At 61.6% G+C, this 56,244-nt stretch carries 57 protein-coding genes (2 of these 57 only partly in view); 7 read left to right on the top strand and 50 right to left on the bottom strand.

What is annotated here, in order from left to right; genetic code table 11:
• The 6 genes from AC3WTO_RS18545 to hglS form a co-directional block, all read right to left on the bottom strand.
• A protein-coding gene (locus tag AC3WTO_RS18545; protein WP_492462232.1) for an amino acid ABC transporter permease crosses the window boundary here: on the bottom strand, positions 1-206 show its start. Its footprint begins 1,435 nt before the window's first position; 206 of the gene's 1,641 nt are visible here — the first part of the coding sequence; it begins with the start codon at positions 204-206; the stop codon falls past the left edge of the window.
• Positions 207-275: 69 nt separating this feature from the next.
• Entirely contained in the window at positions 276-1,022 is a 747-nt protein-coding gene (locus AC3WTO_RS18540) for a transporter substrate-binding domain-containing protein (protein WP_492462231.1), read from the bottom strand.
• A 36-nt stretch (positions 1,023-1,058) separates the two neighbouring features.
• A complete protein-coding gene (locus AC3WTO_RS18535; RefSeq protein WP_492462230.1) occupies positions 1,059-2,129 on the bottom strand; it encodes a LacI family DNA-binding transcriptional regulator in 1,071 nt (356 codons plus the stop codon).
• 172 nt (positions 2,130-2,301) lie between these two features.
• A complete protein-coding gene (gene amaB, locus AC3WTO_RS18530) occupies positions 2,302-3,816 on the bottom strand; it encodes an L-piperidine-6-carboxylate dehydrogenase (RefSeq protein WP_492462229.1) in 1,515 nt (504 codons plus the stop codon).
• 39 nt (positions 3,817-3,855) lie between these two features.
• Positions 3,856-5,274: an FAD-binding oxidoreductase gene (locus AC3WTO_RS18525; protein ID WP_492462756.1), complete on the bottom strand. Its 1,419-nt coding sequence runs from the start codon at positions 5,272-5,274 to the stop codon at positions 3,856-3,858.
• A gap of 2 nt (positions 5,275-5,276) precedes the next feature.
• Complete coding sequence (gene hglS / locus AC3WTO_RS18520) at positions 5,277-6,674, bottom strand: 2-oxoadipate dioxygenase/decarboxylase HglS (protein ID WP_492462227.1); 1,398 nt, start codon at positions 6,672-6,674, stop codon at positions 5,277-5,279.
• Between the two features lie 127 nt (positions 6,675-6,801).
• On the opposite strand from hglS, the gene AC3WTO_RS18515 reads away from it, so the two are divergent.
• Positions 6,802-7,695, top strand: a complete 894-nt coding sequence (locus tag AC3WTO_RS18515; protein ID WP_492462226.1) for a LysR family transcriptional regulator — start codon at positions 6,802-6,804, stop codon at positions 7,693-7,695.
• Positions 7,696-7,720: 25 nt separating this feature from the next.
• Here AC3WTO_RS18515 and AC3WTO_RS18510 read toward each other — a convergent pair whose 3' ends face one another.
• The 7 genes from AC3WTO_RS18510 to AC3WTO_RS18480 all read right to left on the bottom strand — a co-directional run bounded on the left by AC3WTO_RS18510 (position 7,721) and on the right by AC3WTO_RS18480 (position 16,371).
• Complete coding sequence (locus tag AC3WTO_RS18510) at positions 7,721-9,349, bottom strand: amidohydrolase (protein WP_492462225.1); 1,629 nt, start codon at positions 9,347-9,349, stop codon at positions 7,721-7,723.
• Between the two features lie 90 nt (positions 9,350-9,439).
• Positions 9,440-10,576: a C39 family peptidase gene (locus tag AC3WTO_RS18505; protein WP_492462224.1), complete on the bottom strand. Its 1,137-nt coding sequence runs from the start codon at positions 10,574-10,576 to the stop codon at positions 9,440-9,442.
• A gap of 40 nt (positions 10,577-10,616) precedes the next feature.
• Positions 10,617-11,639, bottom strand: coding sequence for an ABC transporter ATP-binding protein (locus AC3WTO_RS18500; protein ID WP_492462223.1), 1,023 nt, complete (start codon positions 11,637-11,639; stop codon positions 10,617-10,619).
• Complete coding sequence (locus tag AC3WTO_RS18495) at positions 11,636-12,652, bottom strand: ABC transporter ATP-binding protein (protein ID WP_492462222.1); 1,017 nt, start codon at positions 12,650-12,652, stop codon at positions 11,636-11,638. The genes AC3WTO_RS18500 and AC3WTO_RS18495 overlap by 4 nt, the downstream gene beginning before the upstream one ends.
• A 1-nt stretch (position 12,653) precedes the next feature.
• Positions 12,654-13,625 (bottom strand): ABC transporter permease, encoded by a 972-nt coding sequence (locus AC3WTO_RS18490; protein ID WP_492558427.1) that lies wholly within the window; start codon positions 13,623-13,625, stop codon positions 12,654-12,656.
• Between the two features lie 7 nt (positions 13,626-13,632).
• Positions 13,633-14,658, bottom strand: a complete 1,026-nt coding sequence (locus AC3WTO_RS18485; RefSeq protein ID WP_492462755.1) for an ABC transporter permease — start codon at positions 14,656-14,658, stop codon at positions 13,633-13,635.
• A gap of 24 nt (positions 14,659-14,682) precedes the next feature.
• Positions 14,683-16,371 (bottom strand): ABC transporter substrate-binding protein, encoded by a 1,689-nt coding sequence (locus tag AC3WTO_RS18480; RefSeq protein ID WP_492462220.1) that lies wholly within the window; start codon positions 16,369-16,371, stop codon positions 14,683-14,685.
• 172 nt (positions 16,372-16,543) lie between these two features.
• On the opposite strand from AC3WTO_RS18480, the gene AC3WTO_RS18475 reads away from it, so the two are divergent.
• Positions 16,544-17,434 (top strand): LysR family transcriptional regulator, encoded by an 891-nt coding sequence (locus tag AC3WTO_RS18475; RefSeq protein ID WP_492462219.1) that lies wholly within the window; start codon positions 16,544-16,546, stop codon positions 17,432-17,434.
• Positions 17,435-17,508: 74 nt separating this feature from the next.
• Here the strand turns inward: AC3WTO_RS18475 and AC3WTO_RS18470 are convergent, their stop codons facing one another.
• The 6 genes from AC3WTO_RS18470 to flhA all read right to left on the bottom strand — a co-directional run bounded on the left by AC3WTO_RS18470 (position 17,509) and on the right by flhA (position 22,362).
• Positions 17,509-18,054, bottom strand: coding sequence for a hypothetical protein (locus AC3WTO_RS18470; RefSeq protein ID WP_492462217.1), 546 nt, complete (start codon positions 18,052-18,054; stop codon positions 17,509-17,511).
• Between the two features lie 5 nt (positions 18,055-18,059).
• Entirely contained in the window at positions 18,060-18,467 is a 408-nt protein-coding gene (locus tag AC3WTO_RS18465) for a hypothetical protein (protein WP_492462216.1), read from the bottom strand.
• An 8-nt stretch (positions 18,468-18,475) separates the two neighbouring features.
• Complete coding sequence (locus AC3WTO_RS18460; protein ID WP_492462215.1) at positions 18,476-19,021, bottom strand: rod-binding protein; 546 nt, start codon at positions 19,019-19,021, stop codon at positions 18,476-18,478.
• A gap of 102 nt (positions 19,022-19,123) precedes the next feature.
• Positions 19,124-19,510: a hypothetical protein gene (locus AC3WTO_RS18455; protein ID WP_492462213.1), complete on the bottom strand. Its 387-nt coding sequence runs from the start codon at positions 19,508-19,510 to the stop codon at positions 19,124-19,126.
• 3 nt (positions 19,511-19,513) lie between these two features.
• Positions 19,514-20,272: a flagellar biosynthetic protein FliR gene (gene fliR, locus AC3WTO_RS18450; RefSeq protein ID WP_492462212.1), complete on the bottom strand. Its 759-nt coding sequence runs from the start codon at positions 20,270-20,272 to the stop codon at positions 19,514-19,516.
• A gap of 2 nt (positions 20,273-20,274) precedes the next feature.
• The gene (gene flhA, locus AC3WTO_RS18445; RefSeq protein WP_492462211.1) at positions 20,275-22,362 is read right to left on the bottom strand and encodes a flagellar biosynthesis protein FlhA; all 2,088 of its coding nucleotides are present in this window, start codon (positions 22,360-22,362) and stop codon (positions 20,275-20,277) included.
• A 335-nt stretch (positions 22,363-22,697) separates the two neighbouring features.
• Here flhA and AC3WTO_RS18440 point away from each other — a divergent pair, with 335 nt between their 5' ends.
• Positions 22,698-24,410 carry a chloride channel protein gene (locus tag AC3WTO_RS18440; protein ID WP_492462754.1) on the top strand — a complete coding sequence of 571 codons (1,713 nt, stop codon included), beginning with the start codon at positions 22,698-22,700 and terminating at the stop codon, positions 24,408-24,410.
• A 65-nt stretch (positions 24,411-24,475) separates the two neighbouring features.
• Here AC3WTO_RS18440 and AC3WTO_RS18435 read toward each other — a convergent pair whose 3' ends face one another.
• The 31 genes from AC3WTO_RS18435 to AC3WTO_RS18285 form a co-directional block, all read right to left on the bottom strand.
• Positions 24,476-26,140 carry an MFS transporter gene (locus AC3WTO_RS18435; protein ID WP_492462210.1) on the bottom strand — a complete coding sequence of 555 codons (1,665 nt, stop codon included), beginning with the start codon at positions 26,138-26,140 and terminating at the stop codon, positions 24,476-24,478.
• A gap of 297 nt (positions 26,141-26,437) precedes the next feature.
• Complete coding sequence (gene fliQ / locus AC3WTO_RS18430; protein ID WP_492462209.1) at positions 26,438-26,704, bottom strand: flagellar biosynthesis protein FliQ; 267 nt, start codon at positions 26,702-26,704, stop codon at positions 26,438-26,440.
• A 10-nt stretch (positions 26,705-26,714) separates the two neighbouring features.
• Entirely contained in the window at positions 26,715-27,131 is a 417-nt protein-coding gene (flgD, locus tag AC3WTO_RS18425) for a flagellar hook assembly protein FlgD (RefSeq protein ID WP_492462208.1), read from the bottom strand.
• Positions 27,132-27,133: 2 nt separating this feature from the next.
• Positions 27,134-27,586, bottom strand: coding sequence for a flagellar biosynthesis repressor FlbT (gene flbT / locus AC3WTO_RS18420; RefSeq protein ID WP_492462207.1), 453 nt, complete (start codon positions 27,584-27,586; stop codon positions 27,134-27,136).
• Complete coding sequence (gene flaF, locus AC3WTO_RS18415; protein WP_492462206.1) at positions 27,583-27,930, bottom strand: flagellar biosynthesis regulator FlaF; 348 nt, start codon at positions 27,928-27,930, stop codon at positions 27,583-27,585. The genes flbT and flaF overlap by 4 nt, the downstream gene beginning before the upstream one ends.
• Positions 27,931-27,947: 17 nt before the next feature.
• A complete protein-coding gene (locus AC3WTO_RS18410; RefSeq protein WP_492462205.1) occupies positions 27,948-28,997 on the bottom strand; it encodes a flagellar hook-associated family protein in 1,050 nt (349 codons plus the stop codon).
• Positions 28,998-29,000: 3 nt separating this feature from the next.
• The gene (gene flgK, locus AC3WTO_RS18405) at positions 29,001-30,458 is read right to left on the bottom strand and encodes a flagellar hook-associated protein FlgK (RefSeq protein ID WP_492462204.1); all 1,458 of its coding nucleotides are present in this window, start codon (positions 30,456-30,458) and stop codon (positions 29,001-29,003) included.
• A 67-nt stretch (positions 30,459-30,525) separates the two neighbouring features.
• Positions 30,526-31,782, bottom strand: coding sequence for a flagellar hook protein FlgE (locus AC3WTO_RS18400; protein ID WP_492462203.1), 1,257 nt, complete (start codon positions 31,780-31,782; stop codon positions 30,526-30,528).
• A gap of 82 nt (positions 31,783-31,864) precedes the next feature.
• The gene (locus AC3WTO_RS18395; protein WP_492462202.1) at positions 31,865-32,533 is read right to left on the bottom strand and encodes a winged helix-turn-helix domain-containing protein; all 669 of its coding nucleotides are present in this window, start codon (positions 32,531-32,533) and stop codon (positions 31,865-31,867) included.
• Between the two features lie 221 nt (positions 32,534-32,754).
• Positions 32,755-33,348 carry a transglycosylase SLT domain-containing protein gene (locus tag AC3WTO_RS18390; RefSeq protein ID WP_492462201.1) on the bottom strand — a complete coding sequence of 198 codons (594 nt, stop codon included), beginning with the start codon at positions 33,346-33,348 and terminating at the stop codon, positions 32,755-32,757.
• Positions 33,278-34,597, bottom strand: a complete 1,320-nt coding sequence (fliK, locus tag AC3WTO_RS18385; protein WP_492462200.1) for a flagellar hook-length control protein FliK — start codon at positions 34,595-34,597, stop codon at positions 33,278-33,280. The genes AC3WTO_RS18390 and fliK overlap by 71 nt, the downstream gene beginning before the upstream one ends.
• Positions 34,594-36,000 (bottom strand): chemotaxis protein MotC, encoded by a 1,407-nt coding sequence (locus AC3WTO_RS18380; RefSeq protein WP_492462199.1) that lies wholly within the window; start codon positions 35,998-36,000, stop codon positions 34,594-34,596. The genes fliK and AC3WTO_RS18380 overlap by 4 nt, the downstream gene beginning before the upstream one ends.
• Positions 35,997-37,295 (bottom strand): MotB family protein, encoded by a 1,299-nt coding sequence (locus AC3WTO_RS18375; RefSeq protein ID WP_492462198.1) that lies wholly within the window; start codon positions 37,293-37,295, stop codon positions 35,997-35,999. Before AC3WTO_RS18375 ends, AC3WTO_RS18380 begins: the two co-directional genes overlap by 4 nt.
• Positions 37,292-37,918, bottom strand: coding sequence for a hypothetical protein (locus AC3WTO_RS18370; protein ID WP_492462197.1), 627 nt, complete (start codon positions 37,916-37,918; stop codon positions 37,292-37,294). Before AC3WTO_RS18370 ends, AC3WTO_RS18375 begins: the two co-directional genes overlap by 4 nt.
• On the bottom strand, positions 37,918-39,549 hold the full coding sequence (fliF, locus tag AC3WTO_RS18365) for a flagellar basal-body MS-ring/collar protein FliF (protein WP_492462196.1): 1,632 nt from the start codon (positions 39,547-39,549) through the stop codon (positions 37,918-37,920). The genes AC3WTO_RS18370 and fliF overlap by 1 nt, the downstream gene beginning before the upstream one ends.
• Before the next feature lie 120 nt (positions 39,550-39,669).
• Positions 39,670-40,554 (bottom strand): flagellin N-terminal helical domain-containing protein, encoded by an 885-nt coding sequence (locus AC3WTO_RS18360; protein ID WP_492462195.1) that lies wholly within the window; start codon positions 40,552-40,554, stop codon positions 39,670-39,672.
• Between the two features lie 223 nt (positions 40,555-40,777).
• Positions 40,778-41,560 carry a flagellin N-terminal helical domain-containing protein gene (locus tag AC3WTO_RS18355; protein WP_492462194.1) on the bottom strand — a complete coding sequence of 261 codons (783 nt, stop codon included), beginning with the start codon at positions 41,558-41,560 and terminating at the stop codon, positions 40,778-40,780.
• Positions 41,561-41,853: 293 nt separating this feature from the next.
• Positions 41,854-42,585: a flagellar type III secretion system pore protein FliP gene (gene fliP / locus AC3WTO_RS18350; protein ID WP_492462193.1), complete on the bottom strand. Its 732-nt coding sequence runs from the start codon at positions 42,583-42,585 to the stop codon at positions 41,854-41,856.
• Positions 42,582-43,070 carry a flagellar basal body-associated FliL family protein gene (locus AC3WTO_RS18345; RefSeq protein WP_492462192.1) on the bottom strand — a complete coding sequence of 163 codons (489 nt, stop codon included), beginning with the start codon at positions 43,068-43,070 and terminating at the stop codon, positions 42,582-42,584. Before AC3WTO_RS18345 ends, fliP begins: the two co-directional genes overlap by 4 nt.
• Before the next feature lie 13 nt (positions 43,071-43,083).
• A complete protein-coding gene (gene flgH / locus AC3WTO_RS18340; protein ID WP_492462191.1) occupies positions 43,084-43,788 on the bottom strand; it encodes a flagellar basal body L-ring protein FlgH in 705 nt (234 codons plus the stop codon).
• Positions 43,785-44,432, bottom strand: coding sequence for a MotE family protein (locus AC3WTO_RS18335; RefSeq protein ID WP_492462190.1), 648 nt, complete (start codon positions 44,430-44,432; stop codon positions 43,785-43,787). Before AC3WTO_RS18335 ends, flgH begins: the two co-directional genes overlap by 4 nt.
• A gap of 8 nt (positions 44,433-44,440) precedes the next feature.
• A complete protein-coding gene (locus tag AC3WTO_RS18330; protein WP_492462189.1) occupies positions 44,441-45,691 on the bottom strand; it encodes a flagellar basal body P-ring protein FlgI in 1,251 nt (416 codons plus the stop codon).
• Entirely contained in the window at positions 45,688-46,161 is a 474-nt protein-coding gene (flgA, locus tag AC3WTO_RS18325; RefSeq protein WP_492462188.1) for a flagellar basal body P-ring formation chaperone FlgA, read from the bottom strand. The genes AC3WTO_RS18330 and flgA overlap by 4 nt, the downstream gene beginning before the upstream one ends.
• Before the next feature lie 5 nt (positions 46,162-46,166).
• Positions 46,167-46,955: a flagellar basal-body rod protein FlgG gene (gene flgG / locus AC3WTO_RS18320; RefSeq protein ID WP_492462187.1), complete on the bottom strand. Its 789-nt coding sequence runs from the start codon at positions 46,953-46,955 to the stop codon at positions 46,167-46,169.
• A 10-nt stretch (positions 46,956-46,965) separates the two neighbouring features.
• A complete protein-coding gene (gene fliE / locus AC3WTO_RS18315) occupies positions 46,966-47,292 on the bottom strand; it encodes a flagellar hook-basal body complex protein FliE (protein WP_492462185.1) in 327 nt (108 codons plus the stop codon).
• On the bottom strand, positions 47,289-47,708 hold the full coding sequence (gene flgC, locus AC3WTO_RS18310; RefSeq protein WP_379125044.1) for a flagellar basal body rod protein FlgC: 420 nt from the start codon (positions 47,706-47,708) through the stop codon (positions 47,289-47,291). Before flgC ends, fliE begins: the two co-directional genes overlap by 4 nt.
• A 4-nt stretch (positions 47,709-47,712) precedes the next feature.
• Positions 47,713-48,090: a flagellar basal body rod protein FlgB gene (flgB, locus tag AC3WTO_RS18305; protein WP_492462184.1), complete on the bottom strand. Its 378-nt coding sequence runs from the start codon at positions 48,088-48,090 to the stop codon at positions 47,713-47,715.
• Between the two features lie 78 nt (positions 48,091-48,168).
• On the bottom strand, positions 48,169-48,672 hold the full coding sequence (locus AC3WTO_RS18300) for a hypothetical protein (protein ID WP_492462183.1): 504 nt from the start codon (positions 48,670-48,672) through the stop codon (positions 48,169-48,171).
• A 331-nt stretch (positions 48,673-49,003) separates the two neighbouring features.
• On the bottom strand, positions 49,004-50,404 hold the full coding sequence (gene fliI, locus AC3WTO_RS18295; RefSeq protein ID WP_492462182.1) for a flagellar protein export ATPase FliI: 1,401 nt from the start codon (positions 50,402-50,404) through the stop codon (positions 49,004-49,006).
• 6 nt (positions 50,405-50,410) lie between these two features.
• Entirely contained in the window at positions 50,411-51,133 is a 723-nt protein-coding gene (gene flgF, locus AC3WTO_RS18290; protein WP_492462181.1) for a flagellar basal-body rod protein FlgF, read from the bottom strand.
• A 5-nt stretch (positions 51,134-51,138) separates the two neighbouring features.
• On the bottom strand, positions 51,139-52,956 hold the full coding sequence (locus tag AC3WTO_RS18285; protein WP_492462180.1) for a DUF1217 domain-containing protein: 1,818 nt from the start codon (positions 52,954-52,956) through the stop codon (positions 51,139-51,141).
• A 162-nt stretch (positions 52,957-53,118) separates the two neighbouring features.
• On the opposite strand from AC3WTO_RS18285, the gene motA reads away from it, so the two are divergent.
• The 4 genes in view from motA to AC3WTO_RS18265 are tightly spaced (at most 41 nt apart) and all read left to right on the top strand, a layout consistent with a single transcriptional unit that may run on beyond the window.
• Positions 53,119-53,994, top strand: coding sequence for a flagellar motor stator protein MotA (gene motA, locus AC3WTO_RS18280; RefSeq protein WP_492462179.1), 876 nt, complete (start codon positions 53,119-53,121; stop codon positions 53,992-53,994).
• Positions 53,995-54,028: 34 nt separating this feature from the next.
• Positions 54,029-54,961, top strand: a complete 933-nt coding sequence (locus AC3WTO_RS18275; RefSeq protein ID WP_492462178.1) for a FliM/FliN family flagellar motor switch protein — start codon at positions 54,029-54,031, stop codon at positions 54,959-54,961.
• Between the two features lie 26 nt (positions 54,962-54,987).
• Positions 54,988-55,374: a flagellar motor switch protein FliN gene (gene fliN / locus AC3WTO_RS18270; protein ID WP_492462177.1), complete on the top strand. Its 387-nt coding sequence runs from the start codon at positions 54,988-54,990 to the stop codon at positions 55,372-55,374.
• A 41-nt stretch (positions 55,375-55,415) separates the two neighbouring features.
• Positions 55,416-56,244, top strand: partial view of a flagellar motor switch protein FliG gene (locus AC3WTO_RS18265; protein WP_492462176.1) — the 5' portion only. The gene runs 191 nt beyond the window's last position; only the first 829 of its 1,020 coding nucleotides appear in the window; its start codon is at positions 55,416-55,418; the stop codon falls past the right edge of the window.

The following is a 56,244-nucleotide window of genomic DNA, read 5'->3' as shown; positions in this document are numbered from 1 at the left end:
GAAAACAGGAGGCTTCCGACACCTGCCGCGAAAGCGGCCACCAGGAGCAGGAAGCCAGGAACAAAGACCGAGGAGCCATGCTCGACGCCGACGATGGCGCGCAACGAGCGCTGGTAGTCCGCGGAGCTTGCGAACAGGTAGACGATGAACGGCAGGGCGGCTGCGATGATCAGGTTGCTGGGTCGCAGGCGCATGAGGTAACGCATCTCTATCCGCCCTCCTTCGTTGAAGAGGCTCCGGCGCGGCGTCCCGCCGGAGCCCGTGAAGCGAAGCTGCTACTTGGCGCCCCAGTACTTGGCGATCAGCGCATCCAGTGTGCCGTCCGCCTTGATCGCCGCGATGCCCTCGTTGAAGGCGGCGATGTTCTCGTCACCCTTGCGGAAGACGAGGCCGAGCGGATCGGACTGCAGGTTGCGGATGGGCACCACCAGCTCGCCGGCAAACTCCTTCTCGTAGGCGGCGGCGTTGGCGCCGTTGATGACCACGCCGTCGACGTCCTTGTTCTTGAGCGCGATGAGAGAAGCCGCGAAACTGTCGTAGGCTGTGACATTCTCCTTGCCGGCGATGCCTTCGGCCACCTGGGCGTCGGTGGTGTTGGCCTGGGCCGAGAGTTTCTTGCCCTTGGTCTTGAAGTCTTCCGCGGTCAGCCCTTCGTCTGCGACGCGCATCAGGATCGCCTGGCTGTTGATGATGTAGGGCTCGGAGAAATCCATCGCCTTCTTGCGCTCGTCGGTGATGGAAACACCGGATGCGACGAGATCGAAATTGCCCTGGTCGAGCGCAGCGAAGATGCCATCCCAGCCGGTGGTGACGAATTCGGCCTTGCAGTTGATCCTGGCACAGATGGCATTGATGACATCGACATCGAAACCGACGATCTGACCGGTCGCGGTGTCGACGCTTTCCATCGGCGGCGAGGTGGTATCGGACCCTACCTTCAGCAATTTGCCGCCGAGATCGGCAGCGTGCGACGCGCCCGACAGCAGCAGCGCCATCACAAGTCCCGTCAGAATTCCCTTCATGCTCTTTCCTCCCGTTTTTTGAGCTTGATGATCGGATCAGGTGCGGCCAATGCGGCCACCCAGATTGTCAGGCTGCCGGCCGATCAGTTCAGGCCGGAACACTTCGGCGAGTTTCGCCGCGCCTTCATCCACCATGCGCAGCAGCAGGAATTCGCCGAGCCGGCGGCCGAGCACTTCGATTGGCTGGTAGAGAGTGGTGATCGGCGGGCTGAAGTAGGCGCTGACGTTGATGTCGTCATAGGCGATGACGTCGACATGCTCGCCGACACGAAGGCCGAGGCTGCTCAGCGCCGAAAGCACGCCCAAGGTGGTGGATTCGTTGACGCATACCAGTGCCGTTGGCGGCGACGGTTGCTTGAAGAGCTTCATGGTGGTGTCGCGGCCGAAACGCGCGGTGAGGTCGCCGCCATTCATCAGGTCGAGCGATGGCTGATGCCCCGCTTCCCGGAAGGCGCGGCTGAAGCCGTCGATCCTGTCCAGCGCATAGGACAGGCGTGGTTCGGCATTGATGAGCGCGATGCGCCGATGGCCGCCGGCAATCAGCCGTGCGGTTGCTGCATAGGCGGCCCATTCGTTGTCGACATCGACATGGGCATAAGCGAGCTGCTGCCGGCACCGGCCAAGCGATACGAAGGGGAAACCAGCTTCGACCAGCATGGCGATGCGTGGATCCTGCGCAAGGACACCGGAAAAGATCATTCCGTCGGCGAGCCGTTGGTCGGCAATGCGGCGTGCGACGGTGCAGGCGTCGTCGAAGTTGCGATAGCCGTAGACGGAAAGCTGGTAATCGCTGCCGTCGAGCGCCTGTGAGATGCCGCTGAGGATCTGCGTGTATTCGACGCCATCCCATTCGTAGCCGGCCGCCGAGGTGATCGGCATCAGCACCGCGGCCTGATAGGTCTTGCCCGTACGCAGCGCCATGCCGCGCGCGTTGGCCTGGTAACCGAGTTCGCGGGCGGCGGCGAGGATCTCCTCACGGGTGGCGTCAGTGACGACCGGCGAGCCGCGCAAGGCCTTCGAGATGGTGCCGATCGAATAGCCGGTATGCGTGGCTAGCGTCTTGATCGTCGGCAAAGTGCTGCCGGGTGCAGACTTGGCTTTGGCCATGATCGCCGCTTCTCCTCTCCCCTTTTAGAAAGCTATCAAGCGATAAAAACGATTTCAAGGAAAATAAAAACGTTTTTATTGTCGCATTGCGGTGGCATGCTGATGGCGGCCGCAGGCAAAAAAACGGCGGACCGAGGCCCGCCGTTCATCAAGGTCTGGAAGTGTGCAGTGCTCAGTCGATGTCGAAGGAGACGCCCTGTGCGAGAGGCAGTGCCTTGGAGTAGTTCACGGTGTTGGTGGCACGACGCATATAGGCCTTCCACGCATCCGAACCGCTCTCACGGCCGCCACCGGTCTCCTTCTCGCCACCGAACGCTCCGCCGATCTCGGCGCCCGACGTGCCGATGTTGACGTTGGCAATGCCGCAGTCAGAACCGTCGGCGCTCAGGAACCGTTCCGATTCCTGCAGGTCGCGCGTGAAGATCGACGACGACAGCCCGGCTCCAACCGCATTGTGCAGGTCGAGAACGCTGTCGAAGTCGGAGTACTTCATCACATAGAGGATCGGCGCGAAGGTCTCTTCCAGAACCGGACCAGCCTGCTTGGGCATCTCCACCAGCGCCGGACGCACGTAGTAGGCATCGCCATGGCCGTTATCGACACGAGCACCGCCGGTGACCGTGCCGCCATGCTTGCCGGCCTCACTCAGTGCCTTCTGCATGTTGTCGAAGGCTGCCTTGTCGATCAGCGGGCCGACCAGCGAGGCGGTCTCCAGCGGATTGCCGACCGAGACGCTCTCGTACGCCTTCTTCAGGCGCGGCACGAGCTGGTCATAGACGCTCTCATGCACGAACAGGCGGCGCAGCGTGGTGCAACGCTGGCCGGCCGTGCCCATGGCGCCGAAGGCAATGGCACGCAGTGCCATGTCGAGATCGGCACTCGGGCAGACGATGCCGGCATTGTTGCCGCCGAGCTCCAGCACGGCACGGGCGAAACGCCTGGCCAGGCGCGGACCGACCTCGCGACCCATGCGGGTCGAACCGGTGGCCGAGACCAGCGGCACCTTGGCATGATCGACCAGCACTTCACCGATCTCGCGCTCACCGATCAGCACCGGTGCCAGATTGGCGGGGGCATCCGCACCGAAGCGCTTGACGGCGCGGGCGAAGATCGCCTCGCAGGCCAGTGCCGTCAGAGGCGTCTTTTCCGAAGGCTTCCACACCACGGCATCGCCGCAGACCAGGGCCAGTGCGGCATTCCACGACCATACCGCGACAGGGAAGTTGAAGGCCGAGATGACACCGACGACGCCGAGCGGATGCCAGGTTTCCATCATGCGATGGCCGGGACGCTCGGTGGCGATGGTCAGGCCATAAAGCTGACGCGACAGACCGACGGCGAAATCGCAGATGTCGATCATTTCCTGGACCTCGCCGAGACCTTCGGACGGGATCTTGCCGACCTCGATCGAGACCAGACGACCGAGTTCGGTCTTGTGGGCACGCAGTTCTTCACCCAGCAGGCGCACCAGTTCGCCACGCTTGGGACCGGGCACCAGGCGCCAGGCCTTGAAGGCTTCATGAGCGGCATCGATCACCTTGTTGGCCTCGGCTGCCGAAACCGTCTTCAGCGCTGCCAGCTGCTCGCCCGTCACCGGGCTGCGCACGACCAGATCACCACCTGAAAGCACGTCCTTGGCAACGCCGAGCTTGCCAAGAAGATCCGCAGTTTCCTTCGCTATCGTCATGATATTCACCTTTCCGTTTTTGGGGGACCTGGCCGTTGTTCAGAGCCGTACGACGCCAGGGGTGCCGGGCGACGTCGCCTGCATGAATTGCGCAGCCATCTGTTTCAGTTTTTCGGGTGTGTAGCGGTCGTAGAAATGCTGGTTGCTGCGGCCGAGCCCGTGTTCGGCGCTGAAGCTGCCGCCGTGTTCCTCGACCGCGATCTCCGTCACGAGGCCGCGCAAGCGCGCTGCGCAAGCCGTGTCCGCGGCGCCATCGCGGTCGCGCGGCAACACCAGATTGAAATGCACGCCGCCATCGCCGATATGGCCGAAGTCGCAGATTTCGACTTGCGGGAATTCGTTTGCCAACAGTTCAGCCATGTGTTCGCGAAAACGCATGACTTCGCCCCGCCGGAAGGCGAGGTCGAGGCCGACAACATAACCCGCAGCCTTTGCCCCCTCCGACAAGGTGTGACGCAGTGCCCACATTTCGGTGGGCGCACCGATGAAAGCGTCGGCCAGTGGTGAGCCGGTCAGTTCCCAGATTTCAGCCAGGATTTCTTCCAGCATGGAGTCAAGCGTCTGCTCGCTGGCACGCGGGGCCCAGGAACGTGAAAGCTCGACAAGGATGACATAAGCAGGCACCGCCCCGCCGGGAAATGGATTGCGCAGAGATGGGACATGGGCAAGGGCATGACCGATCGCTGCCCCGGACAGACCTTCGAAGGCAGTGAGCAAAGTGCCGGCGCGTTCTTCCAGTTCGTTGAGCAAAGTGAGTGCCGCCGCGGCCGTGGCCGGCACGAGATAGGCCGTGGCCGTCTGTCTGGGCAGTCGTTCCAGATTGAAGGTGCACTCCGTGACGATACCGAAGGCGCCGCCTGTCCCGATGAAAAGCTGCTTCCAGTCCGGACCGGTATTGTCCTTGCGCAGACCTTTGCCGCAGTGCAGGACCGTGCCATCTTCGTCGGCCAGCACCAGCTTCAGTCCCAGCGTGTTGCGGCGCACGTCGCCAAAACGCAGGAAGCGTGCACCGCCTGTATTGGCGGCGACCATGCCGCCCGCCATGGGATCTGCGCCGAGATCGATGGGAAAGAACAGGCCGTGCGGTTCAAGCCGTGCGTTGATTTCCGAGAGGCGGAAACCGGCATCGACACGCAGGCTGCGGTTGTCGATATCGAGATCGAAGGTCGAGCGCAGTCGCTCGAGGCTGAGCACGCCCTGCTTGCCACTCTCGTCGGGGGTCGAGCCGCCGACCAGTCCGGTATTGCCGGACTGAGGCACCAGCGCGATGCCGTGGCGGGCACAATAGCCAACCACCTGAGATGCCGTTTCGGCCGTGGCCGGGCGCGCGACGAAAGCAGCGCGGCCTCCGGCGTAGCGGGCAGCGCTCTCGTAAGGTGCCATGTCGCTCGGTACGGTGAGCAGGCCTTGCGGGCCGAGAATGGCGCCGAGCCGGTCGATGTGATCGACGGCAAGCACCATCACGCGGCCGCTGACAGGGCGCGCGCGGCGGCGAGGCATTGTTCGGACGAAGCACGCTCGATACCGGCATAGTGCTCGAACTCATTGAGCACGGTTGCGCCCAGCGCTGTTTCGAACAATTTCTGGTTCGGACTGGCGACGAAGTCCTGCACGGCGTCATCACCCAGGTTGGACTGGAAGATGCCTGCCGCCGATACTGGCAGGAAGTCCTCATAGACGATGGGGTCGAAACGCACCAAGCCGGCTGCGATCAGGCTTTCGATGTCAGTACCGGCGTGACCGGAAAGATCGGCTCCCGGCACCACTGTATAGAGGAAGTAGCCGAGCCCTGCCTTGCGGATGGCGTTCCAGTCGTCCGGGAAAGCGGTGAAGCTTTCCTGCAGTGCCGTGACATAGTCCTGCGCGTTCGAGCCGTCGGCGGCCGGGCGCACCTTGGCGCGCGCTTCGTTGAGCAGCCGGTCATAGAGGCCGCGGCCCCTCGGGGTCAGGGCCACGCCGCGCTGTTCGATCTCGCCGAAGCGAGCTGTGTGCGAGCCCCCGGCGAGACTGCCGTCTGCATCGGGGAACAGGACACGCTCCTCGATAGCCTTGAACGAAGTCTGTCGAAGCAGGATCGGGCAGGCGCGGTTGGGCGGCCCTTCGACCACGGCCTTGGGTGCAATGCCGCGTCGTGGCATCGCGTCCTGCACGGCATCGATGTCGAGTGTCCGCGGGGTAAGGTGGTTGATGTGCGGGCCCTTGAAGGACACCACGTCGGCGATCAGGCGATGGGCGGCGTGCAGGCGTTCATAAAGTGCGTGGTCGACGCTCGCCCGTTCGTGCCAGCGGAAGGTGCCAAGCACCTCGGCGACGAAGCGTTTTCCGTCTTCCGATGAAAGGCCGCCATCGCGTTCGGCCTTTTCCACCAGCGCCACTGCACTGTCCGAAAAGATGCGGCGGTACTCCAGGATTTCCTGGGCGGCATCGCGCAATTCCGCGTCGGCGATCAGGTCGAGCCGAAGCAACGAGGTGAACACTCGGAACGGATTGACCTTGAGCGCTTCTTCGCCCACCGGGCGAAAGGCGGTGGAATGGACCGGGACGCCCGCCTCGCTGAGGTCGTAATAGCCGACCGGAAACATGCCCATGACGGCGAAGACGCGTCGCATCATGGCAAGCTCGGCCTCCGTGCCGAGGCGGATGGCGCCGTGACGTTCCTCCGAGATGCGCTCCAATGTCTCGGTGGCTTCGAGACTGGCCCGCAATCCAGGCTGTTGCTCAAGGGTCGCTGCGTTTACGTCAGCCACCAATTCCATCAGGGTGCCGTAAGCCGGCACTTCATCCCGATACATGGCAGACATGGCGGCCGAGAAGGCGGCCCGGATGGCATCACTGGACATGAAGCGCGAGACTGGCATGGGACTTTCCAATCATTGCAAGGACAGAAGGCTGGATGAAATGGCGACTTGATGCGCGATTGATGTTATATCGCTAGATGGAGTGCCTGAATTACCCTGAATCAATCTGACTTGATGCGAAAATTGCATGACTTTGTCGCGTAGCCTGATCCCGGACCTAGGCAGGCTGCAGGCCTTCGAGAGCGCCGCGCGCCATGGCAGCGTCACACAGGCTGGGCGCGAGTTGAACCTCACCCAGAGCACCGTCAGCCGTCAGATCCGCGAGTTGGAAGCCCAGCTCGGCATCACGCTTTTCGAACGCGTGCGCCAGCGCGTGGTGCTGTCGGAAGCTGGCCGAAAATTCCTGCCCGACGCGCGCAAGCTGCTTGAGCAGGGCGAGGCGGCGATGTTGCGCGCGATGGCTGGTTCCAAGGCCGCGCTGCTGCGCCTCGCCACCTTGCCTACTTTCGGCTCACGCTGGCTCGTTCCCCGGCTGCCGGATTTTCTGCGCGCCCATCAGGGCGTGGCACTCGACATTGCCTCGCGCTCGGCCCCGTTCGATCTCGAGGATCAGGGCTTCGATGCGGCGATCCATTATGGCCAGCCGATCTGGGCCAATGCCACGTGCCGATACATCTGCCAGGAGGTGATCGTGCCGGTGGCCAGTCCTGCGCTGCTGCAGACCGCGCCCCCGCGCGAATCCGAAGATCTGGCTCGCCTGCCGCTGCTGCATCTGGCGACAAGACCGAAAGCGTGGGTCGACTGGTTCCACCAGGCCGGTGTGGAAACGCAGGCGGCCTTCCAGGGGCACCGCTTCGACCAGTTCACCATGGTGATACAGGCGGCGTATGCCGGCCTCGGCGTGGCACTGCTGCCGCTCTATCTGATCGAACAGGAACTGGCCGCGGCGCGGCTGCAGGTGGCGATCGACCTGCCGCTGCCGACAGAGAACGGCTACCATTTCGTCATGCCCAACAGCAAACTCGATCATCCCGTCGCCAACGAACTGTATCGTTGGATCGTTTCGCAAGTCGGGGCATAAGGCACATACGAAACCCGGCGCAATTTCAATGACGCTCGAAAACCACTTCGCCGCCGCGGAGGGTCAGCACACAATGCGTATCGTTGAGGATATCTCCGGGCTGCGCCGTCAGCATGTTGCGCGAGAAAACCGCGATATCCGCGACCTGGCCCGGTATGAGCTTGCCCTTTACGTTCTCCAGTTTCTGCGAAAAAGCGCCGTATTCGGTGTAGACCTGAAGAGCTTCTTCGATGGTCACGCGCTCGCGTGCGTCCATCACGGTTCCCTTGCCGGTCTCGCGCGTCAGCATCGAATAGATGTTCGGATATGGGTTGGGATGTGAGACGGGGGAGTCGCTGCCTGTCGCGGGTTTGAAGCCGAGGTTCTTCCAGGTCTTGAGCGGATAGCTTGACAGCGCGCGTTCCTCGCCCAGGACGGAGATATAGGCGTCGCCGAAATCGTAGATGAAAACCTGCTGCGGGCAGGGGTAAATTCCTGCCCTGAGCATCCGTTCATGTTGTTCCGGCGTCGAGAAGCCGCAATGTTCGATGCGGTGTCGTCGGTCCGGATCGGGAAGGTCAGCAAGCGCCTTTTCATAGGCGGTAATGAGCTGCCCGATGGCGGCGTCGCCGATCGCATGGCAGGCAAGCTGATAGCCCTTTTGATGGGCGTCCAGCACCAGCGTTTCCAGTTCCGCGTCCTGCAAGATCTGCACGCCGGTGTTGTCGTCTCCGCCGAGATAGGGCTTGCTCATCCATGCCGTCCTGCCGCCAGCCGAACCGTCGAGGAAGATCTTGACCGCGCCGATCGTCACCATGTCGTCGCCGACGCCGGACACCAGGCCGGCTTCAAAACACTGCTGCACCATGGATTGGCCATCCTGGAGCAGGACGAGCCAGCTGCGTACCGGCAGCCGTTTTTGCAGTTTGGCGAGATTGTAGGCGCGGATTTCGTCGAAACCGGCTACCTGTCCGACCGCGGCGTCCATGACGCTGGTGACACCGTAGGAAAGCAGCAGATTGCCGGCTGCCTCGATGGCATCGATCATCTCATCCGTCGTCGGCTTCGGCATCGTCCTGAGAACGATGTTCTGGGCGGTTTCGGCGACCATGCCGGTCAAAATGCCGTCTTTCTGCTCGATCAACCCGCCATCGGGCACCGGCGTGTGTTCATCGACACCAGCCAGTTCGAAAGCCTTCGAGTTGAAGATCGCGATGTGGCCGCAGGCACGCTCGAGCAGGACGGGATTGTTCGGAGCTGCAGCATCGAGTTCCAGCCTGTGCGGATGCCGGCCGACATCAAGCTTGGTCTGGTCATAGCCGCGCGCCTTGATCCATGTGCCGGCCGGAGCGGATGCCGCCTTTTCGCGTATGACATCCAGCAGGCTCGTCAATGTGGGTGCGGCCTGCGGCGTTGCATCAATCCAGGAGAGTGTCAGGCCAACCAGCAGCAGATGAAGATGGGCATCGTTCAAGCCGGGAGTGGCGAAACGTCCTTGCAGGTCGATCAGGCGCGTCCTGTCGCCTTTCAGCGACAAGATCTGATCCGTCGTGCCGGTTGCAAGCACCTTGCCTTGCCAGATGGCGACAGCCTCCACCGTGCCTTCTTCGTAGCCGCACCAGATCGTGCCGTTGTGGACGATGGTATCAGCACACAGTTCGGGTATCGCAGACATTCTTCGGCTCCTACGCAAGCGCTGCTGCTCATCGCGAGCAGGCTTCTGGCAATTCATCAAACGACAAGGCTCGCGGATCTGGGTGCTACGTCACGGTGCCGTTTCCGGAACGGCTCGGTAGACGGCTATCTCGTCCGACTTGATCTTTTCGGTCATGGTAGCCGACGATCCAGATTTGATGTTGATTTTCCATTTCTTGGACGCTTTCGACGCCGCAGCGTTGAATGCCGAATTGGGTACCGACTGGAAGCTGTTGTAGCGGTACAAATTGTAGGACACGCCAGGCTGGAGTCCCGATACGGTGATCGTCAATGTCAGATCCTGCGAAGCCGGCCGGTTATTGGAGCCCTCGCGCATGATAGGTTTTTCATAATTCACATTCGTCGACAGACGTACCGGCAGCGTCTGACCATCGCGATCGATGATCCCGGTTATCGCAATGCCATAGTTGCTGCCCCCGCGGGCCAGCGCATAGTCGGGGTGGGCCTTCGAATTCGCTTCCTTGCGGTTGGCCTGGAAGGATCCGAACGGATACTTGTAAACATAGGTCGGCTTGCCGTTGGGAGTATAAAGCCCGTTGTCGCTGAAGGTGAGTTCATCGTCGGCATAGTAGGCCGCCGGCTTGGTGAGCGGATGTTTTGATGAAACGCCGGTGACAGGGACGATATGATCGTACTCGTTGTCGCCTGCATTCGGGTCGTTGGATACGCCGAAAGAGCGCTGATTGTAGTAGACACCAATGACAACAGGATAGCCGGATGCGACATTTTCCTTGACCCAGGCGAGGAAGTTGTTGGTGTTCGACGTGGAGGTGTTTTTCCAGGCTATGGCGGTCAAATGCATCTGCGCTGCGGTGTAGGAGTCATTAACACCAAGCAGAAGCTGGCTGCCTTCCGTGGACTGGTTGGCATTCTTGCTGGCGATCGCGCGCGCATCGTACTGGGACACGTATTGGCCGTAGTAGAGGCCGGCGCTGATCAGCGACACCTCCCCGCAATAACCATAGTTGGCCTCCCACTGTAGCCGAGGAGGAATGTCATTGGTCTTGCCATATGTCAGCAGGGCGTTCACGGGAGCGGCGTTGCCGAGAGCGCTTTCCGCAGAGGCGGTTGGCGGCTGACCGCACGCGGCCAGAGCCGAGCCGAGGAAGAGCGCTGCGATGCCCGGCTGGGATCCGAAGCGACGGAATGTGGGTATGTGAGAGGCATGTTCTGCGAGCTTGGGCAAGAGTATCTCCTCAGGTCTGGAGTTCACGAAGTCGTCGGGTTCACGTCGTCTGCAGCGAGAAGGGGAAATGGCACGCGACCTTGCGGCCGTCGGCAAGCTGAGCCAGGGCAGGGCGTTCGATCCTGCAACGTTCGTTTGCCGCCGGACAGCGCGGGTGAAAGCGGCAGCCTGACGGTGGATTGGCCGGGCTTGGAATCTCACCCTTGAGCAGGATGCGCTCGCGTTTCCTGTTGGCGGACAAGCGTGGAACGGGGATCGCGGACAGCAAGGCCTGGGTATAGGGATGTGCAGGTCTGCGAAACAGCAGGTCGGTCGGACCGATCTCAACCATGGAGCCGAGATACATCACCGCGGTACGCTCCGAGACTTGACGGACGACGCTGAGATCATGGGCAATGAAGAGCGTTGTGAGTTGCAGCCGCTTGCGCAGGTCGGACAACAGATTGACGATCTGCGCCTGCACCGATACGTCGAGGGCCGAGACGGGTTCGTCGGCGACGATCAGCTTTGGTTCAAGAGCCAGAGCGCGGGCAATGCCGATACGCTGGCGCTGACCACCCGAAAACTCATGCGGATAGCGGTCGAGAAAGGAGGCGGGCAGGCTGACGATGTCCATCAGTTCCCGCAATCGTTGGGTGATGCCGGCACGATCGGCAGTCCTGTGGACACGCAACGGTTCGGCAAGCAGATCCCCGACACGGCGACGCGGATTGAGCGACGCGGCGGGATCCTGGAAGATCATCTGCATGTGCCGGCGATAGGGCCGCAACTGGCGCGGCGATAGTGGAGCGATGTCGATTTCGTCCAGCACGATCCGGCCGGCACTGACGTCGTGGAGGCGCATCAGACAGCGGCCGAGAGTCGACTTGCCGCAGCCGGATTCGCCCACCAGGCCAAGCGTCTCGCCCGGAAAGATGTCGAAGGAGACGGCGTCGACGGCTCGCACGGCCTGCCCACTGCCCGGGATGAATGTCTTGCCCACCATAAAGGTCTTTGAGAGAGCCTCGACGCGAAGCAGCGGTCGGGTCTCCTGAAAGGTCGAGGGTGCATGCATGGCCGTCATGCTGGTTGGTCCATATTGTGGACGAGGCGGGACCGCCCGGCGTGCCTGTTGTCATAGTCGATGAAGCACAGGGCATCGCGCCCGTCGGCCATCTGTCGCGGTGGTGGCTCTGCGCACGCCGCGACGCGCGCGTGGCAGCGTGGCGCAAAAACGCATCCGGCAGGCCGCTTGTCCGGCTGAGGTGGCGATCCAGGTATGGAGACCAGGCGGTCGGGCCGAGGACCATCCAGCGGTGGGATCGAATCAAGAAGTCCCCAAGTGTAAGGATGCCATGCGTCGGCGAAGATCGCGTCGCATGAGCCATGTTCGACGATGCGGCCGGCGTACATGACCAGGACGCGGTCGGCCATTTCGGCGACGACACCCATGTCATGGGTTATCAGCACGATCGAGGACCCGAAATCTCGCCTCAGGCGACGCAGCAGGTCGAGAACCTGTGCCTGAACCGTCACGTCGAGCGCTGTCGTGGGTTCGTCGGCGATGAGCAGCGACGGATTGCACGAAAGCGCCATGGCAATCATCGCGCGCTGGCGCATGCCCCCGGAGAGCTGGTGCGGGTATTGCCCTGCGATCATGCGCGGGTTGGCAATACCGACTTCCCCGAGCAGTTCGATCGCCCGGTTCCAGGCGGTTCGGCGTGACAGTCCATTGTGAGCCTGGATCTGCTCCACGATCTGCCAGCCGACGGTGCGGACAGGGATCATGGCTGTCATCGGATCCTGGGAAATCAGCGCGATTTCGCGGCCGCGAATCCGGCGGAGCGTCCGCTCGGAAGCGCCAAGAATCTCTGCTCCCTTGAACGAAGCGGAGCCCCGGACCCTGGATGAAAGCGGATCGAGCAGTCCGAGCATGCTCAGGAGAGCGACGGTCTTGCCCGAGCCGGATTCGCCGACGATGCACAGCGTTTCCTGCTCGTTGACCTGAAAGGAGAGATCTTCGATCACCTTGATCGGGCCATTGCGACCGGCGAAGGAGATCGAGAGTTCGCGCACGTCGAGAAGTGGTGCTGCCATCTCAGTGGCTCCTCGTGCGCGGGTCGAGCACCGCGTACGTCATGTCAACGACCGCATTGGCCAGGACCACGAAGAAAGAGGCGTACATGACGCTCGCCATGATCACCGGCAGGTCGAGGCTCTGCAAGGAATCATAGGTGAGTTTGCCGACGCCGTTGAGCCCGAAGATCACCTCGGTCACCAGGGCGCCGCCACCGACGAGTGCGCCGAAATCAAGCCCGAACATGGTGACGAAGGGGACGAGCGACATGCGCAGGGCGTGACGCAACAGGACCCGCACTTCCGATATGCCCTTGGCGCGTGCCGTGCGGATGAAGTCTTCCTGGTAGGTCTCGACGATGTTGGCGCGTAGCACGCGTCCATAGATACCGACGAAGCCCAGCGACAATGTGAGCCAAGGCAGCAGCAGGGCCTTGAACCAGCCGACCGGGTCTACCCACAGGGGTACATAGCCGAGCGCCGGAACCCAGGAGAAAAGAAGTGTGTCGTGCAAGCGGTTCTGCGACACGAGGTTGGTCATTTCGCCGAGCCAGAAAACGGGAATGGCCACACCTGTAAGCGAAAGGATCATCAAGATGCGGTCGATGAGGCTATCGCGGTAGGCGGCGGCGAGAATGCCGACAGCAAGCCCGCCGATGAGCCAGAACAGCGCCGCGCCGAAAACGAGCGAGAGGGTCACTGGAGCAGCTTCGATGATCGCCGGCACGACCTTCAGTCCGCGATTGACGAATGAAACGAGATCCTGGGTCACGAAAAGCTTTTTCATCATCACGGCGTATTGCACCGGCAGCGGGCGATCGAGGCCGAAATCATGACGCACCGCAACCAGCGTTTCAGGCGCCGCATTCTTGCCTGCGATGCGGGCGGCGGGATCGGAACCCGGCGTTGCGAAGAAGATCAGGAAGACCAGGATGCTGATGCCGAACATCACGAACAGCATCTGTGCAAGGCGCTGCAGAAGGGCCGCCAACATCATCGTCTTACGGCCTCAGCTTGGCGCGGGGATCGAAGGCGTCGCGTACACCATCGCCTAGAATGTTGAGCGCGACGATGGCGACGATGATGACCAGTCCTGGAGCCGTCGAAACCCAGGGTCGGCTATAGAGCAGGTTCTGGCCGTCCCGGATGATGGTGCCCCAGCTCGCACCTGGGGATTGCACACCCAGCGAGAGGAATGACAGGGCCGTCTCCGTGGCGATGTTCAGTGCCATCATCAGTGGAACAAACACGATCAGCGTGGTGACGACGTTCGGCAGGATATCGCGGATCAAAATCCGGTAAGGCGGCACACCGAGCCCGATCGCGGCCGTGACGAAATCGCTCTTCCTGAGGGCGAGGACCTGTCCCCTGATCGGGCGAGCGACGTAAGGCACGTAGATGATGCCGATAATGATGATCGGGATGATGAGGCTGCTGGAATCGATGACGATCGGCCCAAGTTCGATGCGGGAATTGAGGAGGACGATCGAGAGAGAGATGGCCAGCAGGTAGATCGGGAAAGCCCACAATATGTCCAGGGCACGGGACAGAACCCGATCGATCCAGCCGCCGAAGAAACCCGAGGAGATGCCGACGAGCGCGGCGAGAACCAGCGTGATCGCCGTCGACGTGCTGCCAATGAACAGGGTGGCTCGCCCGCCGTACAACAGGCGTGCCATCACGTCCCGGCCTTGCTCGTCTGCTCCCAGGAAATAGGGGCCGAATTGCCATGTCGGGCCGATCGGCATGACACCGATCCCCAACCCCTCGGTGGATGGCGCCAGGACTGGAACGCTTTCGCCGCCGAGCGTGATCTCGCCTTCAAGGTTGGAGTTGAAAGGATCGACGTTGGCAATGTGTTTCGCATAGATCGGTGCCAGCAGCGACGCCACGATAACCACGACCAGGACAAGTGCGGCGGCCAGGGCAGATCCATCGCGCGAAAATCTATGCAAGGCCTGTGCCCAGGGGCCGCGAGATCGCGCATTTATGTGCTCGGCCTGATCTGGTGGGGGCGGTAGGACCATCCCGATTGCGGGCTCAATCGTCATCTAGCGTACCCAGCCGAGCGTATATGCCCAGGTATTGGTCGCCTTGGAGAACTGGAAGTTGCCCATGCGCTTGGAGACAAGCGTGACCTGTTTGGGATTGAACAAGGGGATGAGCGGAACCTGCTTCATCATGCCCTGGTCGATCGCGGCCCACAGCTCGCTTGCCGCCGCCTGATCCGTGATGCCGACGGCCAGCGCCTTGTCCATCCGGGCCTGGAGGTCCTTGTCACAGAACCCGGAAATATTGGGAGAGGAATCGGAGCCTTCTCGAAACGAGCCGCATCCGAGCAGAACATTCAAGAAGTCGCTGGCTGCCGGGTAGTCGGCATACCATTGCGTGACCGATATCTGGACTTTGTTGTTGGTATTCTGGATGTAGCCGTAATGTATGTTGCCCGATATCGACTTGATGCTGGCGCTGTAGCCGATCTGGTTGAGCAGGCTCTGCAGATAGGACCCGATGTTGCGCGATATCTCACCATCCTCGGTGAGGATGGTGACGGTCTGCCCCTTGGTCCCGGATTCATCGACCAGCTGCTTTGCCTTCTCCAGATCCGGTGCGGTCCACTTGCTGCCGGGGGCCTTGGTATGCAGGCAGAACGGACTGTAACCCTGCATCCCAGGTGGCAGGATCTGGCAGGTCGGTGTTGCGAGGTTGCGGCCACCGAAGAAGTTGATCACAGCCTTTAGGTCGATGGCATAGGCCAGCGCCTGGCGCGCCTTGAGATTGTCAAAGGGAGCCAGGTTGACGTTGAGCGGCAGGTACCAGAAGGCGAGTTGCGGATCGAGGTGCACCTGCGTCGGGTACTTCGTTCCGAGCTCAGCCAGGCGTGAAGCCGGAGGCTGATCGAACATGACGTCGGCCTGATCATTGATGATCGCGTTGACCTGGGCATCGGCCGTCAAGCCGAAGCGGAGCTCGAACCGATCGACATAGCCGTCCGGCTGGGCTTCGACACTCCACTCCCTGAAATGCGGGTTGCGCGCCCAGATGAGAGCCTTGTTGGGATCATAGCTTTCGAACGCATAAGGTCCCGTACCGGGGATGGGCTCTATACCGACGTCTCTGGCGATGGTTTCGGCCGGCAGGATCGACGCATGTGGCATCGACAGCTTATCCAGGAACTCGCCATCGGGGGCGGTGAGATTGATCGTGATGGTCCAATTCGACTTGTCGGCAACAACGCCACCATCGAGCGTGCAGCTGTCAGGCTTGGCGAGGCAGGCGTCGGCACCGATGATGTCCTTGTACCAGGTCCCGGATGTCGGGCTCGACACTTTGAAAATGCGCTGGAATGAGGCCACGACATCGTCGGTGGTCAGGTCCTTGCCATTCGAGAACTTGATGCCCTTGCGCAGCTTGAAGACATAGGTCTTCCCGTCATTTTCGACGCTCGGCATCGCTTCGGCGAGGTCGGGAACGATGGCAAGACTGTCGACACCGCCGGCTTTGCGGAATGTCATGAGGCCGTCGTAGACACCGCCATAATAGCTCCAATAGAGCGGCGCGTAGTTGATCTGCGGGTCGATCGTTCCGCCGGCCGATTTGGCGACCACGCGAACGGTTCCACCGCGATGCGCCTGCATCAGGTCGGCCCGACTTTCAGCAGCCTGTGCCATGCCGGACAAGGAGCCGAGGCAAAGCAGTGCAATGCTGAGTGAAGCCAGGATGCTGCTTTTTCGCGGCATAAATCTCTCCCGTTCCGCCTCGATGGCGGCCATGTGCGTTGCTCCTCCCATGAGACCGGGAGGTGAACAGCGCCGTTTCAAACGTTCCCCTTTCACGAACACTAGGTTGGCTTATCCTGGATGGGAAATTTATTTTGTTGCTTCTGATGATTGAAAAATTTTATCTTGAAGCATGCTCAAATACGCTCAAAGCTTCTGTGTCCTGGCCGAGGAACTGCACTACAGCAAGGCGGCCGCCCGCCTGCATCTGACGCAGCCGGCGCTGACCTATCAGATCAAGAAACTCGAAGAGCAGATTGGTTGCACGCTGCTGCGACGCTCGCCGCACCAGGTCACTCTCACCGAGGCGGGGATGGTTCTGGCCCGGGAACTGAGTGTGGCATTGAACCAGGTCAACCGGGCCGTCCAGATGGCGCAGGATGCGGCGCGAGGGGATGCCGGCGCGCTGGCGATCGGCTACTGCGAGCTGCCCGAAGCGGGAAACATGACGGCCATCATCCGCCGCTATACCGAACTGCACCCGGGGGTCGATGTGACCTTGCTGAATCTGCCGACGATCGAACAGGCTGATGCCTTGACGGCGGGTTCGATCGACGTCGCCTTTCTCCATCCACCCTTGAACGCGCCGCAACTGGTGATGCGGCCCGCCGGCGAGGAATGGATTGTCGCCGCGCTTCGCGCCGATCATGCCTTGGCCGGCCAGCCCATTCTGAAATTGGCTGAACTGATGTCTGAGCGACTGATCGTCTGCGCCGAAGAACTCGGGCCTATCATGTACAATTCGATACTGGCTGCCTGCGGGAAGGCCGGCTTTCAGCCGAGGCTCCGGGAGGAAATGTTCAGATGGCATTCCATGCTCGACCAGGCTGCTTCGGGCCTTGGCGTGGCCTTCGTGCCGGCATCGCTCGCCGGCACCCATCCGCAACTGGTCTTCAGGCCGATCAAGGATCTCGACGTGAAACTGCAGACGTCGATCGCAACGGCCGGAGAGCCGAGCAGGCCGGCCGTGGTCCGGTTTCTCGCGACGGCAGCTTCATATCTGAACGACGTCGTTCACTCATGAGCCCTGTGCGTCGCGGAATCGGGGACGACATCCGCAACGTGCCGGCTGAACCTATTGGTGGCGCGATTGCCGGCTCAGTGACCTGCGGGTTCGGCTGCCGCTTCTGCTTTCGGTTGCACCGGTTTCATGATCGGTTCCATCAACCCGTTGCCGCGCCGCTTGATGGCATTGTCGCGGATCTCATCCTTGCTGAGATAGTTGACCTGGTTGACCAGCACATCATGGATGAGCTCGATGCCGACGCGGGCATTGACGCTCTCGCGGATCGAGTTGCGGAACTTGTCGAGATCGACCGTGTCCTGCTTGGAGAAATCGATCTGCGGATTGGCGTAGAGATAGGAATAGACCTGGTCGGTGATCAGTGCCATTGCCGGCACTGACAACTTGGCCATTTCCTTCGGCTCCACCGTGTAGACCAGCTTGGTCAGGAAATAACCCTGCACCACTGAGCTGCGTATGATCGGCACCGAGATGATCTCGGTCGAGACATAGTCCAACCCGCCGAGCAGCGGCTTCGGTGCCGGGTCATCACCGCGCGCACCCGCCGCCTGAAAGGCGTAGAACGTTGCGCCTACGGTAGCGGCGACGATCCAGAGCGCGGCGATGATGAACTTGATCATGGCTGTTACGATTTGGCCCAGCCAAATTCGCCGGCGGAGTAGGTGCCGTCGGCTTCGGCGTGCTGGATAGCATTCTTCATCAGGTTGGCCACTTCGCTCACGGCGCTGAGGTGGGCGAGCAGGGCGGCTTCGTTGCGTTCCAGCTTGCCGCGCAGGCGCAGCAGCCCCTCCTTGTGCTCGTCGACGAGTTCCTCGGCGGCGATGTTCTTCATGGCGCGGTTGAGCTCATAGAGGCAACGACTCTTGCGGGCGTTCGAAGCCTTGAGATCGAAATTCATGTCGGTGCGGATTGCTGCCGTCTCCGTCTCGACCGCATCCTCGATACGGTTGATGATCGCGGTGAGGCTGCCCACACGGGAGATGGTGAGGTCGGAATGTGCCATGAGGCCCGTATTGTTCTCCAACTGATCCATGGTCGTTCCTAAACCCTTGTCTTCGTTTCAACCGGCGCGGCATCGTCGTCCAGCGAGCGAACCATCCGGCGCTGCATTTCCTGCACGAGCGAATCCGACAGCCGGTTCTGCTCATCGATCGTCGCTCGTTCCGGGCCCCCCGCGACAGGTCCGACGGGTAGTGTCCGTTCCCCGTCACGATAGTGGTCGGCCAGCATCGAGCGGGCGATGCCGATGCCACCACGTTCGGCCATCACGTCCGCCATGCGCTCGGCAAGCTGGGATTTCCACATGTCTCCTGCCAGACCCTTGCCATAGACGCTCTCAGTATCCTTCGGCAGCATGTTCTGGATGAAGGTCTGCAGCACCATCGCTTCGAAGCGCTTGAACTCCTGACCGCGATCTGTTCCCGCAGGTGGTCCGGCCGGGCGCGACCCCATGTCGGCATCGACCGCGAAAGCGACGGAGGCGCCGCCGGCGCGCTTGGTGAGCGCGGCGCGGGCGGCCTCTATGTCCATGGGCTCGGCGGCGCGGGCCACGTCCAGGACGATGTCGCTGGGAGGAGAGATCGCCAAAAGCTGTACCTTCTCGTTGCTATTCTGCGTTGAGTGATGATCGCTGAACAAGCTTGCCGCAGGCTTGCGGGAGCGGAGCGGATTGTCGTCGCGTTGTCATCTTCATTTTTCTGGCGCGCGTTTTTGCTCGATCAGATCGAGCCGTTCGCGATCGGAGCGCTGGCGCTCGTCGTCGCGGCGCGCATCGCGGTAGGCGCGTTCGACCATGTTGGTGCGAGCGGTCGCGGTGGCGACGCTGCCTGCTTCGCGGCGCGCATTCTCGAGGTTGCGGTCGCGTTCGGCGCGAGCGGCGGCAATCCGCTGCTGGTAGATCTCCGGAAACAGCGTGGACAATGAATCCGGTGCATCGAAACGGGCAGCGATTTCCGCTGCCTCCTGGTCGGCCGCAACGGCCTTGGCCAGGTAGCCGGCGCGGCGCATCTCGTGCAACGCCTTCAGCTGTTCCTGTACTTCGACGAGCTTCTTCAGGCGGTCCTTGCGGTTCGTCATGGCTCACCTAGCCAGGGTAGTTTCGATGAAGCCGTCGCCGAACAGCGACAACAGCGTCGGAATGGCGAAGTAGAACAGGATCAGGCCGCCGGCGATCACGAAGGGAAGCGAGATAAAGTAGATCGGAATCTGTGGCGTCAACTTGTTGACGAAACCGATCGCCAGATTGATCAGGATGGCATAGGCGACGAAGGGGCTGCCCAGTCGAAGCACCAGCAGGAACGATTCCGAAAGCGTGTCGGTGACGTCGACCAACGATGCCTGGGCGCTGAAGAAGACGTTCACCGGCGCCACGTTATAGGAAGCGATCAGCGCGCGGATGACCTCATGATGGAAATTGAGGGCGAAGAGCAGCATCAACGCTGAAAACGAGATCAGCGCGGCAATCGCCGCCTGCGGCTCGGGCTCCTCAATTGCCGGACCCCCGGTGCCGCCATAGCCGATCAGCATGGCGATTCCGGCGCCGATGAAGCGCAGCGCTTCCATATAGAGCCGGGTCATGGCTCCGATCAGTCCGCCCACCAGCAATTCCGAAACGATCATCGGCACGAAGATGGCGGGTCTGGTGTCGACGTAAGGAAAGATCTTGTCCCACAGGAAGGCGAGCAGTCCCACTGTGACGGCCACCGCCGCAAACAGGCGGATCTGCAGCGGCAGGCGGATCGAGGACAGTCCCGGCATCAGCATGAAGCAGGCGCCGACGCGGCAGAAGGCGAGGAATGCCGCCAGCACGAAGCCTTGCGTGACCGTTGTCAGATCCATGATCAGGAAATGGTTCCGAGGACCCTGATCTCGACACCCTTGGCAATCTCGACATGGCTGAGCACCGGCAAGGTGGTGAACAGCCTTTCGATAATCATGCGCACGTAGGGGCGGGCATCTGGCGCGGTCACCATCACGAAGCGCTCGCCGGCCTCCATATGCTGACGGACTGCCTTGGATGCCTCCTGGCCGAATTCTTCCAACTGGCGCGGGTCGATATCGAACTCACGGATCTCGCCTTTGGCATCGCGCTTGAGGCTCTGATGGAAGGCGAGGTCCCAGCGATTGCCCAATCTTAGCACCTTCAGCACGCCTCCCTCGGAGAGGTCTCCGCAAATCTGCTGTGCCATGCGGATGCGCACATGCTCGACGATCTGTTCGGTGCGCCGCACGTGCGGCGCGATCTCGGCGATCGCTTCGATGATGAGATGCAGGTTGCGGATCGAGACACGCTCGGCGAGCAGCAGCTTGAGAACCGCCTGCAGGCCCGGGTAGGAAATATGCGAGGAGCAGATTTCGTCGGCCAGCTTGCGATATTCGGGATCCTGGCTGTCGAGCAATGTCTTCATGTCCTTGTAGGACAGCAATTGCGGCAGGTTGTTGCGGATCACCTCGGAGAGATGGGTGAGCAGCACCGACATGTTGTCGGCGAAGGTGTACTGCTCGCGCTTCAGATCCTCGGCGAAAGCTTCCATGACGGAATAGGCACGCATGCCGAAGGCGGGCTCGCGTACTTCTTCGCCTGGAATCTCGGGCAGATCGCGGGTGCCGAGCAGCACCATCAATTCGCCGACCCGCATCTGGTGCTCGGCCACGACGGTGCCGTGGATTTTGATCTGATAGCTTTTCGGCGGAATGCCAAAATCGTCGGTGAGTTTCACCTCGGGCACCACGAAACCGTATTGCGTGGCGAATTTCTTGCGCATCTTGCCCATGCGGAAAGCAAGTTCCTGATGCGAGGTGAGCAGCTTGGTCGAAAGCTGCTTACCGATCAGCAGTTCGATCTCGGCTGTCGCCAGCGAGGATTTCACCGAATTCTTTTCTTCCTCGACCTTGGCGGCGGCTTCGCGGCTGCGCGCCTCTTCCTGTTCGGCCACGCGGCGGTTCTGACGCAGCGGAATGATGTAACCCATACCAGCCATGGCCGCCCCCAAGGTCACGAAGGGAAACATCGGCAGGCCGGGCATGACGGCGAGCAACCCGAGCAGCGCGGCCGCGACATAAAGCGCGCGCGGATGCGCGCCGAGCTGGCCGAACACCGCCTTGTCGGCCGAGCCGCGCGTGCCGCCCTTGGAGACGAGCAGGCCGGCGGCAAGCGATACGATGAGGGCCGGGATCTGGGTGACGAGACCGTCGCCGACGGAGAGCTTGATGAAGACGTCGGCAGCCTCGCCGAGCCCCATGCCGTGGCGCAGGTAGCCGATGGCGATACCGCCGACGATGTTGATGGCGGTAATGATCAGGCCGGCGATGGCGTCGCCGCGCACGAACTTCGAAGCACCGTCCATGGAGCCGAAGAAGGAGGATTCCTCTTCCAGTTCGCGGCGACGCAATTGCGCGGTCTTTTCGTCGATCATGCCGGCTGACAGGTCGGCGTCGATCGACATCTGCTTGCCGGGAATCGCGTCCAACGTGAAGCGGGCGCCGACTTCCGCGATGCGGGTGGCACCTTTGGTGATGACGATGAAGTTCACCACGATCAGGATCAGGAAGACGATCAGACCGATGACGAAGTCGCTCGACATTACCAGTTTCGAGAAGCCGGAAATCACGTAGCCAGCGGCATGCGTGCCTTCGTTGCCGTGCGACAGGATCATGCGGGTCGTGGCGATGTTCAGCGACAGGCGCAGCATGGTGGCGATAAGCAGCACGGTCGGGAACGACGAGAAGTCGAGCGGCCGGGGAATCCACAACGCCACCATCAGGATCAGCACCGAAAGCGCGATCGAAAAGGCGAGGCCGATGTCGATCATGAAGGCCGGGATCGGCAGGAACAGCACCGCCAGAATGACGACGATGCCGAGCGCGAAGAAGACATCGCGGCTGTTGCGTGGCATTGCGTCCGTCGAAATGCTCTCGCTGATGGCCATATCTACCTCACGTCCAACTCTTTGTTCCTGCGCAATTCCGGACGGAAAACCGCTACGCACTTTTCCTGGAATTGCATTTGTCGGCCCTGAAAACGGCAGTCCGGGCCATGCACCGTAACCGGCCAAGCTTGCGCGAGCCTCGAAGGTTTTGAAAATCGCGGCGTTGGCCGACCGGATGTGTCGGTCTGCGCGGTTGCCACGCCACAATGTGGGGCGTATCAGGCGTTCAAGGGCGCTGCCCATAAAAGACATTCGCGAGCCGTCCGTTGTCTTCGAACCAGTCCTTGTCTGTCCAAGCCCGTCGCCTGCGTGCCCTGCTGGTCCGTTCGGTTCCCATGCTGGAGGCGCGGGGCATCATCATCGTGCTGATCGCGGCGGTGGTTGGTGCGTTCTCCGGCGTGGCGGTGACTGCGATGAGTGCCTTTGTGCAAGGCATGCATTGGCTGCTGTTCGACGTGCCGGAAGGCGGGCGGCTGTCATCGATGTTTTCACTGGGTCATCCGCTCCAGGCGGCGATGCCCGCCGTCGGTGGTCTGTTGCTTGGCCTTTCCATCATCTGGCTGCGCAAGCGCAAATTCCGCACGCCGGTCGACCCGATCGAAGCGAATGCGCTTTATGGCGGTCGCATGTCGCTGACCGATACTTTCATCATTGCCGGCCAGACGATGCTGTCTTCCGGCTTCGGCGCATCGGTCGGTCTCGAGGCCGGCTATACGCAGGTCGGTGGTGGCTTCGGATCGCGCCTTGCCCGCTTCTTCCGCATGAAGCGCAATGATGTTCGCATCCTGGTCGGTGCCGGCGCTGCCGGCGCTATCGCTTCAGCCTTCGATGCGCCCCTGACCGGCGCCTTCTATGGTTTCGAGCTGATCATCGGCATCTATTCGATCGCCAATGTCGCCCCGGTCATGACCGCGGCGATCTGCGCCACACTGGTGACAGGCTGGCTGGGTGGTGCGCCGTTCCCGCTGGAGCTCGGTGCCGTTCCGAAGCTGACGGCCAGCCAATACCTGCCTTTCCTGGCACTGGGGCTGATCGCCGGCGGCATCTCGATCGCGATCATGTACATGGTTGCTGCTGTCGAGCGGGGCCTGACACGGCTGTCGATCGACTCCTCGCTCAGGCCTTTCCTGGGCGGTTGCGCGGTCGGGTTGCTTGGGCTGATCACACCACAGGTGCTGTCCAGCGGGCACGGCGCGCTGCATCGGGAATTCGCGATGAACTACGGGCTCACCGTGATCGTCACCGTGTTCCTGCTCAAGATCGCGGCCTCCGTCATTTCACTTGGCTCCGGTTTTCGTGGCGGCCTTTTCTTCGCTTCCCTGCTGCTTGGCGCGTTGCTGGGCAAGATCTTCGCCGCGATCATGCTGGCGATTGCACCCGCGGCCGGATTCGATCCGGCGGTTGCGGCCGTCGTCGGCATGAGTTCGATGGCGGTCGGCATCATCGGCGGCCCGCTGACCATGACTTTCCTGGCGCTGGAATCGACGGGTGACCTGACGCTGACAGGTGTTGTGCTTGCTGCCGCGATCATGACGTCGATCCTGGTGCGCGAGACATTCGGCTACTCATTCTCGACCTGGCGTTTTCATCTGCGCGGTGAAACCATTCGTTCGGCACAGGATGTCGGCTGGATGCGCAGCCTGACCGTTGGCCTGATGATGCGCAAGGATGTTCGAACCATCACGGCGATGACGACGGTCGCGGAATTCCGCCAGCAGGTGCCACTCGGTTCTGCACAGCGTGTCATCGCGGTGGATGGCGAGCAGCGCTACATCGGCATGATCATCGTTGCCGATGCCTATGGCGACCAGCCCGACCCGGCAAGCACGGTGCTCACCCTGGCCCGCTTTGGCGATTCCGTTCTGGTGCCGTCGATGAACGTGCAGTCCGCCGCCGAGACTTTCCATCGCGCCGGCGCCGAGGAACTGGCCGTCGTGGAAGATTTCGAAAGCCGCAAGGTCGTCGGATTGCTCACCGAGGGCCATCTGTTGCGTCGTTATGCCGAAGAACTCGACAAGGCGCGGCGGGATCTCTCCGGGGAAAGTTAGAGCAAGCCCGCGTTTGCGGGAGAACGGAAACGTTCGAAGGCATCGACCCGATGACGGCCACCGGATCAGTGCTCGTCATGCGGTTTCGGCGTGCCGTAATAGCCGATCGGATTGGTTGGTCGTTCGATCATGCGGCGTACTCTCGGCCGCTCGATGCCGGAGTGCAGCGCCCGGATGCGTTCGGTGATTTCGGCATCCGCATGGGTCGCGCGTTTGTTGTGGCGGATATAATCCAGCCAGGTCGGCGTGTGATAACTTTCCATCCAGATTTCCGGATGTTCCAGGTCGCGCGCCAGCACCCAATTTCGGGCGCCGTCACGCCGGCGCACACGCGCCCGCTCGGTCATCACCTTGAGGAACTCCGGGACATCCTCTTCCTTGATCTCATATTCGATCGTGATCTCGATCGGCCCCGAGCGTGGCTTGAGGTCGAGCGCCAGCATGGGTTCGCGCCAGCGGTCGAGCGGATCGAGATTGGGCGCAATATGCTGCGGCAATGGCAGCACGAAGCCGATGGCTGCGCCGGCCAGCATGGTGACTGCTGCGGCCAGGAGCGCAACGCTGGCGCCATGATTGTCGGCGGTCACGCCCCAGATCCAGCTGCCGAGCGCGATGCCGCCAAAGGTCGCCATCTGGTAGATCGACAGCACGCGCCCCACCACCCAGCGCGGGGTCGACATCTGTACGGTGATGTTGAAATGCGAAAGCGCGGTGACCCAGCATGCGCCACCGACAAGCAGGCCGAGCGCCACCTGCCAGGCATAGGGGCTGATGGCGGCGACAGTCGAGCAAAGCGCAAAGCCGAGGAAGGCCGAGCGCACCATGGTTTCGCTGGGCAGAACCTGTCTCAATCGGGCGCTGGTCAATGCACCGATGACGGCGCCGATGCCGAAGGCGCCCAGCATGATGCCGTAGGTGAGGGCACCGCCCTTGACGAGGTCACGCGTCACCAGCGGCAGCAGGGCAAGAACGGCGCCGGCGCTGAAGCCGAAGGTGAAGCCGCGCACCAGCACCTTGCCGATGTTGGGTGACATGGCGACATAACGCAGCCCGGCGCCCATCGCAGCGCCAAGTGATTCACGAGGAAGGTTGGACGCCGGCAGGTTGGGCTTCCAGCGCGCCATCACGATGATCAGGCCGACATAGCTGAAAGCGTTGGCGGCGAAGGCAGCCGCGGCACCAAGCGTAGCCACGATGATGCCGCCCAGCGCCGGCCCGACGCTGCGGGTCAGGTTGAAGCCCATCGAGTTGAGCGCCACCGCGGCCGGCACCTTGTTGCGTGGAACCATATCGCCCACCGAGGCCTGCCACGAGGGACTGTTCAGCGCGGTGCCGCAGTCGATCAGGAAGGTGAAGGCCAGAAGCAGCCAGGGGGTGAGCAGGTCCAACTGGGTGAAGACCATCAGCAACAGTGAGACCACGAGCATGAAGCTTTGCGCGATCAGCATCACCTTGCGCCGGTTGTAGCTGTCGGCGATCGCGCCGGCCACCAGCGCGAACAGCATGATCGGCAATGTGGTGGAGGCCTGCACCAGCGCCACTTGATAGGGCGAGGTGGCGATCTGCGTCATCATCCACGCGGCGCCGACACCCTGGATCAGGCCGCCGAGGTTGGAGACCAGGCTGGCACTCCACACGGCGCGGAAGATACCATGCTGAAAAGGTGCCAGCGCGGAAACACGTTGGCTGTTCGGCTCGTCCTCGATAGCCGGACCGCTGTCTTGGGGCATATCTCGTCTCGTGAATCGCGGCTCTGCCGGCAGCGTTTGCCGACAAAGTTAGACGAGACTGCGGAAAAGGCGAACGAGTTTTCGTCATCCGACTGGTCCAGTGGAGAGATAGGGCAATTCCAGGAAAAGCGTTCGACGGTTTTCCGTCCGGAATTGCGTAAAAACAAGGAACCGAGGCGTTCCCGCTTTTCCGTGAAAACGGAACGCTTCAGACCTCGCCGGCGGCTGGGTTCGTCGACCAAGATCGATGTTGGATTTGTCGACCAAGGTCGACGGGGTCGAGCAAGCTCGACCTTATCAGAAGCCGTGCTGGATGCGCTCGAAGACGACGTTGGTGAAGGCCGAGATCTGGCCGCCGACAAACGGGCCGGTCAGCGCCACCACAAGCATGATGGCGACGATCTTCGGCACGAATGTCAGCGTGATTTCCTGGATTTGCGTCAGGGCCTGGATCAGCGCGATGCCGATGCCGACGGCCATCGCGACCAGCACGACCGGCGCTGAAGCCGTCAGCACCGTCCAGACAGCGAACTGAACGATATCGAGTGCGTCGGCCTCATTCATCGCAGGTGACTCAGGCCGCCGGGGCCTGCTTGACGACGACACCTGGCAGCACCGGCACTTCCTTGCCGTCGTTGAGCACCGCGATAAGGCCGTCGCTGGCCAGGCGCACTTCCTTGACCACGCCCGTGGTCTTGCCGTCGGCCGAAGTCAGTTGCCGGCCGATGAGGGAATCCGCCTGCGACAGTGCCGAGGACTGCAGGATGTATTCCAGCTTGGTGTTCATCTGCACCGATTGCTCGACCTGGGAAAATTGCGCGAGCTGGGCGACGTACTGGGTCGAGTCCATCGGCTTGGTCGGATCCTGATTCTTCATCTGCGCCATCAGGAGCTTCAGGAAGGACTGGTAGTCGACCGAGGTCTTGGATTTCTGCTGTGTCTGCGGCGTGCCGTTGCCAACGGTGTTGTTGACGTTCATGTCGACGGCCATGATCAGCGTGCTCCCATTGCCAGCGGACGCGAAGCGTCCTGGAGTTCATTCTCGTTTGCTTCGAGCGCCAGCTTTTCCAGCTGATAGAGCGAGCGGATCGCCCGCAACGCTTCATAGACATGGCCTTCCGAGACCATGCGGTCGACTTCCTTCAGCGTCGAGCGGATACGCTCGTTGTGGAAGGAGGCGAGCAGCAGCGGCAGCGAATGGCGGAACATCTCGCGGGCTTCTTCCGCGCCTTGCGGATTGATCAGCATGATCTGCGCGACGAAATAGAGCTGCCGCAGTGGCGTCGAGGCTTCTTCAGCCTGGAGGACATGACCCTCCAGCAGGAACTGCACATCGTTGAGCAGTTCCAGCGTGACCTTGCGGTCAACGCGGATGACGGCGCCGTTCAGATAGATGCGTTCGCCGGGCTTCAGCGACAGCTTCAGGGTACTCTTGGATGATGTCATTGAATGCCGTCCCGGATGATCTGCGAGACCTCGATCAGCCCATCGAAATTGTTCGAACGCCCCTGGCGGACATCCTCGGTTTCGCGCAGCAGCCACATGCCGATCGAGATCAAGTTGGCGCGCAGTTCCTTCGGCAGGGCGTTCTCATTCGAGGAGAGATCCTCGAGCAGCGCCGTCCACACGCGGTTGGTGAAATGCAGGGCCTCCACGGCCTGCATGGAGTCTCGACCCGCGTTGGCGGCTTCGATCAGGAGGTCGATCGAGCGCGTCAGCAGATGTCGCTCACGATCTTTCGCGTCGGCTACCGAGTCCGTCTGAATGTCGGCGTAGGAGAATTGATACATCGCTTGTCGTTCGCCGGTTACTTCAGGAAGTTGATCAGGCTGAGCTGCTGGATGCGGGCGGTGAGCGCAAAAGAAGTCTGGATATGCGACATCAGGTCGTTGACGCGGTTGGCGGCCTCGTAGGGATCGACACCTTCAAGGTCGAGCACGTGTTTCTCGAACAGGTTGATCTGCGCTTTCATGCGGTCGCTCGCGTCGCTCACCCGCTGCTCGATGATACCAGCTTGCGACTGTGTTTGCGCGATGCTGCCAATGGCTTCGCCAGTCAGCGTTAATGCCTTCTGTGCAACTGCCTTCTTGGCGTCGGCGCTGAGATTGCCTGAGAACAGCGCCGTCACGATGGTTGCAGCCATCGCGAGCTTTTTTACGCCGTCGGTATTGGCACTGACCGAGGACTCCGTCGTCTCGTTCAGGGAGATGCGGCTGACAATCTGCTGGTCCGTCGCGTTTGACCAGTTGGTCTTCCAGCCCGGACCGAAGAATTGCGGCACGACATCCGTGTTGATGAAATTCTCGATCTGGGTGGGCGTAAGGCTGGAGGCTGCCGGGTCGGTCGAAGCAAAACCGAAGCGCGCTACGAAAGCTGCATCGAAAGCAGCCTTTGCCGGAGACCCGGCGGCAGTGAAGTCGTTGACCGGCTTCACGTCTGTATTGGTACCAGCGAAGAGATATTCGCCGTTGATGCTCGAATTGAGGATGGAAGTCATCGACTGCAATGCGGCCTTGCCGGCATCGCGGGTGACGTTTGAACCCGGATCGCCGCCCACGGCAGTGGTCACGGCTGTAAGCAGTTTCTGCGCGGTGTCGCCGAGCTTGCTCAGTGCATCTTGCGTCGTCGAGAGCCTGGACGAGATCAGCTTGTTGGAGTCGACGATGGTGTTCAGGCGCTCCAGGTCGCGTGCGAAGGTAACCGACTGCGAGGTACGACTACCGAGTGCCAGACCGAGGTCGGCGACGCGCAGCGAGTCCATTTCCTTCTGACGCTTCACAAGTTCGACCTGCATGCGCGATTGCGAATAGCGCATCGCATTGGACATGGCCGAGGACGAAACGGAGGTGGTCTTCATGACTTATCTTACCGCTGCAAGGAGGGCATCGAGCATCTGATTGACTGTGGTCAGGATACGGGCCGAGGCCTGATAGGTGTGTTCGAGATCCAGCATCAGAGACATTTCATTGTCGACGTTGACGCCCGTGGCGTTGGAAAGGGCCTCATCGGTACGCTGTGCCAGCGCTTCCTTGGTGTCGGCGAGATTCGAGGCCTGCTGCCGTACGCCTTCGAACCAGCCGATCGAACTGGCGGCGTAAGAGACGACACTGGAGTTGGCTGTGATGCCGGCATTCGCATCGAACGTCATAGGCTTGGTGAGCTTTTCACCGTAGGCGATGAGTTTGTCGGCGTAAGACGCACCGCTGCCAGCTGGATTGGGATTTGTGCGATAGGCTGCACCATTGATGCCGCCGTCGCGCAGCAGGACCGGATTGCCGCCAGCAGCCGGATCCACTGCGGCATTGATCTTGATCGTACCTGCAAGCCCGTTGATCAGCGTGCCGGCAGGCGGTATCCCCGGCGCGCCCGGCCAGGTGAATAGGCCAACGGCGTCCGGCTGACCGGGCGCTGTCTCGGCAAAAGCGGTGATCAGGCCGCGTGCCACTTCGTCCAACTGCCGTTGCATCGTGACGGTGACATTATCGCGCAATTGCAACATGCCGGCCAGCTTGCCGGTCGCGTCGGTCACGCCGGAAATCTTGACCGGCACGTTGTCGATATTGATCTGGCCACCGACCACGCCTGGTGCGTAGCCTGCCGAAGGAGTGAATGTAACCGCGCGTGGGATGGTTTCGAACAGCGTGGTGCCGTCACCGGTGGTGATGACCATGTCATTGCTGCCGCGGGTATAGGTGGAGATCGGAATGAATTCCGAAATCTTCTTCAGCAGCGCGTCGCGCTGATCGAGAGCGTCGGAGACATCGTCGCCCGAGCGAGTGCCTGTGACGACAGCCTTGTTGGCGATTTCAAACTGCTTGAGAAGGTCATTGAGGTCGCCGACCGCCGTGGCGATCTCACCATCGGTCTTGGTGCGAAAATCCTGGATGGCCTTTGTGCCGTCGTTCAAGGAACTCACGACCTGGCGCGCGGCTTCGATCAGGCTGCTGCCAAGGTTCTGGTTCGACGGCGTGGTGGCATAGAGCTGAAGGGCTTTTTGCAGGTTGCCGATCGCGGCTGAAGCTGACGATGCGTTGTCGACACCGTTCACCTGCAGCTCAAGGCGATCCATGCCCCTCGCAAGCGTTCCCTGGCCGCTCCACGAAGAAAGAGCGCTCAGGTTCTGGCGAAACAGCAGCTCATTGGCTGCGCGGTGGATTTTGACGGCACTGACGCCCGGGTCTGTATACGCGAGAACGGCAGTACGGCGGGAATAGTCCGGATTGGAGGCATCCGCGACGTTGCGCGAGACGATGCTTGTCTGCCGCGACGTTGCCTTGAGCGATGACTGGGCGATGCTGAGTGCGGATGACAACGACATGCGGGTCTTTCAGGCAGTGATGCGGCCAAGGCCCGGTCGACCATCGACCGGGCCTCCGAGCCGCGCCTCATCTCTTCAGGTTGACGAGGATGTCCATCAGTTCTGAACCTGTCTGGAACACCTTCGAGTTGGCCGTGTAGCTACGCTGCGAGGAGATCATGTTGGTGAGCTCCTCGGCGATATCGACATTCGAGTTTTCGAGCGCGCCGGAGATGATCTCGCCGCGCTTGCCCTCGCTGGCGAAACCGATCTGGACATCGCCGGAATCCGGGCTCTGCGTGAAGACGTTGCCGGACTGCTGGATCAGGCGGTCCGGGCTCGGCACCTGCGCCAGCGGGATCTTGTAGAGCGGCTTGGTGGAGCCGTCTTGATATTGAGCGTAGATGGTTCCGTCCTTGCCGATCGTCACCTTCTCGATGTTGCTCGGTCCATTGCCGTTGACTTGGCCGGTAGCGGTGTAGCCGGTTCCGATCTGGCTCAGACCCTTGAGGTCAAGCTTGAGCGGTACGCCGCCGGGAGGCGTAAAGGTGACGCTGTCGGTCGGGCCGGTCAGTTTGCCGGTGCCGTCGAAGCTGAGTGTGGCACTGCCCAGCAGGCCGCCGGCTCCATATGGGAAAGGTCCGCCGGCGGCGGCCTTGGATTGATCGAAAACAGCCACATCCCAGGTGCCGGCGGCTGTTTTCGTGTAGTAGATGTCGACCATCACCTTGTTGCCGAGGTTGTCATAGACGACCATCGACGACTTGTTGGTGTATTGAGCCGTGGCCGCGTTACCGGAGGGTGCCGTCGCTGGCGCGACGATCGCATTGGCGCCAGACGGCAGGTTGCCGCTGAAGGTACCGGAGGTCGAAGGCGTCGCTGTCATCTTTCCGTCGGAAATCTGGACCGGCACGAGGCCCTGGAAACCGTTGACCGTGGCTGCCGGCACGCCGTTGGCGTAGCTGTAGGCCATCAACTGGTAGCCTGCGGCATTGACCAGACGACCCTGGGCGTCCGGCACGAAGGAGCCGGCACGGGTCATGTAAGGGGTTCCGGAAGAATCCTGTACGACGAAGAAGCCGTCGCCCCGGATGGCAAGATCGGACACCGATGTGGTGCCCTTGAGATCGCCACGATCCGAGATGGCGGTGCGGATCGTCGAGTTGACGCCGCCTGAATTGTAGGCGCCGCCGGTGGTCGGCATGACCAGGCTGGAGAACTCGATCGACGAGCGCTTGTAGCCGGTGGTGTCGGAATTGGCGATGTTGTCGGCGACGGTGGACAGGCGGTTGGCCTGGGCGTTCATGCCGGAAACGCCGGTCCGCATCATTCCATAAAGGCTCATCGCAACGTCTCCGTTATGCGCATGGTGTCGCCGGCCAAACTAAACATGTTGTCTTGCGCGAGGCTGGCGCGGGCCGGGCACATCAGGCGACCAGCCGGTAACCGAGGAAGCGTTTGGAATCGATCGGATCATGGCCGAGCCGTTCGCGCAGCTTCTTGCGCAGCTTGGAGATATGACTCTCGACGACGTTTTCTTCGACCTCTTCGTCGAAGATGCCGTAGATGGCGTTGAAGACCTGCGTCTTGGTGACCCGCCGGCCGCGGTTGCTGGCCAGGTATTCGAGGATGCGGCGTTCGCGGCGTGGCAAGGGCATCGGCTGGCCGTCGATCTCGGGGTCGCGCCCATCCATGAAGATGCGCATAGCGCCGATTTCGGTGAAGGAAGCATCTTCATGAGCGCGGCGACGGATCGCCGTGATGCGCGCCAGGATTTCCCGGATGTGAACCGGCTTGCGCACGACGTCGTCGACGCCGGATTCGAAAAGACGCAAGGTGTTTTCGAGGGAGTTGTGGTCGCTCAGTGCGATTACGGGAGCGCCGGTGCGATCCCTTATCTGTCGGGGAGAGACAGCGCCCTCGCGGCAATCGCCGATCAGAAAAGCCCGTACCGATTTCAGATCGTCTTCCGCGGCACTGGAGACCCAGGCGTCGAATTCGCTCGGCGCGAAACCAGCGCTTGCCACACCTTCCCGATCGAACATCGAGCTGTAACCATCAGTTACAAGTTCGCGTTCGTCCACGATTACGATCATCGCCCAGCCCCCGAATCAGTTCATCTGCCCCGTGCGGAAAGGGGTAGTCCCCGTCACGAATCCTGACCAACCGTCATTTCTTGTGACTGCTTTCTTGGGAGTCGGGAATCGCGGTGGTTGTACCGCGTACAATCTGGCGGCGATCTGGACAGAATCCATCGACCAAAGCAGCCTCTGCCCGGGCAGGGAAACCGCCGTGGATGCCGCGTTGTGGCTACAACCTATGGGGTGCAGAAACTGCGCGCGTTGGCCGTCCATTTGCCAAAGCCAACAGCGACCATGTTGGTGATGACACGGCACACATAACGCTTCTGCGCAGGGTCGTTGTTGGGGCCGGCGTGATAGCGGGCAACGGCCATCGACCAGCTTTCATGCCTGGCGTGCAATTGCGTCAGGAAGCGTGCGGCGTAGTCGACATTACGACGCGGATCGAGCATGTCCTCGACGCTGCGGAACTGGTCGCCATGATAGCGATGGTTAATCTGCATGCAGCCGAGGTCGATTAGGGATTTGCCTTCGCGCCGTGCGGTCTCGAAGGCAATGAGCGCTTCCGAACGGGAACGCGGGAAAACAGCTTTTCCTTCTATATTCAAGGCATTGGGTTGAAGGCTGCCCTTGTTGCCGGTTTCCGTCAGGCCAACTGCGTAGAGAATACCGGCGGGGATCCGATACTGGTCCGCGGCGCGCAGGATCTCGGCCTCGCAGGGATTGGTCGCAGCCGCAGCGGTGCCGCCGGCGAGCGCGCTAGATAAACAGCCCGCGACCAGGACGGTCCTGAGCAGGCTGCGTCGGGCGTTGATCCTGTTGCCTGTCATCGCCACGGTTCCTTCCTGACTGCCCGTTCGTACCTTCGCCGTTGCCGCTGGAGTTGCCTGGCTGGAAGGACGATTGATCGCGTCCGATGGACGTCCCTGCCTGTTGCGCGTCCGTACGCGCGGATGGTGTTGCTGCTATCGAGGGTTGCAGGATCGTTACCTTGTCGATGTCGAACCCGAGCGACTTCAGCGACTTCACAATCGCCTCGCTATCGGAGCTCAATCGACGGTGTGCTTCATAAGTGTCTGGCTTCAATTCAATCGACAGTTGCTCGCCGGCAAGGCGCAGGTTGGCGGTAACGGCCCCAAGCTCCGCCGGGTGCAACTCGATCTTCAATATGTGTGTCGGTGCTGCAACAGAAGCGCTGTTTTGGAGGCCTGTTGCGGCTGCCGATGCGGCCTTTGCCGGCGCGCCGTTGCCCGCAATTGCGTCGATGACGTCGCGTGCAGCCTGGCTGACATTTTGAAGCGCTGGCGCCGGGAAGTTCTGCTCGGCCGAGACTGTCGCGCGTGATGCACCAGCCTGCTTCAAAGCATCGTTGGAGGTTCGGCTGTCGGTCCCGGCCTTCAGCGACTCTGTCGACATTGCCGTATTGTCAGCCGACAGGCTTTCTTCGACAGTGGGGGCGGCGGCTGTGGTCGTGTCCTGCGCGGACGTTCCCGTGATGATGTTTGATGTATTGGCTGGTGTGGTCGCGCCATTTGCTGAGCGCGTTGCCGCCGATCGGTCGACGTGGATACTCGGCGCCGGCTCATCCTCGCCGTGGCTCGCTCCGGTATCCTTTGTCCCAAGAACGGTCGCTGGTCGCTTTGCCTTGGCTGCTGAAAGGAGATCGGCATCGGCTGCGTCCGGTTCGGCCTGTTTTTCCGAACTGCCGGATTGCGGTCGAGCCACACCGTGCAGGTTCAGGAATAAGGGTATGCGAGTGCCTGCTGCCTGATCCTGAGTGTCGGACGATTTCTTGTCGCCGGGCTCTTCGTTGCCGCCTTCTTCGTCAATCTCCGTCGCCGGCTCTTCCGCCGACACAGTGGTGCGGTCGCGACCATTGAAGCTGAAATCGGCGCGGATCTTCTCCCAATGCGAGCCGTCCGCGCCGCGCTGGATTGTCTTCTCCCCGCCTACCATTTCTCGGCGAGCGAGCAGGTCGTCGAAGGCAGGACCATCTTCGCCTGTCTTGCTGGCCGGCTGCTGGTTGCCGGACCGTGGCAACGCGATGCCTGGAAAACTCTGGCCTACACTTGCGGTCATTGAGGCGAAGCTCCCAGCAGAAGATCGATCTTGTTGAGTTTGCGTTTTGTGTCCGCGATGGCGGCATCGGTCGTATCAGAGCCGATACTCGCCGATACTGGCAGTATTGTTGCAGGCGGCGGCTGAGCCGCCGCCTCCTGCGTAGCCGGCGCGGTCGTCTCCGCTGGTCTCACGGCTGTTTCGGTTGCAGGCCGCTCGGACACGGCGTCCTCGACCGGCGGGAGATCGGAGCCGTCGTTCAGCGCGGCAGCGGTCGCCTTGCCGGGCTGGTCGCTTGCGGCCCCGGCTTTCTTCAGCGCAGCAACGTCCGACTTAGGTTCCGGTTTGGCGGCGGCTGGAGGCGGTTGATCGAAGACCGCCGGTATCGGCGGCGCGACGACTTCCTGGGTGATTTGCTGGGCCGCGTCGAGCAGGGAGCGGTCGCTTGCTGACAGCCGGCTTCGGTCGATCGTTTTCAGCTTGGTTCGGATGTCGTCGACGGTTGCGGAGGTGATGCTGGACAGGCTGGCGTAAAGCTCCGCACGCGGATCGTCCGTTCCGGTCGTGCCTTTGTCCTGCGGGATCGCCTTTGCCGACGCGAAGGCAGACAACTCGTTCAAACCGTCGATGGCGGCGCGGCGCGCGATGCGCAGATAAATGACCCGCTCGCGTTCGGTATCCATCATCGAGGTGATGTCACCGAGTTTGTCCTGGCTGAGCGCCATGTGCAGGGCAACCACCCCGGCGACAAAGCTGTCCGCGAACTGACTGGCATAAGGAGATAACAGATAGCGCTCGACATACTGTGTGGAAGCCTGGGCAAACCGTGCCGCGTCGCCGTTGGCGGTGGTGATCGCGATGGAGCGGCGCAGTGCGGCTTCCTCCACCAGCGTGCCGGGGCTGAGCAGCCGGGCCTGATCGAGCAGCGTCAGCGCTTGCGTCGGATCTTCGATTGCCAGCAAGGATCCCTTGATAAGGGCAACGAAGGCGCCGACGTCAGGCGACAATGTCATGGGGTCGATCGGCTGCAGCGCTTCGATCGCGGGACCGGGTTTGCCGCCCAGATAGTCCAGGATGCCGTCGACGATGGCCTTGTTGGTCGGGTCGAGTTCAATGCGGCCGGCGGCACTTCTGACGGTTGCCGGATTGCCACCACTCATACCATAGACGAGCAAGGCACGCAGGTTTCGGGGCTCCTTGAAATCCTCCGGTTTCGACGCACGGAAGCGCGCATCGGCCATTTCGAGCAGCTTGTTCTGCATGGGCAGCGCGGCATGGTCGCCGGATGCCAACCTGTCTTGCACGAGCTGCAGCGAACGCACCATCTGGTAAGGTTGCAATGGGTCCTGGGCGAGGGCGGACGTCGCCGTTCCCAGGCCAAGCAGGGTCAACCCCAGGACGCCGATGCGCGCGGCGCGGATCATCCCCCGGTCTCCAGCAGAATCTCGATGCGCCGGTTGACGGCGGCGAGTGGGTCGGCCTTGTTCTTCGGCTCGCGGTCGGCAAAACCCGCGACTTCCTTGATCCGGCTTTCATCAAGGCCACCACGCACCAGCATGTAATAAGCCGAATGCGCGCGCGCGGTAGAAAGCCGCCAGTTGTCATAGTCGCCCTTGAAGGGACGGGCGTCGGTATGGCCCTGGATGGCAATGCGGCCTTTCTGCTCCTTGACGATGCGTCCGATCTTTTCCATCGCCAGCACGAGTTCGCGCCGCGGCACGGCCGAGCCGATTTCGAACATGCCAAAATTGAAACTGTCGGTAACGGAGATGACAACACCCTTGTCGGTCGCCTCGACGCTGACGCCATCGGCAATAGCTTCGCCGGGTTTGAAGGCTTCGGCGATCTTCTTCCTGACTTCTTCGGCCGCCTTTTCGGTGGCAGTCGTCGGAGTCTTTTCCTGTTTCGGCGCCTCGATTTCCTGCTTGCCGGTTTCCGGCTTGGTCATCGAAGGATCCTTGGCCGCTACCTGATCCTTGTTCGCCTGCTGGTCCTTGCCTGCGGGCTGGTCCTTGGCCACCGGCTTGGCGGATTGCTGATCCTTCGCGGCAGTCTCTTTCTGCTTCTGTGGTTCATTCTGTTCTTGGGCCGTTTCAGCACTGGCCTCGGGCAGAGGTGTCGATATCTGCTGCGACCAGAAATCCGGAGCGAAAGGATCACGATAGGAATCGCCGCCAGATGCGCCGGTAGCGGGACCTGCGGTTTGTGCTCCGCCTTCGCCCTTGGTGCTGACATTTTGCCGCGTGCCTGTCTCGGCAGCGATTTCGGCGAGAACTGCGTAGGGGTCGGCGAACAGCTTTTGGTCAGCGTTCTTGGCCTCTTCGGCCTTGTCCTGTTTCGCGTTCTGGCCGCTCTGTTCTTCCTCTGCGGTGCCCGGATTGCCCTTACCGTTGTGGCCCTGCTTGGCGGCGCCTTCGACCGGGTCGTTCGAGGTGTAACCGGGTTCGTCGGGGCCATCGCCGATATCCTGCAAACCCTTGCGGCTGGCACTGCGGTCAACCAGCGGAACCGGATTGAAATAAGACGCGACAGCGGCCCTGGTCTGTTCGTTTGCGGCGTTGATCAGCCACATGACGAGGAAGAAGCACATCATCGCGGTCATGAAATCCGCGAAGGCGATTTTCCAGACACCGCCATGATGACCATCGTCGCCATCGTCGTGATTGCGACGGACGATAATGATCTCCTGCCTGTGATCGGTGCCTTCTGCCGTACTCATGAAAGGACCTCAGACAAGGCAGTCGACCATTCCGACATGCGTGTTTCGACGACGGTGTCATTGACGACGAGGGTGAGATCGAGCGCAGTTGCTTCGACGAAGTCCAGGCTCGACGCCCGTCTACCGAGCGCGGTCTTCAACGGCTCGTACAGGGAGAGCGGGCCGCGGACTGAGATGCGAACGGCTTCGCTGTCGGCAAGCGTGTCACGGATGACCTTTTGCAGCGCGGCGAGCGAGCGTTTCTGCAATTCGTCGCTCAGCACACCGCCGATGATGCGGGCAATGGTGTCGCCCATCAGATCATGCAGGCGGTATTCCAGCTGCTCCGTTCGTTGCGCAATCGCTTTGCCGATATCGTCGCCCAAATTCTCGATGAGCGCCTCGGTCTGCTCCGCCGCAGCGTGGCGCTCGCTCTCGATCTGTTCGGTGAATGTCGCGGTCAGCCTGGCTTCGAGTGCGTCTTCAGCCTTGGCGACCGCCATCGCGATCAGCTTGTCGACATCGATCGTGGGTGGGGCGTCGACAAAGGGAGACGGCTCCGCAAACGAATGGGTCGTCACGCGGTCATGGGGCGTTGGCGTACCGAAATCAGGCAGCAGGTCGGAAAGGGATGCCTGTCGCATCAGCCCACGGCTTCCTGAGCCGTCCATTTGCGCAGGATGTTGGCCGTACGCTCCTCATTGATGTCAACCATGCGGGCGAGCCTGTCCTGCGGCGCCGGTCGCAACTTCCTGCGCAGGTCATCGAGTGGTGCAGGGCGGCTGTTGTCGGTCAGGGCCGGAGCGGGCATTTCCGCTTCAGCACCGGGATTGGGCAGCGAGCGCTGAACATCGTCGAAGCTCGGGCTGGCCAATGCTACAGGCTTGTTCGTGAGTGCTGCTGCCATCGGCCGCAAGCCGAAGAATGCGACCAGGAAGACGACGACGATGAAGGCGGCGGCATTGATCAGGCTGCCGGTGTAGCTTGCGACGGCATCGAGGATACCGGGCGAGGCCAGTTCCTGACCATCCAGTCCATCAATGAATTCCACCGCAGAGACATCGATGATGTCGCCGCGCTTTTCATCAAGGCCCGTTGCCGAAGCCACCATCTTCTTGATGTCGGCGACACGCTGGGTGATCTGCTCAGGCTTGGCGTCCTTGCCCAGCACTGACAGCAGCCGCTGCTGGTTGACGACAACTGCGATCGACATCTTGGTGACGGTGTAGCCATTCGAGACCGTGGCGATCTTCTTGGAATTGATCTCGTAGTTGGTGATCTCTTCCTTGCGGTCGTTCTGCGAACTCGACTGCGGGCCGTCAGACGCGGCAGCCTGCGTCTCCGGCAAATTCTGCTCGACCGTGGCGGGTGTTGCTGCCTGGCGCTGGTTGCTGTTTTCGTTCGCCTTGACGGTCTGCACGGAGCGTTCGACGCGCGATTCCGGATCGAAGATGGTTTCTTCGGTCTGGCGCGTGTCGGTGTTGACGTCGGCCTTGACGCTGGCGCGGAAGTTATCGGGACCGAGATAAGGCGTCAGCGCACGGCGAATGTTGTCTTCGATCTGGCTTTCGACCGTGCGTTCGACGCCAAGCGAGCGGGCGGCGCTGGTGTTGGATGTGTCGTCGCCGGCGGCGAGCAGATTGCCAGCCGAATCAAGCACCGTCACCTTTTCGGCCGACAAGCCTGGCACAGCTGCGGCGACCAGATGGCGGATCGACATTGCTGCCTTGCCACCGTCGATGCCGGCATAGCGGATGACCACGGACGCGGACGGCTGCTGTTCCTCGCGGCGGAAATTGGCGCGCTCCGACATCACGATGTGCACGCGGGCAGCTTTGACGCCGGCCAGCGACTGGATGGTGCGGGCGATCTCGCCCTCCAGCGCGCGTACCCTGGTTACCTGTTGCATGAAGGAGGTGAGGCCGAGCGAGCCGACCTTGTCGAACAGTTCGTAGCCGGCATTGGCGCTCGTCGGCAGGCCTTTCTCGGCCAACAGCATGCGCGCCTTGGCGGTGGTGCCTACCGGCACCGACACACTGGTTCCGTCCGAACCGACATCGAAATTGAAACCAGCTTCGGACAGGACCATGCCGATCTGATTCACGTCGGACCGTTCGAGGCCAACATAGAGCGTCTCATAGGAAGGACGGTTCAGGTAGATCGAGCCGATACCGATGACGGCGAGCGTCAAAAGCGCAATGCCAGCCATGATGGCCAGTCGCTTGGTGCCAAAATCCTGAAGATTGATGACGATGCTTCTAAGTTGTTCCGGCACGGGTCGAGGGTCCCTGCATTATTGCGCGCTGGAACACTAGACGTTGAAGCTTGTGCGAAAATGGTATCGGGCCGCGCTGGTGGCGCGGCCCGACTGGAAACGAGAGAAAGTGCCGGCCGATTAGCTCTTGAACAGCGACAGGATGCTCTGGGCGTTGGAGTTGGCGATCGACAGGGCCTGGATGCCGAGCTGCTGCTGCACCTGGAGTGCCTGAAGCCTGGTCGATTCACGGTCCATGTCGGCATCGACAAGCTGACCGACGCCACGATCGATCGAATCGGTCAGGTTGGACAGGAAGCTCTTTTGTGTGTCGATGCGGGACTTGCCCGCGCCGAGTGTCGCTGCGCCGTCGGCGAGTTTGACCAGCGCCGTTTCGACAAGGCCCAGCGCCGTTGTGATGGCGGCGTCACTAAGAGCGGCGGCGCTGGGATCGAAGAAGCTTGTTGCGAGCAATCCGCCGACAAAACCGCCGGTACCGGCGACATCAAGGACCTGCGTGTCAGCGGCCGCAACATTGATCGTGTCGATGTTGACTGTCGTTCCGGTGCGGTTGTATGCGGCGATGATCTTCAGATCCGAGGCAGCAGCGCCGTCGGTCTGCAACATGTTGGTGCCGGCATAGGTGGCATTGGCGACCGATGATTTAATGCCGGACTGGATCGCCTTGATTTCGGTTGCAATCTGCTTCTGGATATCCTGGCCCTTGCCCATGGCGGCAAGCAGCTTGGTCTTGATCTTGTCGACCTCGGTTTTGACATCCACGATCGCCGCATAGGCGGTGTCGACTTTGCCCGCGCCGAGCCCGAGCGCATCCTGAACGGCCGAGTTGGCCTTGTTGTCCGAGCGCATGGTCGTCGCGATCGACCAGTAGGCAGCGTTGTCGCTGGCGGTTGAGACACGCAGACCGGTGGAGATCCGGGACTGGGTCTGTTCGAGCGCCTTGTTGGTGGCGCTCAGGCTCTGCAATGCAGTCAGAGCCGCGGCGTTCGTCATGATGCTGGCCAAGATAACTCCCCTTCTCCAATGACCGCATGCGCGCTCCGGCATGCCAATCTTCTCACCGCCACCGCTGCCTCGATGGCCGCGGTTCAAGTGGTTAACCTTGTCTAACCAGACATGGTTAACGGGTCATTAAAGAGAAGCCTAATATGGCGGCGCAACAAAACAGGCAGGGCCGCGCTTGCGCACGGCCCTGCCATCAAGTGGTTGTTGCCCGAGAAGGTCCGGATTAGCCGCGGAAGAGCGACAGGATCTGCTGCGAGGAGCTGTTGGCGATCGACAGCGCCTGGATGCCGAGCTGCTGCTGAACCTGCAGAGCCGACAGACGAGCCGATTCCTTGTTCATGTCGGCATCAACCAGCTGGCCAATACCGCGATCGATCGAGTCGATCAGCTTGCTGGTGAAGTCCTTCTGAGCGTCGACGCGGGTCTTGGCTGCGCCGATGGTAGCGGCTGCGGTCTTCATTGCGTCAAGCGCGGTTTCAGCGGTCTGCGCGTCCGTGATCGTGGCCGGTGCAGCTTCGAGGTCGTAAGCGGCGACGGTCATCGTCGTCGGCGCAGCGCCCTTCTGGTAGCCCGTGACGACAGCGGCGCTCGAGCCACTGGTCTTCAGCATGTTGACGCCCTGGAAGTCGGCGTTCTGGGCGTAGGAAACGACCTGGGCCTTCAACTGGGTGATTTCGGCGTCGATCGCGGCGGTGTTGGTGCCGGGCGTGGCGCGAGCCACATACTTCGCCAGGATGGTCTTGGTGGTGTCGATCGCCTTGTCCAGCGCGCTGGCGGCGGTGTCGAGCACAGCGGCGCCGAGACCGAGAGCGTCCTGAACGGCGCTGAGTGCGCCGGTCTGCGAGCGCATGCCGGTCGCGATCGACCAATAAGCGGCGTTGTCCGAAGCGGTCGAAACGCGCTGGCCAGTGGCGATGCGGCTCTGGGTCGTTTCGAGGTTCTTGCCGGTGGTCTGGAGGGTCTGCAGAGCCGTCATAGCGGCGGCATTGGTCAGAAGGCTAGCCATGAGCCTTGTTCCTTTTTACACGTACATTTTTACAGGAACATGCCGGATTGAGCCGGCTGGAGCGGAGCGGCATCATGCCTATGACCATTCGTTCTGGCCAATTCGCTCTATGCCGTCATCTATGCGGGGAGAGTTCCTATGGAAGCACTAAGGAACGTGGTTAACCAATGCTAAATTACTGATTTTTTTGAAGTTTGCGTGTATCTACGCGAACGCCTGCAACCACTGCGCGCCGTCGCGGCGGGCGGTGTGCAGGCGTTTCCAGATTGAAATCCGGCTGCTTGACGGGGAGGCTAGCTGAACGATCTCACCAGGCTGCCGACAAGCAGGTTCCAGCCGTCGATCAGCACGAAGAACATGATCTTGAACGGCAGCGACACCACGGTCGGGGGCAGCATCATCATGCCCATCGCCATGGTGATGGTGGCCACGATCAGGTCGATGACCAGGAAAGGCAGCACGATCAGGAAGCCGATCTCGAAGCCACGACGGATCTCGGAGATCATGAAGGCCGGCACCAGGATGCGCAGGTCGACCGTGCCGCGTTCCACCGTCTGGCCGCGCTCGCGGGCAAGGTCGGCGAACAGGTCGAAATCCTTGTCGCGCACATTGTTCAGCATGAAGGTGCGAAACGGGTCTGAGATGCGCTCCAGCGCTACCTGCTGGGTGATCTGGTTGTCCATCAAAGGCTTCACCCCGTTGGCCCAGGCACGGTCGAAGGTCGGCGCCATGACATAGAAGGTCATGAACAGCGACAGCGAGATCAGGATCAGATTGGCCGGGGTCGACTGAAGGCCGATGCCGGCGCGCAGGATCGAAAAGGCGATGATGAAGCGGGTGAAGCTCGTCACCATGATCAGCAGGCCCGGCGCCACCGATAACACGGTGAGCAGCCCGAACATCTGGATGATGGTGGCGACCGTAGTGCCGCTGGCCTGGCCGATGCCGCCGAGATCGATCTGCTGGGCGCTGGCAGCTGTTGCCGTCGCCGCGAAAACGGTCAGGAAGACGAGAAGTTTTTTCATTCGAACAACAACGTCCTGACCAGTACTTCCTTGACCTTGCCGCCGCTGCGGATGGCCGCGCGCTCCTGCAGGTCGGCGCGCAGATGCTGATAGCCGCTGGCGCCTTCGACCTGATGCATCTTCACCGTGCGCAGGAAGGCGAGAAGATCCTGATGGATATCTTCGGCCATGCCGGGCGGCGGCGGCCCGTCGAAAACCAGTGAAAGCTGCACGCGGGCCCAGACTTCGGCAGGCGCTGCCAGATTGGTGGTCATCGGCGCGAGATCAACCAGTGCAGGACCTGTGTCGCCTTCTTTCTTGGCTTCGTGGGTCGCTTTTTTCTCGTGGCTTTCCTTGGCCGACGGCGCCGGCTTCTCGGAATTCTTCAGGTAGGTGCCGGCAAACCAGCCAACCCCAAGCGCCGCGCCGGTCATGGCGAGCAACATCGCCATCTGGATGATAAGCGAGGGGCCTTTCGGCGGTGCTATCTGCTCGGTGTTGGCCACGTTCTTCTATCCGCTAGAACGGCAGTACCTGGTCGAGGACCTGCTGACCGTATCCCGGCTGCTGGACCTCGGAGACGCGGCCGCGACCGCCATAAGAAATGCGTGCCTCGGCGATGCGATCGTAGGCGATAGTGTTCTGTGGTCCGATATCGGCCGGACGCACGATGCCGGCGATGGTCAGGACGCGCATTTCGTAGTTGACGCGCACTTCCTGTGAACCGGTGATCATCAGGTTGCCATTCGGCAGCACGTTGGTGACGACGGCGGCAACATTGAGCTCGATGGTTTCCGAGCGTTCGATGGCGCCGTCGGCATTGGTCTTGGTCTTGGATTCCATGCTGCCGTCCAGCTTGCCACCGGTGCTGGCGCTGTCCCATTCAGCGTCTGCCTTCAAACCCAACGAACGGCTTGCCGTGCGGCTGCGATCGTTCTGGTTCTTGAACTTGGCTCGGTCGTTGATTTTGATCATGACGGTCAGGATGTCGCCGGCCCGCAAGGCGCGTGGATCTGTGAACAGGCGGCTCTGGCGATCGTCCCACAGCGAAAAGCGGCGACGCTGCGTCGCAGGCGGTTCTGGATATTGATAGACAGGCTCCGCCTGGCTGCGGATGCCGGAACCCACCGGCGACATTCGCGGTTCCTTGTTGACATCGCGAAGGTCCGAAGCACAGCCAGCGAGGTTGGCGATGGCGATGAGAATCAATGCCTTGCGGATCATGTCGGGTCTACCCTGCGGGCGGCGCTGCCCATGATGCCGGTGAGCGCGGCAGCCGCCTTTGTGTCCATTTCGTTGAGAATGACGCTTGCCTTGCGCGCATCCAGCTTCATCAGGATGGCGGCGGCGAGTTCGACATTGGTGCCGGCCAGCCGCTCTGCGGCAGCATCGGGCTTCATGCCGGAATAGATCTTGACGAGGCTGTCTTCCGCGCGAGCCAGGAAGACCTCGCGGCGTTTCAGCCATTCCTCATATTCGGCACGCTTTTCCTCAAGCGCGCCGATGCGCTTGTCGACCTCGGTCTGCAACTGCTTGAGTTCGGCTGCCTGAAGCGAATAGCGGCGGTCGCGCGCAGCATCGGCGATGTTGGAGCAGAAGCGCTGAACTTCACTCTCATCGGCTGCCGGGGCAATCGTTCCCGTCGTGAGGGCCGCGGTGCTCTCCTGCAGCGGCACTTGCGGGGCCGGTTCGACCAGTTCCGCCCTTGGCGCTTCACGCGTCAGGTTCTGCGCAGCAATCGCTCCCTGGCCGCCGGGCAGCACCTGGCGCACCGCTTCCTCGGCGTCCGCCGGTCCGAACGTGGCCAGAAGGGCGATCAAAGCGCCTGCCTTGATGATGGAAGAGAGGGTGCAGTGTGCGTTGTTCATCGAACAGCCTATTGGAGCACGAGGTCGGCCTGCAGCGCGCCGGCGGACTTGATGCCTTGCAGAATGGCGATGATGCCGTCGGGTTTGACCCCGAGACGGTTGAGACCGGAAACCAGCGTCTGCAGATCCGGACCATCGAGAACGGCGACTCGGGCATTCGGCTGGCTGATGTCGATCGCGGTGTTCGGTTCGACCGCCGTCACACCCTGCGAGAACGGTTCAGGCTGCACGACGGTCGGCGCTTCGGTGATGCGCACGGTGAGCGTGCCGTGGCTGATCGCGACACGCGAGATCTTGACCTTGTTGCCGATGACGATGGTCCCGGTGCGCTCGTCTATGACGACGCGGGCAGGGGTATCGGTTTCGATGACGAGATTTTCGATTTCCGCGTAAAAACGCGCTGCTGCAATCCCTTTCGGCTTCTTGATGGAGACGGTCCGGCTGTCGCGTTCAGCTGCGACACGGACGCCGAAACGCTGGCGGGTATAATCGTTAACGGCGTCTGCGATGCGCACGGCGGTCGAGAAGTCTGCATTGTAGAGCTGCAGCGTCAACATCGTCTGGTCGCCGAACTCCGCCTGCACCGCCCGTTCGACAATGGCGCCGTTCGGCACACGCCCAGCAGTCGGGACGCCTTGCGTCACCTGTTGCGCCTGTCCCTGGGCGGTAAAGCCGGAGACCACGACAGAGCCCTGGCCAACAGCATAGATCTCACCGTCAGCCGCCTTCAGCGGCGTCATGATCAGCGTGCCGCCCTGAAGCGACGTTGCGTCACCCATCGACGACACGCTGATGTCGATGCGTGCGCCAGATTGCACAAAAGGCGGCATGTTGGCGGTGACGATGACTGCCGCGACATTCTTGGCGCGCGCGTTGGTGCCCTGCGATGCGATGCCGAGGTTTTCCAGCATGGCGCGGATGGACTGCTCGGTGAAAGGCGAGTTGCGCAGCGAGTCGCCGGTGCCTTGCAGGCCAATGACGAGGCCGTAGCCGACTAGTTGGTTGTCGCGTGCGCTCTGCAAGCGCGCGACATCCTTGATACGCGACGCGACCTGGCCGGGCGGCAGTGAACTCGGCCCGGGCGAAACCTGGAACATGCGGCTGGCCGTATCGCCGTCGTAGCTTGGATCGTCGAACTGGCCACCCTCACGCGAAGCCTTGGCGGCAAGCTCGCGCTTGGCCTTGGCGTTCAGGCCGTCGGCGAGGACGGGCTGCGCGCAGAGCGCAGCGGCGAGCACGATGGAAAAAGTACGCTTCATGTAGCGGAAACCTGGATGGAGCCGTCGGCCATCACCGTTCCGGAAAGCACCTTGCCGCTGTCGACATTGCGAACCTTGATCAGGTCACCGGCTGAACCCGGCTGCAACGACACCGCAGAGGCCGAGATGGTGAGCGCGCCTGCGGTGAAGAAGACCTGCACCGTCGCGCCCTGTTCAACCAGCCAGGCCTCGCGCACCGAATTGGCCGGGATATAGCGGCCGGGTAGCAAGGTGCGCTTGGCGACCTTGCCGTCGAGTTCCGAAGCGATGGTGATCATGCCGTCGGGCTTGCGCTTGCCGGGAGCAAGGGTGACTTCCTTCAAGGCGGGTAAACCGATCGTCTCGCCCGGATAGATGACACGGTTTGGGATCAGCACGACCTCCCCGGCGAACGCCGGCACCGCGCCGATGGCGAGAGCCATGGCGAGTGTCAGAGCGCAGGCGGCGGAACCGAGAGCGTGTCGAACCATCTTCGTTACCGGATGTTCTTGGAGACGACCGCGGCCATTTCGTCGGCGGCCTGGATGACCTTTGAGTTCATCTCGTAGGCACGCTGGGCGGAAATCAGATCGGTGATTTCCTTGACCGGGTCGACGTTGGAATTTTCGACGTAGTTCTGGCGGATGGTTGCGAACCCCGGATCTCCCGGCACGCCGACATTGGCCGGGCCGGACGCTTGCGTTTCCTGGAAGAGGTTGTCGCCGAGCGGAGCAAGGCCGGCTTCGTTGGCGAAGGTGGCGATGGTCAGCTGACCCAGGTTCTGCAGTTCGAGCTGGCCATCGACGCGGGCAAAGACCTGGCCCGACTTGTTGACGATCAGTTCCTTGGTATCGAGCGGCACGGTGATCGCCGGCACGATCGGTGCCCCGTCAACCGTCACCATCTGGCCGGTGCCGTTGGTGTTGAAGGTGCCGGCGCGGGTATAGAAGGTCTGGCCGTCGGCCCCTTCGATCTGGAACCAACCCTTGCCGTCGAGAGCAAGATCATAAGAGTTGCCGGTGTTGGTAAAGCTGCCCTGGATGTGGACGTTGCGCACCGCGCTGGTTTTCACACCGAGACCGACCGAAACACCTTCCGGTACAACCGAGGTGTTGCCGCGATCGGGCACGCCCTGGGTGCGGTCGACCTGGTAGAGGAGGTCGGAGAACTCGGCGCGAGCGCGCTTGTATCCGGTCGTGTTGATGTTGGCGATGTTGTTGGCGATGACTTCCAGGTTGGTCTGCTGGGCATTCATGCCGGTGGCGGCGATGGCAAGCGCTTTCACGGAGATATCCTCAGATGCTCATGCGGCTGACTTCGAGATAGGCCGTGACGATCTTGTCGCGGATGGCAATGGTCGTCTGGAGCGCCTGCTGCGCGCCCATCACGGCGTCGACCACTTGCCGGGTGTCGACATCGCCTTTCAACGCCTGGATCGAGACCTGCTCGGCGTTCTGCAGCGTGTTGACGGTCTTCGTTGCGGCCTGGTTCAGGGCTTCGGCGAAGGTGGATGCCACCTGCGTACCGGTGGGCGCGGCGCCCGTTGCGCCGAAAAGATCCGTCGAGGTCTCCGATCCGCCGGTGGCGGGTTTCAACTGGACTGCGCCGATACCGCCAATCATGACTGGTTCCTCATAAGGTCAATGGTCATCGAGATAAGATCGCGGGCCTGCTTCACGACTTGTAGGTTCGCTTCGTAGGAGCGGTTCGCCTCGGTCATGTCGGCCATTTCAATCAGCACGTTGACGTTGGGCATCTTGACGTAGCCCTTTTCGTCGGCGGCCTGGTTGCCGGGCTGGAATTCGACCGGGAAGTCGGATGGGTCCTGGGCGATCGAATTGATCTCCACGGTGGAGCCCCCGGAAGCGCGGTCGAGCTCCGAAACGAAGGAGATCGTCTTGCGGCGATAGGGATCGGCGCCGGGCGTGGTTCCCGTAGACTGCGCGTTGGCGAGGTTTTCGGACACGACGCGCATGCGTTCGGACTGAGCGCCAAGCCCAGAAGCAGCAACCTTGAGAGCGGCGGTAAGAGCATCCATGGCGTCAGCCCTTTACCGTGGTCATCAACATTGTGTGGAAGGCTTTCACGATGGCTGTGTTCAGCTCGAACGAACGACGGATCTCTCCGGCCTTCATCAGCTCGTTCTCCATCACTACCGTGTTCTTGGATGGCATTGCGGGGCCTGTCGGCTCCTGCGGCTTGACGCTGAAGGCGGCGGCCGTGGCGCCGCCGAGATGGCCGCTCTGCGTTGCGCTCAGGTGAACCGCGGTGCGGTCCAGAACCTTTTCAAAAGGCTCGACGTCGTTGGCGGTGTAGCCGGGTGTGTTCGCGTTGGCGATGTTGCCGGCGACGGATGACTGGCGCACCGACAGCCACTGGGACTGCCTGGTCGCAAGGTTGAAAAGGTTGACGGGCTCCATGGGAATCTCCGGATCGTTAACCGGAAATTAGGACACCAGTCTTGCGCGGGCCTTGCGCGTGACGGCAAGGCCCGAAAGCTATTTGGAGATTTCCAGCACGCGATCGGTGTTGGTGACCAGGACCCATTTACCAGCGCGCTGCTCGATGGATTTCACACGCGAAGAATCCGGCAGTGTCGAACCAGTCTGTACGACCCACAAGCCTGAGTTGTCCTCGATCATGGCGCGGCCGTTGGCTATATGAACCAGACGGAAGGCCACGGCCTCGACCGGATAGGGCTGTTCATCGACACCAGGCGCCTGTTCAGGCGCCAGGGGACGACTTTGCAGCGTCGCAGTGAAAGACATGTCGAGGTTCGGTTCCAGCGCCTCGAGCTGACCCGGCATCGGGTTGGTCCCGCTGCCGTCAGGCGTCACCATCATGCGACCGGCATTCTGGCCGCGACCACCAAACTTGATGCCCTGAACACCGAACTGCTCCGGATTGAAAAAGATGTACCAGGGAAACAACGCGCAAACGAGGCCTAGCATGACGCCCGAGGCGGCCATGATGAAGTCGCTGCGCCGGGTATCCTTCTTCATCCTCTGGAACGGCTCGCTCGATTGCATGGGTCGATTAACGAAATCGGTCCTGCGGGTTCTAGCGGGTCGTCGGCTTAGATTTGGTAAATGAGCCTTGGGTTCAGGCGTGATGTCCGGCGGCGCGAACAGCTCGGCAAGGGCATCGCCGCTGGCGAGTCCCCGTTCGACAGGCCCGTTTTTTTTAGAGCGACCGCCTGCTGTCGGCCTGCGTGCCAGCATCGACAATGGATTCGGCAGCCTGGAGCGCAGCCGCTTCTTTGGACGCGCGCGCTGTTCAGCTGCCTCTGCTTCGGCAAGCATCTCGTGCAGCAGCGCTTCGGTCTGCTGCAAGTCAGTCTGTCGGATCGGCATTGTGCCTGCCTCTCAGATGATGGGCGAGATCCGAGAAGGGATCGGCAGAGGGGCCGTCCTTCGGTGACTGTGTCAGTGCTTCATAGATCAGCGGCACCTGGCGCACCGCCATATCGAGCTCAGGGTCCGCGCCGCCCTGGTAAGCGCCGAGGAGACGGATGTCGCGTGTATCCTCGAAGCGCGAGATCATCGACTTCAACCGGGTGACCAGCGTCTGCTGATCCGGTGTCCAGGCTTTCGATGCAAGGCGCGAAATGGAGGCAAGCGGGTTGACCGGTGGATACCGGCCTTGTTCGGCGATCGAGCGATCGAGCACGACATGGCCGTCGAGAATGCCACGCACAGAATCGGCAACTGGATCATTGTGGTCGTCGCCGTCGACCAGCACGGAAATGATGGCGGTGATCGAGCCAGTGCCTTCGAGGCCGGGACCTGCGCGTTCAAGCAGTTTTGGCAGGTCGGTGAAGACCGAAGCCGGGTAGCCGCGAGCCACCGGCGGCTCGCCCGTGCCGGTCGCTACCTCGCGCAGGGCATGGGCAAAGCGCGTGATCGAGTCCAGAACCAGCAGCACGCGATGGCCCTGGTCGCGGAAATGTTCGGCGACGCGCATGGCGGTATCGGGCGCACGCCGCCGCATCATCGCGCTCTCGTCGCTGGTGGCGACCACCGCCACGGTCTTGGCCATGGCCGCTACGCCGATCGTATCCTCGAGGAATTCGCGCACTTCGCGACCGCGCTCGCCGACGAGCGCCACAACCACGGTGTCGAAGGCGTCGGCGCCCGCCAGCATGGCGAGCAGTGTCGATTTGCCGACGCCGGATCCAGCGAAGACGCCCATGCGCTGGCCGAAGCAGAGTGGGGTGAAGATGTCGATGACACGCACGCCGGTCATGAACGATGTGCCGACCCGTTGCCGCGCCATGGCGCCGGGCGTGGCGTCGTGCGGCAGTTCGGTCTCGGATTTGCGCATCAGGGGCGGCCCCCCGTCGATGGCGCGTGCCAGTGCGTCGATGGTGCGGCCGCGCCAGGACGCGTTCGGGGTTACGGCAAGCGGGCCGCGCCGGAATACCGTGTCGCCAATGCCTGCATCCGGGCTGCGTTCGAAGGGAGCGACCACGATGTCGTCGCGGCCGATATGGACGATTTCTCCACGGTGATTGCCGCTGCGACTCCGATGTTCGACGATATCGCCGAGCCGTGCGATCTCCGACAGCCCACGCACCTTGTAGTGAGTGGCGGATACTTCCGCGACCAGACCGCCACGCTTGAGCATGGCTTCGTCGTTGTCGAAGCGACGCCAGACGTGTTCCAGCACCGCAAGCCGGTTCTCAGGCCTGGAATCGTGTTCCGCGGTGCGGATGAGGGACCGGTCGGCGGCCATCGCGGATTACTTCGAACCCAGCGTCTTGATCGCCTCGTCAGTCGAACTGCCGGCTTGCCGTACCATCGCCGCTACGTTCTCAAAGGCGCGCTGAACCTGGATCAGCCGCATCATTTCCATGACTGGATTGACGTTGGATTCCTCCAGGAAACCCTGCGCTACGCCTATGTCGGACCGATCGGTGACCGGTTCAGGCGCCCGCGGCGGAACGATGCCGGAATTGCCGTAGCGGGTGAAGTTGACACCGGGATCGAAGGTGAACAGGCCGATGGCGCCGACCTGGCGGTCGCCCTGGCGCAAGGCGCCGTCCGCGCCGACTTTGGGCGGCCCGCCGCGCGGATCGAGCTGGATCGGAGCGCCGCCGGCGTCGAGCACCGGATGCCCTTCGATCGACAGCAATTCGCCATTCTGGTTCATGGAGAAACGACCGTCGCGTGTCATGACGGTGCCAGAAGGCGTCTGGATGCCAAACCAGGCATTGCCCTTGACGGCGAAGTCGAACGGATTGCCGGTTTCCTGCATGCCGCCATTGGCTCCGGACAGGAAGGTATCACCCGAGGACGCAAAGGCGACGGATCGCTGCCCCGCGCCGGAGACGACATCCTCGAATTTCACGCCGGTTGCCCGGAAACCGATGGTCGAGGCATTGGCGACGTTGTCGGCGATCGTGTTGAGGCGCTTTTCCAGCGCGATCTGCGAGGAGAGGGCGACGTAGAGGCTATCTTGCATGATGGTCAGAACTTCAGCCGCTGCATGGCAAAGAGGAGATCGGTGGAAACGCCGGCGGTCGTCGGGCGGGGAAACAGGACGCTGACCGCTGCCGCCTGCGGGGATGATGGATTGTTGAGCTCGTACATGGTGGTAAAGCGCGTGAGGAACTTGCCGAGCTTCACGGGGTCCGCGAAATCCGTGATCTTGAGCTTCTGTTCGAATGCTCTCACCTGCATGTCGACATCGGCTTTGGCCATGGACTCCGGCAGACCGACAGCCGTGCGTACGACGGCTGCCAGCGCCTTGTCGCCGAGCACTTCGTACCAATTCTTCAGTGTCGGGGCCTTGCGCTGGAAGTAGAGCGCCAGCCGAACGCCCTCGTTCGTCTGGCCTGCATCCTGCTCGAGGGTCTGGCGCACGTAGTTGTCGGTCGCCGGCTGCTGAGCCAGGGAGCGTGTCGTCGCCTTCTCGCCATACTGGGCGAAATTGAATGCCGTGACGAAGGCAACATAGGGTTTGCTGCCCGACTTGTTGGCTGGACTGTTCGGGTCCTTGACACCGCCTTCCAGCATCTGCCGGATGCGCGCCGGCGTTTCCTTCTCGGGATCGAGACCATAGGCTGTTATCGCATAGTTCAGCAGCCGCTTGTCGGCCATCAGATCGTCGATGGATCGCAGCTTGACGACATTGGCGCTGTAGTAGGCCGCTTCGGCAGCAATATAGTCGGAGCCAGGTTTGACTACGCCGAGCTGGCTTTTGGTCGTGTAGAGCTTCAGAGTATCCTTTTGGACCACATCGCGGGCTGTCGTACCCTCGCCATATTGGACGAAGTTGAAAGCGGCTACGAAAGGCGCGTATCGCTTGTTCGGCGACGTGTTGGCGGGGCTGTTCGGGTCGGTGACTCCACCTTCCAGCATCTCGCGGATCTGCTTCGGTGTCTGGGTGTCGACGTCCAGCCCATAGGCAGACATCGCAACGCGAAGCAGGCGTTTGTCCGCGAGCAGATCGTCGATCGATTTCACCTTGCCGATGTTGGCCGCATAGTAGTCGCCCTCGGCCTTGGTGTATTCCGGGCGAGGTATGATGCTCTTCAGACCGGCGCTCGCGAGGAACTGCTTGGGGACGATTTTCTGGATCACATCCTGCGCCGTCGTGTCGGCGCCGTATTTGGCGAAATCGAACGCGGTGACAAGATTCGCATAGCGTTTGTCGCCGACAACAGCGAGCAGGTTAGCTGGGCTGCTGGGGTTGCTGACGCCACCTTCCAGCATTTCGCGGATGCGCGCCGGCGTCTCGGTTTTGGCATCCAGACCGAACGCTCCCAATGCAATGTTGAGCAATCGGGAGTCGGCCATGAGATCGTCTACCGATTTCACGCTCGATATCTTGCCGATGTAATAGCTGATCTCGCTTTCGGCGAAGTCCAGGCCTTCCTGCGTGTAGGTGAGGCCGACCTGAAGGCTGAAGTTCTTCGACACATCATGCTGCGCGCTGTTGTAGCTGGTGGCAAGCTCACCGTAGCGCGCGAAATTGAAAGCCTTCACGAACTCGGCATAACGCTTGTCGGACAGCCTGTTGGCGAAAGAGTCGCTCTTGTCGATGCCTTCGGTCAGCGCCTTTTTCATAAAGGCCTTGGCATAAGACATATCTTCGAGGCCAAAAGCCTTCATGGCGTATTTGAACAGGCGGTCGTTTTTAAGGAATTCGTCGATCGACTTCACCTTGCCGATGTTGTCGAGATAGTACTTCGTTTCGCGAGAGACCGTCGGTTGCTTGCCGGTCCGATCAAGCGATCGCACCAGATCCCTGGCGATCAGTTGATAATCCAGATACGTGTTCACGTACGCCTCCTGCTGAAGCACTCCGGGTCAAAATAGAGTAACTTCCTTGCGCGAGGCTGAATCACATCAATTAAAATCGACAAGGATAAGGTTCGAGGATTCAAGCCTCACACAAGGCACGGCGTCTATTCCGTGTGCAGTTGAATTGTGGAAGGACCGGCAGTGGGCATTCTGATCGGCTTGGTGGTGACGCTCGGTTGCGTCCTCGGCGGCTTCATGGCCATGGGCGGGCACGTACAGGTGCTGATCCAGCCATGGGAAGCCGTCATCATCTGTGGCGCGGCGCTAGGGTGCTTCCTCGTTGCCAACCCGATGAAGACGGTGAAGGACACCGGCAAGGGTATCATGGAAGCCTTCAAGCAGTCGGTGCCGAAGGAACGGGATTATCTCGAGACGCTGGGCGTCCTGCATTCGTTGATGCGCGAATTGCGTTCAAAGTCGCGCTCCGAAGTCGAAGCCCATATCGACAATCCGGAAGAGTCAGCGATCTTCCAGGCGTTTCCGACGGTGCTCAAGAACCACGACCTCACCCATTTCATCTGCGACTATTGCCGCATCATCATCATCGGCAACGCCCGTCCGTTCGAGATCGAGGCGCTGATGGATGAAGAAATCCAGACCATCAAGTCCGACAAGCTGAAGCCCTATCATGCCATGGTTGCCGTGGGTGACGGCCTGCCGGCGCTGGGTATCGTCGCGGCGGTGCTGGGCGTGGTGAAGGCCATGGGCGCGCTCGACCAGTCGCCGGAAATCCTGGGCGGCCTGATCGGCGCGGCGCTTGTCGGCACGTTCCTAGGCATCTTCCTTTCCTATGCCGTGGTCGGCCCGATCGCCACCAAGATCAAGATGGTGCGCGAGAAGAAGAACCGGCTCTACATCATCGTGAAACAGACGCTGCTCGCCTACATGAACGGATCGCTGCCGCAGGTTGCCATCGAGTTTGGTCGCAAGACGATCTCGTCTTATGATCGCCCATCGATCGACGCTGTCGAGCAGAGCACGTTGAACGCCGGCGCCGCGGACAAGAAGGCGGCGTAAGCATGGCGTGCAAGAGCAACGATGTGATGATGTCATGAGCGGCCTTGCCACCATGGATGACAGCCGTGCGCTGGTAATCGAGCGTCTGGTCGGCGACAGCGGGGAAGCGTCGCATGTGATCGGCGCCGGCCGTTCGATGGGCGAACGCATCGTTTCACCGCTGCAGAAACGTCTTTCCGGTGAGATCGGCGCGCAGGTGACGATCGATCTGCGCGCGGTCGAGGTCTCCCGCACGACACAGGCGCGGTCGCATGCTGGCGACAATTTCGCCATGACGGTTGCACCCTCGACGGTTTCGTCGGACGCGCTGACGATGGTGATGGATGCGCAGGCCGTGGCGGTCATGGTCTCCGCTCTTTTTGGTGGCGACCCGGAGGCCGCGGTCTCGCCGATCGAACGCGACCTGTCGCCGCTGGAGGCTGATGTCGCGACACTGGTTTTCGAAGAGATCGCACAGGTGCTGAACGGCTCGGGCAAACGTTCGCTCGATCTGCGTTTTCCGCTGCCGCGCGCCATGTCAGGCCAGGAGGCGAGGCGGAGGGTGTTGCGTGACGGCGCGGCGGTGCGTCTGGTCTTCGGCCTATCGACCCCGACGGAAAGCGGTACGATAACGGTCATGATTCCACAGCGCGTGCTGCTGGTTCAGCGCAATGGCGCCGCGACCGACGAGGAGCTGTCCTCGCAGACGGAATGGCACGAGCGCTTCTCCGAAGAGGTGATGCGCTCGGCGGTCACCCTGGAAGCGACGATGCCGCTGGCAAGGATGACGCTGGGCGACCTCGCGCGCCTGCATGTCGGGCAGGTGCTCGATATCGAGGAGAACGCACAGTCGCAGGCACAATTGTCGGCGCGCAACAAGACGCTGTTCGTCTGCGAGTTCGGTAAACTCGGTCAGAACTACACTGTTCGCATCAAGCAACCCTTTGATGCCGGCCAGGACTTCATCGACGGGTTGATGCCTGGCTGACGCCGGGACGTATTTGGAGACGACGTATGAGCAAGACCAACCCGGAAACCGACCTCGAAGCCTCGGACGACCAGCTCAACCGTGCGATCGAGGAATTGCGCGGAGTCCTGCAGGAAGAAGAGCAGCGGGCCGGCGCACCGACGCGCGAGGGGGCCACCACCAATCCTGGCGTCATCCTCAACATTCCGGTTGACGTTCAGATCGTGCTGGGCAGCGCCGAGATGCAGGTCTCCGACCTGATGGCCTTGCAGAAGGGATCGACCGTCGCTCTCAATCGGCGCATCGGCGAACCCGTTGACGTTGTCGTCAACGGTCGGCGGATTGCACGTGGTGAGATCACGGTTCTCGAAAGCGATCCGTCACGCTTCGGCATTCGCCTGACCGAAATCGTAGCGAACAAGAAGAACGGTTGACCGCAGATGCGATCCGCCAGGCAAGCAGCGAGGATGAGGGGATGAGCACGCCGCTGACGCTGACCCGCGCGCAGAAGGCCGCCGCGATCCTGGTTGCGATGGGTAAGCCTTCGGCGAGCAAGCTGCTGAAGTTCTTCAAACAGGAAGAACTGAAGGCGCTTATCGAGGCGGCTCGGCTGCTGCGGACCGTTCCGCAGGCCGATCTCGAACGCGTCGTCGCTGAATTCGAGGCGGAGTTCACGGAAGGAGCGGGTCTGCTCGATTCCGCCGACAAGATGGACAACATCCTCAACGAATCTTTGTCGCCCGAGGAAGTCGACGCCATCATGAGCGGCAAGAGGGCGGAAGCCGAACCGGCTGGTCCACCGTCGATATGGCCGCAGCTGGAGAAACTGGAGCCGCAGCGGCTGGGCAGCTTCCTCGCTGGAGAGCATCCGCAGACTTCGGCGGCAGTCCTTTCCATGCTGGCGCCGCAGCCGGCATCGGCCGTGCTGCTCACGCTGGACAAACAGCTGCGCAGCGAAATCCTGCGGCGCATGGTGACGATGTCGATGATTCCGGAAGCGGCGACCAAGATCGTCGAGAACCAGATTCGTGCGCGCGTGCTGGCTGAAACCGCGTCGAAGGACACGACGGCCGGGCAGATCCGCGTTGCGAGCCTGCTCAATGAAATGGACAAGGCACAGCTCGACGAGACGATGCAGGATCTCGAGGCCGCCGGCACCCCCGATCTCGACGGCGTGCGCGCTCGCATCTTCAATTTCGACGATCTGCCGCTGCTTGCACAGAAGGCACGCGTGCTGGTCTTCGACGGTCTGTCCAGCGAGTTGGTTACACTCGCCTTGCGCGGCGCGCCGCCGGCGCTCACCG

This window comes from Mesorhizobium sp. EU05-FHT14A09 (assembly GCF_058790995.1).
This window is presented reverse-complemented; position numbering and strand designations above follow the sequence as displayed.

What these genes read in the sequence shown, in the direction of transcription:
- AC3WTO_RS18540 (WP_492462231.1), bottom strand. Translation starts at nt 1,022, where the DNA reads ATGAAGGGAATTCTGACGGGACTTGTGATGGCGCTGCTGCTGTCGGGC.
- AC3WTO_RS18535 (WP_492462230.1), bottom strand. Translation starts at nt 2,129, where the DNA reads ATGGCCAAAGCCAAGTCTGCACCCGGCAGCACTTTGCCGACGATCAAG.
- amaB (WP_492462229.1), bottom strand. Translation starts at nt 3,816, where the DNA reads ATGACGATAGCGAAGGAAACTGCGGATCTTCTTGGCAAGCTCGGCGTT.
- hglS (WP_492462227.1), bottom strand. Translation starts at nt 6,674, where the DNA reads ATGCCAGTCTCGCGCTTCATGTCCAGTGATGCCATCCGGGCCGCCTTC.
- AC3WTO_RS18515 (WP_492462226.1), top strand. Translation starts at nt 6,802, where the DNA reads ATGACTTTGTCGCGTAGCCTGATCCCGGACCTAGGCAGGCTGCAGGCC.
- AC3WTO_RS18510 (WP_492462225.1), bottom strand. Translation starts at nt 9,349, where the DNA reads ATGTCTGCGATACCCGAACTGTGTGCTGATACCATCGTCCACAACGGC.
- AC3WTO_RS18500 (WP_492462223.1), bottom strand. Translation starts at nt 11,639, where the DNA reads ATGACGGCCATGCATGCACCCTCGACCTTTCAGGAGACCCGACCGCTG.
- AC3WTO_RS18495 (WP_492462222.1), bottom strand. Translation starts at nt 12,652, where the DNA reads ATGGCAGCACCACTTCTCGACGTGCGCGAACTCTCGATCTCCTTCGCC.
- AC3WTO_RS18490 (WP_492558427.1), bottom strand. Translation starts at nt 13,625, where the DNA reads ATGTTGGCGGCCCTTCTGCAGCGCCTTGCACAGATGCTGTTCGTGATG.
- AC3WTO_RS18485 (WP_492462755.1), bottom strand. Translation starts at nt 14,658, where the DNA reads ATGGTCCTACCGCCCCCACCAGATCAGGCCGAGCACATAAATGCGCGA.
- AC3WTO_RS18480 (WP_492462220.1), bottom strand. Translation starts at nt 16,371, where the DNA reads ATGCCGCGAAAAAGCAGCATCCTGGCTTCACTCAGCATTGCACTGCTT.
- AC3WTO_RS18475 (WP_492462219.1), top strand. Translation starts at nt 16,544, where the DNA reads ATGCTCAAATACGCTCAAAGCTTCTGTGTCCTGGCCGAGGAACTGCAC.
- AC3WTO_RS18470 (WP_492462217.1), bottom strand. Translation starts at nt 18,054, where the DNA reads ATGATCAAGTTCATCATCGCCGCGCTCTGGATCGTCGCCGCTACCGTA.
- AC3WTO_RS18465 (WP_492462216.1), bottom strand. Translation starts at nt 18,467, where the DNA reads ATGGATCAGTTGGAGAACAATACGGGCCTCATGGCACATTCCGACCTC.
- AC3WTO_RS18455 (WP_492462213.1), bottom strand. Translation starts at nt 19,510, where the DNA reads ATGACGAACCGCAAGGACCGCCTGAAGAAGCTCGTCGAAGTACAGGAA.
- fliR (WP_492462212.1), bottom strand. Translation starts at nt 20,272, where the DNA reads ATGGATCTGACAACGGTCACGCAAGGCTTCGTGCTGGCGGCATTCCTC.
- flhA (WP_492462211.1), bottom strand. Translation starts at nt 22,362, where the DNA reads ATGGCCATCAGCGAGAGCATTTCGACGGACGCAATGCCACGCAACAGC.
- AC3WTO_RS18440 (WP_492462754.1), top strand. Translation starts at nt 22,698, where the DNA reads ATGCTGGAGGCGCGGGGCATCATCATCGTGCTGATCGCGGCGGTGGTT.
- AC3WTO_RS18435 (WP_492462210.1), bottom strand. Translation starts at nt 26,140, where the DNA reads ATGCCCCAAGACAGCGGTCCGGCTATCGAGGACGAGCCGAACAGCCAA.
- fliQ (WP_492462209.1), bottom strand. Translation starts at nt 26,704, where the DNA reads ATGAATGAGGCCGACGCACTCGATATCGTTCAGTTCGCTGTCTGGACG.
- flgD (WP_492462208.1), bottom strand. Translation starts at nt 27,131, where the DNA reads ATGGCCGTCGACATGAACGTCAACAACACCGTTGGCAACGGCACGCCG.
- flbT (WP_492462207.1), bottom strand. Translation starts at nt 27,586, where the DNA reads ATGACATCATCCAAGAGTACCCTGAAGCTGTCGCTGAAGCCCGGCGAA.
- flaF (WP_492462206.1), bottom strand. Translation starts at nt 27,930, where the DNA reads ATGTATCAATTCTCCTACGCCGACATTCAGACGGACTCGGTAGCCGAC.
- AC3WTO_RS18410 (WP_492462205.1), bottom strand. Translation starts at nt 28,997, where the DNA reads ATGAAGACCACCTCCGTTTCGTCCTCGGCCATGTCCAATGCGATGCGC.
- flgK (WP_492462204.1), bottom strand. Translation starts at nt 30,458, where the DNA reads ATGTCGTTGTCATCCGCACTCAGCATCGCCCAGTCATCGCTCAAGGCA.
- AC3WTO_RS18400 (WP_492462203.1), bottom strand. Translation starts at nt 31,782, where the DNA reads ATGAGCCTTTATGGAATGATGCGGACCGGCGTTTCCGGCATGAACGCC.
- AC3WTO_RS18395 (WP_492462202.1), bottom strand. Translation starts at nt 32,533, where the DNA reads ATGATCGTAATCGTGGACGAACGCGAACTTGTAACTGATGGTTACAGC.
- AC3WTO_RS18390 (WP_492462201.1), bottom strand. Translation starts at nt 33,348, where the DNA reads ATGACAGGCAACAGGATCAACGCCCGACGCAGCCTGCTCAGGACCGTC.
- fliK (WP_492462200.1), bottom strand. Translation starts at nt 34,597, where the DNA reads ATGACCGCAAGTGTAGGCCAGAGTTTTCCAGGCATCGCGTTGCCACGG.
- AC3WTO_RS18380 (WP_492462199.1), bottom strand. Translation starts at nt 36,000, where the DNA reads ATGATCCGCGCCGCGCGCATCGGCGTCCTGGGGTTGACCCTGCTTGGC.
- AC3WTO_RS18375 (WP_492462198.1), bottom strand. Translation starts at nt 37,295, where the DNA reads ATGAGTACGGCAGAAGGCACCGATCACAGGCAGGAGATCATTATCGTC.
- AC3WTO_RS18370 (WP_492462197.1), bottom strand. Translation starts at nt 37,918, where the DNA reads ATGCGACAGGCATCCCTTTCCGACCTGCTGCCTGATTTCGGTACGCCA.
- AC3WTO_RS18355 (WP_492462194.1), bottom strand. Translation starts at nt 41,560, where the DNA reads ATGGCTAGCCTTCTGACCAATGCCGCCGCTATGACGGCTCTGCAGACC.
- fliP (WP_492462193.1), bottom strand. Translation starts at nt 42,585, where the DNA reads ATGAAAAAACTTCTCGTCTTCCTGACCGTTTTCGCGGCGACGGCAACA.
- flgH (WP_492462191.1), bottom strand. Translation starts at nt 43,788, where the DNA reads ATGATCCGCAAGGCATTGATTCTCATCGCCATCGCCAACCTCGCTGGC.
- AC3WTO_RS18335 (WP_492462190.1), bottom strand. Translation starts at nt 44,432, where the DNA reads ATGAACAACGCACACTGCACCCTCTCTTCCATCATCAAGGCAGGCGCT.
- AC3WTO_RS18330 (WP_492462189.1), bottom strand. Translation starts at nt 45,691, where the DNA reads ATGAAGCGTACTTTTTCCATCGTGCTCGCCGCTGCGCTCTGCGCGCAG.
- flgA (WP_492462188.1), bottom strand. Translation starts at nt 46,161, where the DNA reads ATGGTTCGACACGCTCTCGGTTCCGCCGCCTGCGCTCTGACACTCGCC.
- fliE (WP_492462185.1), bottom strand. Translation starts at nt 47,292, where the DNA reads ATGATTGGCGGTATCGGCGCAGTCCAGTTGAAACCCGCCACCGGCGGA.
- flgC (WP_379125044.1), bottom strand. Translation starts at nt 47,708, where the DNA reads ATGGATGCTCTTACCGCCGCTCTCAAGGTTGCTGCTTCTGGGCTTGGC.
- flgB (WP_492462184.1), bottom strand. Translation starts at nt 48,090, where the DNA reads ATGGAGCCCGTCAACCTTTTCAACCTTGCGACCAGGCAGTCCCAGTGG.
- AC3WTO_RS18300 (WP_492462183.1), bottom strand. Translation starts at nt 48,672, where the DNA reads ATGAAGAAGGATACCCGGCGCAGCGACTTCATCATGGCCGCCTCGGGC.
- fliI (WP_492462182.1), bottom strand. Translation starts at nt 50,404, where the DNA reads ATGGCCGCCGACCGGTCCCTCATCCGCACCGCGGAACACGATTCCAGG.
- flgF (WP_492462181.1), bottom strand. Translation starts at nt 51,133, where the DNA reads ATGCAAGATAGCCTCTACGTCGCCCTCTCCTCGCAGATCGCGCTGGAA.
- AC3WTO_RS18275 (WP_492462178.1), top strand. Translation starts at nt 54,029, where the DNA reads ATGAGCGGCCTTGCCACCATGGATGACAGCCGTGCGCTGGTAATCGAG.
- fliN (WP_492462177.1), top strand. Translation starts at nt 54,988, where the DNA reads ATGAGCAAGACCAACCCGGAAACCGACCTCGAAGCCTCGGACGACCAG.